General features: G+C 74.2%; 37 protein-coding genes and 1 pseudogene (2 of these 38 cut by a window edge). 17 read left to right on the top strand and 21 right to left on the bottom strand.

Annotated features, from left to right (window positions below; genetic code table 11):
• From ACH4SE_RS16135 to pta, 4 genes are all read right to left on the bottom strand, one after another.
• Positions 1 to 146, bottom strand: partial view of a sensor histidine kinase gene (locus ACH4SE_RS16135; protein ID WP_398544001.1) — the 5' end (the start) only. Its footprint begins 712 nt before the window's first position; the window shows 146 of its 858 coding nt (coding positions 1-146); its start codon is at positions 144 to 146; its stop codon lies off the left edge, out of view.
• Between the two features lie 199 nt (positions 147 to 345).
• Positions 346 to 1,764, bottom strand: coding sequence for a pyruvate kinase (pyk, locus tag ACH4SE_RS16130; protein WP_398544000.1), 1,419 nt, complete (start codon positions 1,762 to 1,764; stop codon positions 346 to 348).
• A 66-nt stretch (positions 1,765 to 1,830) separates the two neighbouring features.
• Entirely contained in the window at positions 1,831 to 2,991 is a 1,161-nt protein-coding gene (locus tag ACH4SE_RS16125; protein ID WP_398544105.1) for an acetate/propionate family kinase, read from the bottom strand.
• Positions 2,992 to 2,999: 8 nt separating this feature from the next.
• Entirely contained in the window at positions 3,000 to 5,084 is a 2,085-nt protein-coding gene (gene pta, locus ACH4SE_RS16120; RefSeq protein WP_398543999.1) for a phosphate acetyltransferase, read from the bottom strand.
• Positions 5,085 to 5,317: 233 nt separating this feature from the next.
• Here pta and ACH4SE_RS16115 point away from each other — a divergent pair, with 233 nt between their 5' ends.
• Positions 5,318 to 6,316, top strand: coding sequence for a 2-hydroxyacid dehydrogenase (locus tag ACH4SE_RS16115; RefSeq protein WP_398543998.1), 999 nt, complete (start codon positions 5,318 to 5,320; stop codon positions 6,314 to 6,316).
• A gap of 27 nt (positions 6,317 to 6,343) precedes the next feature.
• Positions 6,344 to 7,369 (top strand): ATP-dependent 6-phosphofructokinase, encoded by a 1,026-nt coding sequence (locus ACH4SE_RS16110; protein ID WP_398543997.1) that lies wholly within the window; start codon positions 6,344 to 6,346, stop codon positions 7,367 to 7,369.
• Between the two features lie 21 nt (positions 7,370 to 7,390).
• Here the strand turns inward: ACH4SE_RS16110 and glgB are convergent, their stop codons facing one another.
• The 4 genes from glgB to ACH4SE_RS16090 form a co-directional block, all read right to left on the bottom strand.
• Positions 7,391 to 9,952, bottom strand: coding sequence for a 1,4-alpha-glucan branching enzyme (glgB, locus tag ACH4SE_RS16105; protein WP_398543996.1), 2,562 nt, complete (start codon positions 9,950 to 9,952; stop codon positions 7,391 to 7,393).
• Between the two features lie 56 nt (positions 9,953 to 10,008).
• Positions 10,009 to 11,601: a maltokinase gene (locus tag ACH4SE_RS16100; protein ID WP_398543995.1), complete on the bottom strand. Its 1,593-nt coding sequence runs from the start codon at positions 11,599 to 11,601 to the stop codon at positions 10,009 to 10,011.
• 354 nt (positions 11,602 to 11,955) lie between these two features.
• A complete protein-coding gene (gene treS / locus ACH4SE_RS16095) occupies positions 11,956 to 13,656 on the bottom strand; it encodes a maltose alpha-D-glucosyltransferase (protein ID WP_398543994.1) in 1,701 nt (566 codons plus the stop codon).
• Positions 13,653 to 15,638 carry an alpha-1,4-glucan--maltose-1-phosphate maltosyltransferase gene (locus ACH4SE_RS16090; protein WP_398543993.1) on the bottom strand — a complete coding sequence of 662 codons (1,986 nt, stop codon included), beginning with the start codon at positions 15,636 to 15,638 and terminating at the stop codon, positions 13,653 to 13,655. The genes treS and ACH4SE_RS16090 overlap by 4 nt, the downstream gene beginning before the upstream one ends.
• A 778-nt stretch (positions 15,639 to 16,416) precedes the next feature.
• Here ACH4SE_RS16090 and ACH4SE_RS16085 point away from each other — a divergent pair.
• Positions 16,417 to 19,026, top strand: a complete 2,610-nt coding sequence (locus ACH4SE_RS16085) for a glycosyltransferase family 1 protein (protein ID WP_398543992.1) — start codon at positions 16,417 to 16,419, stop codon at positions 19,024 to 19,026.
• 70 nt (positions 19,027 to 19,096) lie between these two features.
• On the opposite strand, the gene ACH4SE_RS16080 is transcribed toward ACH4SE_RS16085, so the two are convergent.
• The 3 genes from ACH4SE_RS16080 to ACH4SE_RS16070 all read right to left on the bottom strand — a co-directional run bounded on the left by ACH4SE_RS16080 (position 19,097) and on the right by ACH4SE_RS16070 (position 23,127).
• Complete coding sequence (locus ACH4SE_RS16080) at positions 19,097 to 19,306, bottom strand: cold-shock protein (protein WP_398543991.1); 210 nt, start codon at positions 19,304 to 19,306, stop codon at positions 19,097 to 19,099.
• 167 nt (positions 19,307 to 19,473) lie between these two features.
• Positions 19,474 to 21,819: a M4 family metallopeptidase gene (locus tag ACH4SE_RS16075; protein ID WP_398544104.1), complete on the bottom strand. Its 2,346-nt coding sequence runs from the start codon at positions 21,817 to 21,819 to the stop codon at positions 19,474 to 19,476.
• A 375-nt stretch (positions 21,820 to 22,194) separates the two neighbouring features.
• Positions 22,195 to 23,127, bottom strand: coding sequence for an RNA polymerase sigma-70 factor (locus tag ACH4SE_RS16070; protein ID WP_398544103.1), 933 nt, complete (start codon positions 23,125 to 23,127; stop codon positions 22,195 to 22,197).
• 283 nt (positions 23,128 to 23,410) lie between these two features.
• Here ACH4SE_RS16070 and ACH4SE_RS16065 point away from each other — a divergent pair, with 283 nt between their 5' ends.
• On the top strand, positions 23,411 to 24,949 hold the full coding sequence (locus ACH4SE_RS16065) for an MFS transporter (RefSeq protein ID WP_398543990.1): 1,539 nt from the start codon (positions 23,411 to 23,413) through the stop codon (positions 24,947 to 24,949).
• An 11-nt stretch (positions 24,950 to 24,960) separates the two neighbouring features.
• On the opposite strand, the gene ACH4SE_RS16060 is transcribed toward ACH4SE_RS16065, so the two are convergent.
• The 5 genes from ACH4SE_RS16060 to glgX form a co-directional block, all read right to left on the bottom strand.
• Positions 24,961 to 26,829 (bottom strand): ABC transporter ATP-binding protein, encoded by a 1,869-nt coding sequence (locus ACH4SE_RS16060; protein WP_398543989.1) that lies wholly within the window; start codon positions 26,827 to 26,829, stop codon positions 24,961 to 24,963.
• Entirely contained in the window at positions 26,826 to 28,649 is a 1,824-nt protein-coding gene (locus ACH4SE_RS16055) for an ABC transporter ATP-binding protein (RefSeq protein WP_398543988.1), read from the bottom strand. Before ACH4SE_RS16055 ends, ACH4SE_RS16060 begins: the two co-directional genes overlap by 4 nt.
• A 71-nt stretch (positions 28,650 to 28,720) precedes the next feature.
• Positions 28,721 to 29,467 carry an SDR family NAD(P)-dependent oxidoreductase gene (locus tag ACH4SE_RS16050; protein ID WP_398543987.1) on the bottom strand — a complete coding sequence of 249 codons (747 nt, stop codon included), beginning with the start codon at positions 29,465 to 29,467 and terminating at the stop codon, positions 28,721 to 28,723.
• 69 nt (positions 29,468 to 29,536) lie between these two features.
• Positions 29,537 to 30,835, bottom strand: coding sequence for an MFS transporter (locus ACH4SE_RS16045; protein ID WP_398544102.1), 1,299 nt, complete (start codon positions 30,833 to 30,835; stop codon positions 29,537 to 29,539).
• A 73-nt stretch (positions 30,836 to 30,908) separates the two neighbouring features.
• Positions 30,909 to 33,122 carry a glycogen debranching protein GlgX gene (glgX, locus tag ACH4SE_RS16040; RefSeq protein WP_398544101.1) on the bottom strand — a complete coding sequence of 738 codons (2,214 nt, stop codon included), beginning with the start codon at positions 33,120 to 33,122 and terminating at the stop codon, positions 30,909 to 30,911.
• A gap of 255 nt (positions 33,123 to 33,377) precedes the next feature.
• Here glgX and ACH4SE_RS16035 point away from each other — a divergent pair, with 255 nt between their 5' ends.
• The 8 genes from ACH4SE_RS16035 to ACH4SE_RS16000 all read left to right on the top strand — a co-directional run bounded on the left by ACH4SE_RS16035 (position 33,378) and on the right by ACH4SE_RS16000 (position 45,364).
• The gene (locus tag ACH4SE_RS16035; RefSeq protein WP_398543986.1) at positions 33,378 to 34,634 is read left to right on the top strand and encodes a CHAT domain-containing protein; all 1,257 of its coding nucleotides are present in this window, start codon (positions 33,378 to 33,380) and stop codon (positions 34,632 to 34,634) included.
• A gap of 39 nt (positions 34,635 to 34,673) precedes the next feature.
• The gene (locus ACH4SE_RS16030; RefSeq protein WP_398543985.1) at positions 34,674 to 34,991 is read left to right on the top strand and encodes a hypothetical protein; all 318 of its coding nucleotides are present in this window, start codon (positions 34,674 to 34,676) and stop codon (positions 34,989 to 34,991) included.
• The gene (locus ACH4SE_RS16025) at positions 34,988 to 35,608 is read left to right on the top strand and encodes a hypothetical protein (RefSeq protein WP_398543984.1); all 621 of its coding nucleotides are present in this window, start codon (positions 34,988 to 34,990) and stop codon (positions 35,606 to 35,608) included. Before ACH4SE_RS16030 ends, ACH4SE_RS16025 begins: the two co-directional genes overlap by 4 nt.
• Positions 35,605 to 40,779, top strand: a complete 5,175-nt coding sequence (locus ACH4SE_RS16020) for a hypothetical protein (RefSeq protein ID WP_398543983.1) — start codon at positions 35,605 to 35,607, stop codon at positions 40,777 to 40,779. The genes ACH4SE_RS16025 and ACH4SE_RS16020 overlap by 4 nt, the downstream gene beginning before the upstream one ends.
• A gap of 61 nt (positions 40,780 to 40,840) precedes the next feature.
• Positions 40,841 to 42,040 carry an Ig-like domain-containing protein gene (locus ACH4SE_RS16015; RefSeq protein WP_398543982.1) on the top strand — a complete coding sequence of 400 codons (1,200 nt, stop codon included), beginning with the start codon at positions 40,841 to 40,843 and terminating at the stop codon, positions 42,038 to 42,040.
• Positions 42,041 to 42,551: 511 nt separating this feature from the next.
• Complete coding sequence (locus ACH4SE_RS16010; protein ID WP_398543981.1) at positions 42,552 to 43,751, top strand: Ig-like domain-containing protein; 1,200 nt, start codon at positions 42,552 to 42,554, stop codon at positions 43,749 to 43,751.
• Positions 43,752 to 43,788: 37 nt separating this feature from the next.
• Positions 43,789 to 44,556 (top strand): enoyl-CoA hydratase/isomerase family protein, encoded by a 768-nt coding sequence (locus ACH4SE_RS16005; RefSeq protein ID WP_398543980.1) that lies wholly within the window; start codon positions 43,789 to 43,791, stop codon positions 44,554 to 44,556.
• Positions 44,557 to 44,845: 289 nt separating this feature from the next.
• On the top strand, positions 44,846 to 45,364 hold the full coding sequence (locus ACH4SE_RS16000; protein WP_398543979.1) for an ATP-binding protein: 519 nt from the start codon (positions 44,846 to 44,848) through the stop codon (positions 45,362 to 45,364).
• A gap of 371 nt (positions 45,365 to 45,735) precedes the next feature.
• On the opposite strand, the gene ACH4SE_RS15995 is transcribed toward ACH4SE_RS16000, so the two are convergent.
• Together ACH4SE_RS15995 and ACH4SE_RS15990 are read right to left on the bottom strand one after the other, a co-directional pair.
• Positions 45,736 to 48,120: an endonuclease/exonuclease/phosphatase family protein gene (locus tag ACH4SE_RS15995; protein WP_398544100.1), complete on the bottom strand. Its 2,385-nt coding sequence runs from the start codon at positions 48,118 to 48,120 to the stop codon at positions 45,736 to 45,738.
• Between the two features lie 340 nt (positions 48,121 to 48,460).
• The gene (locus ACH4SE_RS15990) at positions 48,461 to 49,135 is read right to left on the bottom strand and encodes a TetR/AcrR family transcriptional regulator (protein WP_398543978.1); all 675 of its coding nucleotides are present in this window, start codon (positions 49,133 to 49,135) and stop codon (positions 48,461 to 48,463) included.
• A gap of 149 nt (positions 49,136 to 49,284) precedes the next feature.
• Between ACH4SE_RS15990 and ACH4SE_RS15985 the strand changes: the two genes are divergently transcribed.
• Positions 49,285 to 50,709, top strand: a complete 1,425-nt coding sequence (locus ACH4SE_RS15985; protein ID WP_398543977.1) for an MFS transporter — start codon at positions 49,285 to 49,287, stop codon at positions 50,707 to 50,709.
• A gap of 184 nt (positions 50,710 to 50,893) precedes the next feature.
• Here ACH4SE_RS15985 and ACH4SE_RS15980 read toward each other — a convergent pair whose 3' ends face one another.
• Together ACH4SE_RS15980 and ACH4SE_RS15975 are read right to left on the bottom strand one after the other, a co-directional pair.
• Positions 50,894 to 53,176, bottom strand: coding sequence for a glycoside hydrolase family 3 N-terminal domain-containing protein (locus ACH4SE_RS15980; protein WP_398543976.1), 2,283 nt, complete (start codon positions 53,174 to 53,176; stop codon positions 50,894 to 50,896).
• A 146-nt stretch (positions 53,177 to 53,322) separates the two neighbouring features.
• Positions 53,323 to 53,853, bottom strand: a complete 531-nt coding sequence (locus tag ACH4SE_RS15975) for a PadR family transcriptional regulator (RefSeq protein WP_398543975.1) — start codon at positions 53,851 to 53,853, stop codon at positions 53,323 to 53,325.
• 39 nt (positions 53,854 to 53,892) lie between these two features.
• Here ACH4SE_RS15975 and ACH4SE_RS15970 point away from each other — a divergent pair, with 39 nt between their 5' ends.
• From ACH4SE_RS15970 to ACH4SE_RS15960, 3 genes and pseudogenes are all read left to right on the top strand, one after another.
• Entirely contained in the window at positions 53,893 to 54,591 is a 699-nt protein-coding gene (locus ACH4SE_RS15970) for a cysteine hydrolase family protein (RefSeq protein ID WP_398543974.1), read from the top strand.
• 26 nt (positions 54,592 to 54,617) lie between these two features.
• Positions 54,618 to 55,187, top strand: a pseudogene (locus ACH4SE_RS15965) (PadR family transcriptional regulator); the annotation flags it as partial.
• 137 nt (positions 55,188 to 55,324) lie between these two features.
• Entirely contained in the window at positions 55,325 to 56,296 is a 972-nt protein-coding gene (locus ACH4SE_RS15960) for a hypothetical protein (RefSeq protein ID WP_398543973.1), read from the top strand.
• Between the two features lie 97 nt (positions 56,297 to 56,393).
• Here ACH4SE_RS15960 and ACH4SE_RS15955 read toward each other — a convergent pair whose 3' ends face one another.
• Positions 56,394 to 57,311, bottom strand: a complete 918-nt coding sequence (locus tag ACH4SE_RS15955) for an NADP-dependent oxidoreductase (RefSeq protein ID WP_398543972.1) — start codon at positions 57,309 to 57,311, stop codon at positions 56,394 to 56,396.
• 254 nt (positions 57,312 to 57,565) lie between these two features.
• On the opposite strand from ACH4SE_RS15955, the gene ACH4SE_RS15950 reads away from it, so the two are divergent.
• Positions 57,566 to 57,671 carry the 5' portion of a hypothetical protein gene (locus ACH4SE_RS15950; RefSeq protein WP_398543971.1) on the top strand. 725 nt of this gene lie beyond the right edge of the window, so 106 of the gene's 831 nt are visible here — the first part of the coding sequence; it begins with the start codon at positions 57,566 to 57,568; the stop codon falls past the right edge of the window.

The following is a 57,671-nucleotide window of genomic DNA, read 5'->3' as shown; positions in this document are numbered from 1 at the left end:
GCGGTGAGCAGGGCGCGCGCGTCCGCGAGCGCCCCGTCCGTGCCGCCGGGTCCTGCCGCCGCTCCGGCCAGCCGGAGCCCCTCCTCGTACACCGCCAGGATCTCCTCCTGGAGGGACGCGACCACCTCCGCGGTTCCCTCGGCCACCGCTCGTGGTCCGTGCTGTGTACGCGCCATCCAGTCCCCCGCAGTACGTCCCGTTCGCGTCCAACGCCGTTGCGCCCGAGCGCCATTGTGCCCGATGTGGCGATCGGGTGAACCCCGTGGGGACAACGGGTGGCGGCCCCGGGGGAGTGCTCCCCGGGGCCGCCGGCCGTGCTGGTGTCCCGCCGGAGGGCGGGGGACCTCAGGCGCCCAGGTGGTGGACGCGGACGAGGTTGGTCGTGCCGGGGACGCCGGGGGGCGAGCCGGCGGTGATGATGACGGTGTCGCCCTCGGTGAAGTCGGAGAGTTTGAGCATCTCCCGGTCGACGATCTTGACCATGTCGTCGGTGGTGTCGGCGTGCTCGACGACGAAGGACTCGACACCCCAGGTCAGGGCGAGCTGGTTGCGGGTCGAGGGGTCGGTGGTGAAGGCCACGACCGGCTCGGGCACGCGGTAGCGGGCCAGGCGGCGGGCGGTGTCGCCGGACTTGGTGAAGGCGACCAGCGTCCTGGCGTCCAGGAAGTCGGCGAGCTCGGCGGCCGCGCGGGCGACGGCGCCGCCCTGGGTGCGGGGCTTCTTGCCCGGCGCCAGCGGCTGGAGGCCGCGGCAGAGCAGCTCCTCCTCGGCGGCCTCGACGATGCGGGACATCGTCTTGACCGTCTCGACCGGGTACTTGCCGACCGAGGACTCCGCGGAGAGCATGACCGCGTCGGCGCCGTCCAGGATCGCGTTGGCCACGTCGGAGGCCTCGGCGCGGGTGGGGCGGGAGTTGGTGATCATCGACTCCATCATCTGGGTCGCGACGATCACCGGCTTGGCGTTGCGGCGGCACAGCTCGACCAGCCGCTTCTGCACGACCGGCACCTGCTCCAGCGGGTACTCCACCGCGAGGTCGCCGCGGGCGACCATCACGGCGTCGAACGCCATGACGACGTCCTCCATGTTCTTGACCGCCTGCGGCTTCTCCACCTTGGCGATGACGGGGACCCGGCGGCCCTCCTCGTCCATCACGCGGTGCACGTCGCGGACGTCCTTGGCGTCGCGCACGAAGGACAGCGCGATCATGTCGACGCCCATCCGCAGCGCGAAGCGCAGGTCCTCGATGTCCTTCTCGGACAGCGCCGGGACGTTGACGGCCGCGCCGGGCAGGTTGATGCCCTTGTGGTCGGAGATGACACCGCCCTCGACGACGAGCGCGCGCACCCGCGGGCCGTCGACCTCGATGACGCGCAGCGCGACGTTGCCGTCGTTGATGAGGATCGGGTCGCCCTGCGAGACGTCACCGGGGAGGCCCTTGTACGTGGTGCCGCAGATGGTGCGGTCGCCGGGGACGTCCTCGGTGGTGATGGTGAACTCGTCGCCCGCGACCAGTTCCACGGGTCCGTCGGCGAAGGTGGCCAGCCGGATCTTGGGGCCCTGCAGGTCCGCGAGGATGCCCACGGCCCTGCCGGTCTCCTCGGCCACCTTGCGCACGCGGCTGTAACGGCCCTCGTGCTCGGCGTGGCTGCCGTGGCTGAAGTTGAGTCGGGCCACGTTCATGCCGGCCTCCACCAGTGTCTTCAACTGGTCGTAGGAGTCGACGGCGGGACCCAGGGTACAGACGATCTTGGCTCGGCGCATGGGCGCTATCCTATCGGTTTGTTCCGCTCCGGAATATTCCTGGGGCTTCGCGTGGCAGTGGGGCGGTCAGCCGCCCTGCGGGGCGGCCGCCAGTGCGTAAGTATCGCGGGCGATCTCCAGCTCCTCGTCGGTGGGGACCACCGCGACGGCCACCCGGGACGAATCGGCCGACACCAGGCGGGCCGCGTGGCCGCGGACGGCGTTGCGCACCGGATCCATGGTGACACCCAGACTGTCCAGACCGGACAGGGCCGCCCCGCGCACAGCCGCCGAGTTCTCGCCCACGCCCGCGGTGAAGGCGATCGCGTCGACCCGCCCCAGCACTGCCGTGAAGGCCCCCACGTAGCGGCGCAGCCGGTGCACGTAGACGTCGAAGGCGAGCTGCGCCGCCTTGTCGCCCTCCGCCATCCGGCGGCCGATCTCCCGCATGTCGTTGGCACCGCACAGGCCCAGCAGACCGGAGCGCTTGTTGAGCAGCCGGTCGATCTCGTCGGTGCTCATCCCGCCCTCCCGCTGGAGGTGGAAGACCACCGCCGGGTCCAGGTCGCCGGAGCGGGTGCCCATCACCAGGCCCTCCAGCGGGGTCAGGCCCATCGAGGTGTCCACGCACACCCCGCCGCGCACCGCGGACGCCGAGGCGCCGTTGCCCAGGTGCAGCACGATGGTGTTGACGTCCGCCGGGTCCCGGTCGAGCAGCCGGGCGGTGGCGCGGGAGACGTACGCGTGCGAGGTGCCGTGGAAGCCGTAGCGGCGGATGCCGAAGCGGTCGGCGGTCGCGGTGTCGATCGCATAGCGGGCCGCGGCCTCGGGCAGCGTCGCGTGGAAGGCGGTGTCGAAGACCGCGACCTGGGGCAGGTCGGGGCGCAGCTCGCGGGCGACCCTGATGCCGGTGATGTTCGCCGGGTTGTGCAGCGGTGCGAGCGGCACCAGTTCCTCGATGCCGGCCAGCACCTCGTCGGTGACCAGGGTGGGCTCGGTGAAGCGGGTGCCGCCGTGCACCACCCGGTGGCCGACGGCGGCCAGCTCCGGCGAGTCCAGGCCGAGCCCGCGGCCGCGCAGCTCGTCGGAGACCGTGCGCAGCGCCTCGCCGTGGTCGGCGGCCCCGCCGGGCTCGCCGATCCGCTCCACCACCCCGGACGCCAGCCGCTCGTCGTCCGCCATGTCGATGAGCTGGTACTTCACCGACGACGAGCCGGAGTTCAGCACCAGCACCCGCGTCCCGCGCACCGACGTACTCACTGGGAGTCCCCCTGCTGTGCCTGGATCGCGGTGATCGCGACCGTGTTGACGATGTCCTGGACCAGCGCGCCGCGCGACAGGTCGTTGACGGGCTTGCGCAGGCCCTGGAGGACGGGGCCGACCGCGACCGCGCCCGCCGAGCGCTGCACGGCCTTGTAGGTGTTGTTGCCGGTGTTCAGGTCCGGGAAGACCAGCACCGTGGCCTGCCCCGCGACGGCCGAGCCGGGCATCTTGGTGGCCGCGACCGAGGGCGCCACCGCCGCGTCGTACTGGATCGGGCCCTCCACCAGCAGCTCCGGGCGGTGGGCGCGCACCAGCTCGGTGGCGGCGCGGACCTTGTCGACGTCCGCGCCGGTGCCGGAGGTGCCGGTCGAGTACGACAGCATCGCGATCCGCGGCTCCACGCCGAAACGCGACGCGGTGTCCGAGGCCTGGATGGCGATGTCGGCCAGCTGCTCGGCGTCCGGGTCGGGGTTGACGGCGCAGTCGCCGTACACGAGGACCTTGTCGGCCAGGCACATGAAGAAGACCGAGGAGACGATGGCCGCGCCCGGCCGGGTCTTGATGATCTCGAAGGCCGGCCGGATGGTCGCCGCCGTCGAGTGCACCGCGCCGGACACCATGCCGTCCGCGAGCCCCTCCTGCACCATCAGGGTGCCGAAGTAGGAGACGTCCGCGACGACGTCGTACGCCAGCTCGTACGTCACCCCGCGGTGCGCGCGCAGCTTCGCGTAGAGATCGGCGAAACGATCCCGCAGCGGCGAGGTCTGCGGGTCCACGACCTGCAGGCCGGGGTCGTCCAGGGTGATGCCGAGGTCGCCCGCCTTCTTGCGGACGGCGTCCTCCTCGCCCAGCAGCGTCAGGTCGCACACGCCCCGCCGCAGCAGCACCTCCGCGGCCCGCAGGATGCGCTCCTCGGCGCCCTCCGGCAGCACGATCCGCCGCCGGTCGGCGCGCGCCCGCTCGATGAGCGCGTGCTCGAACATCATCGGCGTCACCCGGGCCGAGCGCGCCACCGACAGCCGCTCGGTCAGCTGCGCGGTGTCCACGTGCGTCTCGAAGAGCCCGAGCGCGGTCTCCGCCTTGCGCGGGGTGCCCGCGCCGAGCTTGCCGTCGAGGGTGAACAGGCCCGCGGCGGTCGTGAACGACCCGGTGGAGACCGCCAGCACGGGGGTGCCGGGGGCCAGGCGGTCGGCGAGGTTCAGTATGTCCGGGCCGGGCTTCTCGTCGAGCGTCAGCAGCAGCCCGGCGATCGGCGGGGTGCCCGCCGAGTGCGCCGCGAGCGCCCCCACGATGAGATCGGCCCGGTCGCCCGGGGTGACCACGACGCAGCCCGGCGTCAGCTTCGGCAGGAAGGTCGGCAGCATCGCGCCGCCGAAGACGAAGTCCAGCGCGTCGCGCGCCATCCCGGCGTCGTCGCCGAGCAGCACCTCCGCGCCGAGCGCCTCGGCGATCTGCGACACCGTCGGGGCCCGCAGCGCCGGCTCGTCCGGCAGCACGTAGACCGGCACCTTCGTGAAGCGGGCCAGCCGCTCGGCGGTCTCGGCCGCCTCGGCCGGCTCCACCCGGTTGGCGACCATCGCGATGACGTCGCAGCCCAGGCTGGTGTACGCGTGGTGGGCGTTGCGCACCTCCGCCGCCACCGACTCGGCGGTCTGCGCGCGCTCCCCTATGACGACGATGACCGACGCGCCGCACTCGTTGGCCAGCCGGGCGTTGACCGCGAGTTCGGCCGGAAGGCTGGTGCCGGCGAAGTCCGAGCCGAGCACCAGCACGGTGTCGTACTCCGCGGCGACCCGCAGGTACCCCTCCACCAGCCGGGCCGTCAGCGCCTCCTGGCCCTGCTCGGCCTGGAGCTCGGCCGCCTCCTCGTAGCCCATGCCGAAGACCGTTGCCGGGTCCTGCGCCAGCCGGTAGCGGCTGCGCAGCAGCTCGAAGATGCGGTCCGGCGTGTCGTGCACCAGCGGCCGGTAGACGCCGACCCGGTCCACCTGCCGGGTCAGCAGCTCCATCACTCCCAGCTCGACCACCTGGCGGCCGTCGCCACGGCCGACCCCCGTGACGTAGACGCTGCGCGTCACCCGATTACTCCGTTTCGTCTTCCCCGTATCCGGGCAGCCGCCCGCGTACGTCACGACGCTAACGCGCCCGCGCGGCCGATGCCCGCCGAGGCCCGCACCGCGCATCGTTACCGTGTCTTTACACCACCGCCCGTGCGGCCGGTGGCCCGTACGGCACCGCCCGGATGCGCACTGACCGGGATCGCCGCACAGTGCACGTAGGGTGAAGACGAGCGAGCGAGGAGGGCGGTGCGATGGACGTCCTGGCCACCGGGGTGCAGCGCGACGAGCGGCCGCTGCTGGAGGCCGCCTTCGCCGGGCGGCACGACATCCGCTGCCTGGAGACGACGCTCACCGCCGACACGCTGCCGCTGGCCGCCGGCTACGAGGCCGTCTCGACGAGTGTCAACGCGGTGCTGGACGCGGCCGTCCTGGAGGGCCTGGTACGCGGCGGCACCAAGCTCGTCGCCCAGCGCTCCACCGGCTACAACAACATCGACATCGCCCACGCCGAACGCCTCGGCATGACGGTCTCGCGGGTCGCCGCCTACTCGCCGTACTCGGTCGCCGAGTTCGCCTGGACCCTCGCGCTCGCCCTCGACCGGCGCATCGTGCGCTCCGCGAGCCGCACCCGCGACTTCGACTTCCGGCTGGACGGCCTGCTCGGCCGCGACTTCCACGGCCGTACCGCCGGCGTCGTCGGCACGGGCCGGATCGGCGCCGCCTTCACCGCGGTCGCCCGCGGCTTCGGCATGCGGCTGCTCGGCTGGGACCTCACACCCAATCCGGAGTGCGAGGCGCTCGGCATGACCTACGTGGAGCTGGACCGGCTCTTCCGCGAGGCGGACCTGATCACCCTGCACGTCCCGCTCGCGCCCTCCACCCACCACCTGGTCGACGCCCGGCGGCTCGGCGAGATGAAGGACGACGCGCTGCTGATCAACACCAGCCGCGGCGCCCTCATCGACTCCTCGGCGCTCGTGGAGACGCTGCGCGCGGGGCGGCTCCGCGGTGTCGGACTGGACGTCTACGAGGAGGAGGCGGGCGTCTTCTTCTACGACAAGTCACTCGAAGTGATGACCGACGACGTGCTCGCCCGGCTGCTGACCTTCTCCAACGTCCTCATCACGTCGCACCAGGCCTACTACACGGTGGACGCGGTCGAGGAGATCGTCGCCGCCACGCTGCGCAACGTGAACGACTACGTGGCCGGCCGGATCACCGAGAGCACGCTGATCCCGCGCAGCCCCTGACCCACCCCCTGACGGAGAGCCATCCCCATGCGTATCGGAGTCCTCACCGCCGGCGGCGACTGCCCCGGCCTCAACGCCGTCATCCGGTCGGTCGTGCACCGCGCGGTGACCGGGCACACGGACGAGGTCATCGGCTTCGAGGACGGCTTCGTCGGCCTGCTCGAAGGCCGCTTCCGCCCGCTCGACCTCAACTCCGTCAGCGGCATCCTCGCCCGCGGCGGCACCGTCCTCGGCTCGGCCCGGCTGGAGCGCGACCGGCTCCGCGAGGCCGCGGCCTCCGCCGACGAGCTGTGCTCCCGCTACGGCATCGACGTGCTCATCCCGATCGGCGGGGAGGGCACGCTCACCGCGGCCCGCATGCTCTCCGACGCCGGGATGCCCGTCGTCGGGGTGCCCAAGACCATCGACAACGACATCAGCGGCACCGACCGCACCTTCGGCTTCGACACCGCCGTGACCGTCGCGACCGAGGCCATCGACCGGCTCAAGACCACCGCGGAGTCCCACCAGCGGGTCATGGTCGTCGAGGTGATGGGGCGGCACGCCGGGTGGATCGCGCTGGAGGCCGGCATGGCCGGCGGCGCGCACGGCATCTGCGTACCCGAGCGGCCCTTCGACCCCGCCGACCTCGTCGACATGGTCACCGAGCGTTTCGCGCGCGGCAAGAAGTTCGCCGTGATCTGCGTCGCCGAGGGCGCGCACCCGGCCAAGGACACCATGGACTACGGCGTCGGCGAGATCGACAAGTTCGGCCACGAGCGTTTCCAGGGCATCGGCACGACCCTCGCCCGCGAGCTGGAGCACCGGCTCGGCAAGGAGGCCCGTCCGGTCATCCTGGGCCACGTCCAGCGCGGCGGGGTGCCCACCGCCTTCGACCGGGTGCTCGCCACGCGCTTCGGCTGGCACGCCGTCGAGGCCGCCCACAGGGGCGCCTTCGGCCACATGACGGCGCTGCACGGCACCCGGATCGACACCGTGCCGCTCGCCGACGCGATCACCTACCTCAAGACGGTGCCGGAGGACCGGATGGAGGAGGCCGAGTCGGTCTTCTGAGCCTCCTCCCCGCCCGGCCCCTCAGGCGTGGTCCGGCCGCAGCCACACCGTCGCCAGCGGCGGCAGCGTCAGCACCACCGAGTGGGGGCGCCCCTGGTACGGCGCCGGCTCGGTCTTGACGTGGTCCGGCAGCAGCACGCCGCTGCCGCCGTAGCGCGCCTCGTCGGTGTTCAGCACCGGCGCCCACACCCCGGCCGGCGAGCCGAGCCGGTAGTCGTGCCGGACGACGGGGGAGAAGTTGCTCACGCACAGCAGCGGCTCACCGGCGGTGTCGAGGCGCAGGAAGGCGAAGACGTTGTCCTCGGCCGCGCCGCCCTCCACCCACTCGAAGCCGCCCGGGTCGGTGTCCCGCTGCCACAGGGCGGGCGTGGCCGCGTAGATCGCGTTGAGGTCGCGCACCAGGTGCTGCACCCCGCGGTGGTCGGCGGAGGCCTCGTAGGCCGGGTCGAGCAGCCACCAGTCGGGGCCGGTCTCGTACGACCACTCGCCGCCCTGCGCGAACTCCTGGCCCATGAACAGCAGCTGCTTGCCCGGGTGCGACCACATGAAGCCGAGGTACGCGCGCTCGGTCGCGCGCTGCTGCCACCAGTCGCCGGGCGCCTTGGACACCAGGGAGCGCTTGCCGTGCACGACCTCGTCGTGCGAGATCGGCAGCACGTAGTTCTCGCTGTAGGCGTACACCATCGAGAACGTCATCTCGTCGTGGTGGTACTTGCGGTGCACCGGCTCGTGCGCGAGGTAGCCCAGCGAGTCGTGCATCCAGCCCATGTTCCACTTCAGGCCGAAGCCGAGGCCGCCGAAACCGGTGTGGCCCACGTGGTGCGTCGCCCGCGTCACGCCGTCCCACGCCGTCGACTCCTCCGCGATCGTCACGACGCCGGGGCAGCGGCGGTAGACGGTGGCGTTCATCTCCTGGAGGAAGGCCACCGCGTCCAGGTTCTCCCGGCCGCCGTACGCGTTGGGGACCCAGTCGCCGCCCTCGCGGCTGTAGTCCAGGTAGAGCATGGAGGCGACGGCGTCCACCCGCAGGCCGTCGATGTGGAAGTCCTCGCACCAGTACACCGCGTTGGCGACCAGGAAGTTGCGCACCTCGGTGCGGCCGAAGTCGAACTCCAGCGTCCCCCAGTCCGGGTGCTCGGCGCGCCGCGGGTCGGCCGGCTCGTACAGCGGCTCGCCGTCGAAGCGGGCCAGCGCCCAGTCGTCCTTGGGGAAGTGCGCCGGGACCCAGTCCATGATCACGCCGATCCCGGCGCGGTGCAGCGCGTCCACCAGGTAGCGGAAGTCGTCCGGCGAGCCCAGCCGCGGCATCGGGGCGTAGTACGACGTGACCTGGTAGCCCCACGAGCCGCTGAACGGGTGACCCGCGACCGGCATCAGCTCCACGTGCGTGAAGCCCAGGTCCTTGACGTACGCGGGCAGCACGTCCGCGAGGTCGCGGTAGCCCAGGCCCGGCCGCCACGAGGGCAGGTGCACCTCGTAGACGGAGAAGGGCGCGCGGTGCACGGGGACGTCCGCGCGGTGCGCCATCCACTCCCCGTCACGCCACTCGTACGCCGACTCCGTCACGACCGACGCCGTCGCCGGCGGCACCTCGGTGGCCCGCGCCATCGGATCGGCCTTCATCCGGCGCTGCCCGTCCGGGCCGGTGATCTCGTACTTGTACGCCGTGCCCGCGCCCACGCCCGGCACGAACAGCTCCCACACGCCGGACGCGCCGAGGCTGCGCAGCGGCAGCGCGGTGCCGTCCCAGTACGTGAAATCCGCCGCCAGCCGCACCCCGCGGGCGTTCGGCGCCCACACCGCGAAGCGCGTACCCCGCACGCCGCCGTGCGTCATGACCTGCGAGCCCAGCGCCTTCCACAGCTGCTCGTGCCGGCCCTCCCCGATCAGGTGCAGATCCAGCTCGCCGAGCGAGGGCAGGAAGCGGTAGGGGTCGTCACCGGTGACCTCGGCGGAGTCGTAGCGCACCTCCAGGCGGTACGCGGGCGCGGCCGCGAGCGGCAGGTGCGCGCTGAACAGCCCGTCGCCCTCCGGCTCCAGCTCCACGCGCAGCCCGTCCGCGACGAGGGTGACCTTCGTGGCGTAGGGCTTCAGGGCGCGCACCCTGAGGCCGCCCTTCTCGGGGTGCGCCCCGAGCACGCTGTGGGGGTCGTGGTGCTCGCCGGCGAGGAGCCGCCGCCGGTCCTCCCCGGAGAGGGCCCCTTCCACCGGGGCCGGCGCGGCGGGGCCTGCGCCCGCGGGGGCGCTGCCTGCTGCCGCGCCGGGGGAGCGTCCTTCCCCTGCGGGGGCGCTGCGCCCCGCCGTGCCGGGGGAGGGCTTGTCAGGGGCGCGGGGAACTGCGCGCTCGGCTTCCAGCGGGGCACGGGTGGGGGCCGGCCGCACGGGGCTGTCGCTGCCGTTTCCGGCCCACCGGCCGCTGGGGGGCTGAGCGCGCAGTTCCCCGCGCCCCTGGTGGGCGTCCTCCTCCGCGGGAGGAGCGGGCTGCGGGGCGCGGCCCGAGGCCGCCGGGTGGGGGGTGGTGGCGTCGTAGCCGCGGGCAGCGGCCTCGGGGAGGCCGCCGGGCGGAGTGGATTCGGGGGTCACGGATTCTCCTCGGGCGGGCGTACGGATGCGGGACGGGTCCCGCAGGACGGGGGGGGCTAGGCCGAAGCGAGTCGCGCGAGCGCGGACAGCGGGATCGGCAGCCATGCCGGACGGTGCCGTGCCTCGTACCGCGCCTCGTACACCGCCTTGTCCGTCTCGAAGGCCCGTATGAGCACGGGCTGCTCCCGCGGGTCGGTGCCGGAGACGGCGGCGTATCCGGCGCAGTAGGCGGCGCGGTGGCGCTCCGCCCAGGGACCGTTGCCGCTGTGGTGGGCGGCGTAGTCGAAGGAGCGCAGCATCCCCGCGACGTCCTGCACTGGCGGCGCGGGCCTGCGGCGTTCGGCCAGCGGGCGGGCCGGCTCGCCCTCGAAGTCGATGAGCACCCACTCCCCGTCCGGCCCGCGCAGAGCCTGGCCGAGGTGCAGGTCGCCGTGGATGCGCTGGGCGGTGACGGGGGGGCCGCCGAGCGGTGCGGCGGCGCCGAGGCGCGCGAGGTCGTCGAAGGCGGAGCGCAGCGCGCCGGCGTACGGGCGGACGGCCGGGACCTCGGCGGCGGTCTCGTCGAGCCGCCGGGCCATACCGGCGGCGACGCGTTCGAGCGCGGGCCCGTCGAGCGGGTGGGCCGGCAGCGCGGCCGCGAGCGAGGCGTGCACCTCGGCGGTGGCGCGGCCGAGCGCGGCGGCCTCGGCCCGGAAGTCGCCGTCGTCGGCGACGGAGGCGAGCGCGAGGGCCCAGCCGTCCGCGGAGCCGGGCAGATAGCGCTGGAGCACGCCCAGCGTGACGGGCTCGGCCCCGGCGGCGGCGGGCAGCGACTCGAACCAGGCGACGGGCGCGGCCACCCGCCGCGAACCGGCCCGTGCGAGGGCGAGGGACAGCTCCAGGTCCGGGTTGGTGCCCGGCGAGACGCGGCGGAAGAGCTTGAGGATGAAGGTGTCGCCGTAGACGAGCGAGGTGTTGGACTGCTCGGCGGTCGACACCCGCGGCGCGAGCCCCGGCGGGAAGACGGCGTCCCGTTCGGTGGTGAAGCGCAGCGGGCCGGTGCGGCCGGGCAGGCTGAGGCGCTCCAGCAGCAGGGCGGCGAGCCGCGGGTCGTGCGGGGCGTCGTAGAGGGTCAGCCCGTCGTACGGGCCGCCGACGGCCGGGCCGAGCGCGCTGCGGATGAGCGCGGAGGGCAGCAGGGGGTGGGCGCCGAGCAGCAGTTGGTAGCAGTCGGCGGGGCGGCCCGGCTGCTCGACGTCGACCAGCAGGTGCAGCAGACCGACCGGCCCGAGGCGCCCCCCGGGCGGTACGAGCTCGGTGGCGGCGGCCAGCCGGAAGCCGGTGATGGCCAGCCCCTTGCCGGCGAACCACCGCTGCCGCGGCAGCCAGGACCGCAGCAGCGGCTCCAGCGACGGGACGAGCCCGGCTCCGGGCGTGCCGGTGACCGTTCCCGTGCCCGGCGCCGCGGCGGCCTGCGCGGCCCCGGCGGGCTCGGCCGGCGCGGCAGGGGCCTGCCCCGCCGGTGCGGAGGCGACGGCGCCCTTGCCCGGCGCGGCGGTGGTGTGCCCGCCCGGCGCGGCGTGCGTGCCGGGCGCCGCACCCGGCGGGGGCGAAGGGGGCTCTTCCGAGGGCGGGGTGGAGGGAACGCGGGTCCAGGAGCGGTCCGACATGACGTCCTTTCCCCGGGGAGTCGCGCACCCGGCTGCTTCCACGAGCGGCGGGGGCGCCAGCCTCCCGGATGTCGGGTTCGGGCTGTCCGGCGACACGGGGAGCCTGCCCCGGGCGGGTGACAGGAAACCGCCGTACGGCCCGCCCGCGTAACAGTCCGGCTGCCGCGGTGCACGCCCGCCGTGCGCGGCGGCGCGGCGAACGGGGTGTGCGGGGAAGCCGGTTCCGCCGGATGTGCGGCTGGATACCTGGATCCTGCCAAAGGTGCGTCAGGCCCGCTACCCGGGCGCCTCCGCACGGGGCCGGCGGCCGGGGGCCCCGGGTGCGGGGGGCCGGACCCGTCCGGCCCCCCGCCGTCATGACGCGTCGCGGCGCAGCCGGAACCAGTAGAAGCCGTGGCCTGCGAGGGTGAGCAGGTACGGCAGCTGGCCGATCGCCGGGAAGCGGACCCCGCCGATCAGTTCCACCGGGTGGGATCCGGCGAAGCTGCGCAGGTCCAGCTCGGTGGGCTGGGCGAAGCGCGAGAAGTTGTTGACGCACAGCACCAGGTCGTCGCCGTCCTCCCGGAGGAAGGCGAGGACGGCCGGGTTGCTGGAGGTCAGCTCGGTGTACGAACCGAGGCCGAAGGCACGGTTCTGCTTGCGGATCTCGATCATCCGCCGGGTCCAGTGCAGCAGTGAGCTGGGGGAGCTCATCTGCGCCTCGACGTTGGTGACCTGGTAGCCGTAGACCGGGTCCATGATCGTCGGCAGGTAGAGCCGGCCGGGGTCGCTGGAGGAGAAGCCCGCGTTGCGGTCCGGCGTCCACTGCATGGGGGTGCGCACGGCGTCGCGGTCGCCGAGCCAGATGTTGTCGCCCATGCCGATCTCGTCGCCGTAGTACAGGATGGGCGACCCGGGCAGCGACAGCAGCAGCGCGGTGAACAGCTCGATCTGGTTGCGGTCGTTGTCGAGCAGCGGCGCGAGCCGGCGGCGGATGCCGATGTTGGCCCGCATCCGCGGGTCCTTGGCGTATTCCGCGTACATGTAGTCGCGTTCCTCGTCGGTGACCATTTCGAGGGTCAGCTCGTCGTGGTTCCGCAGGAAGATGCCCCACTGGCAGGTGTCGGGGATGGCCGGGGTCTTGGCCAGGATTTCCGAGACCGGGTAGCGCGACTCCCGCCGTACCGCCATGAAGATCCGCGGCATGACGGGGAAGTGGAAGGCCATGTGGCACTCGTCGCCGCCCTTGCGGAGGTCGCCGAAGTAGTCGACGACGTCCTCGGGCCACTGGTTGGCCTCGGCGAGCAGCACCGTGTCCGGGTACTGCGCGTCGATCTCGGCACGCACCTTCTTGAGGAAGTCGTGGGTGCGGGGCAGGTTCTCGCAGTTGGTGCCCTCCTCCTGGTAGAGGTACGGGACCGCGTCGAGCCGGAAGCCGTCGATGCCGAGGTCGAGCCAGAAGCGCAGGGCGCCGAGGATCTCCTCCTGCACGGCCGGGTTCTCGTAGTTGAGGTCCGGCTGGTGGGAGAAGAAGCGGTGCCAGTAGTACTGCTTGCGGACGGGGTCGAAGGTCCAGTTGGACGCCTCGGTGTCGACGAAGATGACCCGGGCGTCGGAGAACTGCTTGTCGTCGTCGGCCCAGGTGTAGTAGTCGCCGTACGGGCCGTCGGGGTCGTTGCGGGACGCCTGGAACCACGGGTGCTGGTCGCTGGTGTGGTTCATGACGAAGTCGATGATCACGCGCATGCCGCGCTGGTGGGCGGCGTCCACGAATTCCACGAAGTCCGCCAGGTCGCCGAACTCCGGCAGGACCGCGGTGTAGTCGGCGACGTCGTAGCCGCCGTCGCGCAGCGGGGAGGCGAAGAAGGGCGGCAGCCACAGGCAGTCGACGCCCAGCCATTGCAGGTAGTCGAGTTTGGCGGTGAGCCCCTTCAGGTCACCGACGCCGTCGCCGTTGCTGTCCTGGAAGGAGCGGACGAGGACTTCGTAGAACACCGCCCGTTTGAACCAGTCGGGATCACGGTCCTTGGCCGGTGTGTCCTCGAAGGTGTCAGGGACGGGTTCGTTGACGATCAACTGAGTGACCCTCCGATCGATGGAGTAGGTCGCAGCGACAGGACGTGCGCGGGCGCACGGCCCGGCTCAAGGCGCACATAGTTGTCCCTGCCCCAGTGGTAGGTCTCGCCGGTGAGCGCGTCGCGCACCGGCACGGAGTCGTGCCAGGACAGGCCGAGCTCCGGCATGTTCAACGACACGGTCGCCTCCTGGGTGTGGAACGGGTCCAGGTTGACGACCACCAGTACGACGTCGTCGCCGCGGCGCTTGGAGTAGGCGAGCAGGGCGCCGTTGTCCACCGGGTGGAACGTGATGTCCCGCAGCTGCTGGAGCGCCGGATGACGGCGGCGCAACCGGTTGAGCGTGGTGATCAGCGGGGCCAGCGAGCGCCCCTCGGCCTCGGCCGCCGCCCAGTCCCGCGGCCGCAGTTCGTACTTCTCCGAGTGCAGGTACTCCTCACTTCCGGGCGCGGCGGAGGCCGCCTCGCACAGCTCGAAGCCCGCGTAGACGCCCCAGCTGGGGGAGAGCGTCGCCGCGAGCACCGCCCTGACCTCGAAGGCCGGACGGCCTCCGGTCTGAAGATAGGCGTGCAGGATGTCGGGAGTGTTGACGAAGAAGTTCGGCCGCATCCACGCGGCCTTCTCGCCGCTCAGCTCGCGGACGTAGTCCTCCAGCTCCTCCTTGCCCGTGCGCCAGGTGAAGTACGTGTAGGACTGCTGGAAGCCGATCTGCCCGAGGGCGCTCATCATCGCCGGGCGGGTGAAGGCCTCCGCCAGGAAGATCACGTCCGGGTCGGTGCGGTTGACGTCGGCGATGACCTTCTCCCAGAAGACCACCGGCTTGGTGTGGGGGTTGTCGACCCGGAAGATCCGCACCCCGTGCGCCATCCAGTGCCGCAGCACCCGCAGCGTCTCGCGCACGATGCCGGAGAAGTCGGCGTCGAAGGCCACGGGGTAGATGTCCTGGTACTTCTTCGGCGGGTTCTCGGCGTAGGCGATCGAGCCGTCGGCGCGGTGCGCGAACCACTCCGGGTGCTTCTCGACCCACGGGTGGTCCGGCGAGCACTGGAGGGCGAAGTCCAGCGCGACCTCCATCCGCAGCTCCCGGGCGCGGGCCACGAAGCGGTCGAAGTCCTCCAGGGTGCCCAGCTCCGGGTGGATCGCGTCGTGCCCGCCCTCGGGCGAGCCGATCGCCCACGGCGAGCCGACGTCGTGCGGGCCGGCCGTCAGGGCGTTGTCGCGGCCCTTGCGGAAGGCGCTGCCGATCGGGTGGATCGGCGGCAGGTAGACGACGTCGAAGCCCATCGCGGCGACGGCCGGCAGCCGCTCGGCGGCGGTGCGGAAGGTGCCGTGCCGCACCGGCACCCCGTCCTCGACGACCGCGCCCTCCGAGCGCGGGAAGAACTCGTACCAGGAGCCGAACAGTGCCCGCTGCCGCTCCACGTGCAGCGGCTGCGGCCGGGTGGCGGTCACCAGCTCGCGCAGGGGGTACCGGTCCAGGACGGCGACGACCTCGGGGGCGAGCGCGGCGGCGTGCCGGGCGGCGGCGGGGCGCTTGGCGTCGCGCAGCCCGTCGACGGCGGCGAGGACGGCCGGCCGGCCGTCGTTCTTCGGCACCCCGGCGGCGGCCCGCTCGTACAGCAGCGCCCCCTCGGTGAGGACGAGTTCGGTGTCGATGCCGGCCGGGATCTTGATCGAAGCGGTGTGCCGCCAGGTCGCCACCGGATCCGACCACGCCTCCACGCTGTAGGACCAGCGGCCCTCGGAGGTGGGCGTGACGCGCGCGCCCCAGCGGTCGCTGCCCGGCTCCAGCTCGCGCATCGGGGTGTACGGCCCCGATCGGCCCGCCGGGTCGCGCAGCACGACGTTGGCGGCGACGGCGTCGTGCCCCTCGCGGAACACCGTGGCCGTCACCTCGAAGGTCTCGCCGACGACGGCCTTCGCCGGCCGCCGGCCGCAGTCCACCAGCGGCCGGACGTCGAGTACGGGAATGCGACCGATCATTTCCTCACCTGTCAGCGCTGGGTCGGTATGCACGGCATGGACGGTATGGGGTTGTACGGACGGTACGGACGGCAGCCACGGCACCGCACGCCGCCGGGGCGGCGGCAGGACGGTCCCGTGACGTCGTACGGCGGCGCTGGACTTCCGGCGGGGCTCCGTACGACTTCCGCTCTTTTTAACTGTTCTTGGCGTTGTAGGCCTGCCTGCGGGGCCGCGGCCACCGGCGATCACCCAGGTGGCGGTCGCAGGGCCGTTCGGGTGGCCTCGTGGGGAGACGGCTGCTCCGTTCGGGTGCTGCGCATCGGGGAGCCTGCCCATGTGTGCGCGCGTGACGCGTCCCCTGACGGCGTTTCGGGAGCGCGCCCCGGAGTGCCGCGGTCCGCGCCCCCCGGCGCCGCGCCGGGCGCGGGCGCGCGCCCGCCCGGGGAATCCCGCCCGGTCCGGTTTCGTACCCCGACGCGCGCCCCCTGATGCGCGCCCGCGTACGCTCCGCCGGAGCGCGGTGCCACGAACGAGCCGCGCGCGAGCCGCGCGACCCGGGCCCGCGGCGCCGCCCCGCGCGGGCCGCCGCACGGCGGTTCCGGCAGGCGGCGACCACGGACGGCGGAGCCGCGTCACCGCGACGACATTTCCCCGTCACCTCTGGTACACAAGGCTGAACGCGCCCGCGCCCGTACCTCCGGGGCCCTCGCCCCGATGCGCCGCCGTTCGAGCGTTTGAATCACCGGAATGGGGACAGGACCCGCGGCCCCCGCGCCCGCCGGGCTACGGTCGAAGGGTGAAGGCTATCCGTCGATTCACCGTGCGCACCGTCCTGCCGGAACCTCTGCGCCCGCTGGGGGACCTGGCCCAAAATCTCCGCTGGTCCTGGCACCAGGAGACCCGGGAGCTGTTCCAGTCCGTCGATCCGGACGGCTGGCGCGCCGCCCAGGGCGACCCGGTGCGGCTGCTCGGCACCGTGGGCAAGGACCGGCTCGCCGCCCTGTCCGGCGACCGGCGCTTCCTGCGCCGGCTGACCGCCGCCGCCGAGGACCTCGCGGACTACCTGGGCAGCCCCCGGTGGTACCAGGAACAGACCGACCTGCCCGCTGCCGTCGCCTACTTCTCACCGGAGTTCGGCATCACCTCCGCCCTGCCGCAGTACTCCGGCGGCCTGGGCATCCTGGCCGGCGACCACCTCAAGGCCGCGAGCGACCTGGGCGTCCCGCTCATCGGCGTCGGCCTGCTCTACCGGCACGGCTACTTCCGCCAGACGCTCTCCCGCGAGGGCTGGCAGCAGGAGCACTACCCCGTCCTCGACCCCAACTCCCTCCCCGTCACGCCCCTTCGGGAGGCGGACGGCACCCCCGCCCGGATGAGCCTGGTGCTGCCCGGCGGCCGCGCGCTGCACGCCCGGATCTGGAAGGCCCAGGTCGGACGGGTGCCGCTGCTGCTGCTCGACTCCGACGTCGAGGGCAACGGGCCCGCCGAGCGCGACGTCACCGACCGGCTCTACGGCGGCGGCAGCGAGCACCGGCTGCTCCAGGAGATGCTGCTCGGCATCGGCGGGGTGCGGGCGCTGCGCGCCTACTGCCGCATCACCGGCCACCCCGCGCCCGAGGTCTTCCACACCAACGAGGGCCACGCCGGCTTCCTCGGCCTGGAGCGCATCCGCGAGCTGTCGCTGGACGGCCTGGACTTCGACGCCGCCCTGGAGGCGGTGCGGGCCGGGACCGTCTTCACCACCCACACCCCCGTCCCGGCGGGCATCGACCGCTTCGACCGCGAGCTGGTGGCCCGCCACCTCGGCGAGGGCGCGGAGCTGGCCGGTGTCGACACCGGGCGGATCCTCGAACTGGGCATGGAGACGCACCGCGGCGGCGACCCCAACCTGTTCAACATGGCCGTCATGGGCCTGCGGCTGGCCCAGCGCGCCAACGGCGTGTCCACCCTGCACGGCGCCGTGAGCCGCGAGATGTTCGCCGGACTGTGGCCCGGCTTCGACCCGGAGGACGTGCCGATCACGTCCATCACCAACGGCGTGCACGCCCCCACGTGGGTTGCCCCCGAGGTGCTGCGGCTCGGCGCCCGGCAGCTCGGCGCGCAGCGCGCCGAGGACGCCCTCATGACCGGCGGCACCGACTGCTGGGAGGCCCTCGGGGCCATTCCCGACGCCGCCCTGTGGGAGCTGCGCCGCAAGCTGCGCGAGCAGCTCGTCGCGGACGTGCGGCGCCGGCTGCGCGCCTCCTGGCGGCAGCGCGGCGCGGGCGAGGCCGAGCTGGGCTGGACCGACCGGGTGCTCGACCCGGAGGTCCTCACCATCGGCTTCGCGCGGCGCGTGCCGTCGTACAAGCGGCTCACGCTCATGCTGCGCGACCAGGAGCGGCTCACGGAGCTGCTGCTGCATCCCGAGCGGCCGGTCCAGATCGTCGTGGCCGGCAAGGCGCACCCCGCCGACGACGGCGGCAAGCGGCTGGTGCAGGAGCTGGTCCGCTTCACCGACGACCCGCGGGTGCGGCACCGCATCGTCTTCCTGCCCGACTACGACATGCGCATGGCCCGGCTGCTCTACCCCGGCTGCGACGTCTGGCTCAACAACCCGCTGCGCCCGCTGGAGGCGTGCGGCACCTCCGGCATGAAGGCCGCCCTCAACGGCTGCCTCAACCTGTCGGTGCTCGACGGCTGGTGGGACGAGTGGTACGACGGCCGCAACGGCTGGGCCATCCCCACCGCCGACGGCGTCGCCGACGAGGACCGCCGCGACCAGCTGGAGGCCGCCGCCCTCTACGACCTGCTGGAGCGCCAGGTCGCCCCGCGGTTCTACGACCACGGCGGCCGCGGGCTGCCGCAGCGCTGGATCGAGATGGTCCGGCACACCCTCACCACGCTCGGCCCCAAGGTGCTGGCGGGCCGCATGGTCCGCGAGTACGTCACCCGGCTCTACGCCCCCGCCGCGCGCTCGCACCGCGCCATACAGGGTCCCGCCGCGGTGGAGCTGGCCGAGTGGAAGCAGCGGCTGCGCCGCCAGTGGCCGCAGGTGTCGGTGGACCACGTGGAGACCGACTCCGTCGAGGGCACCCCGGAGCTGGGCTCCACCCTCACGCTGCGCACCCAGGTCACCCTGGGCGGGCTGGACCCGTCCGACGTGGACGTCCAGCTGCTGTCCGGCCGGGTCGACGCCGCCGACCGGATGGCCGAGCCCGCGGTCCAGTCCCTGAAGCCGGCCGGGCGGTCCGACATGGCGGGCCGGTACGTCTACGAGGGCCCGCTGACCCTCGACCGCACGGGTTCCTTCGGCTACACCGTGCGGGTGCTCCCCTCCCACCCGCTGCTCGCCACCCCGGCCGAACTCGGCCTCGTGGCCTTCCCCCCGGACTCCGCGGGCATGACCGCCGGGATGCTGCGCTAGCGGCACCGGCCGGGGCCCCAGGGGCGCGGGAACCCGCGCCCCTGGGAACGCCCCGCGGGGCGTTGCCGGATTACGGCTGGAGGGTCTTGATGTTCTCGGCCTGCGGGCCCTTCTGGCCCTGCGTGACGTCGAAGGACACCTTCTGGCCCTCGATCAGCTCGCGGAAGCCGGTCGACTGGATGTTCGAGTAGTGGGCGAAGACGTCGGAGCCGCCGCCGTCCTGCTCGATGAAGCCGAAGCCCTTTTCCGAGTTGAACCACTTCACGGTTCCGGTTGCCATATTGCATCTCCTACATGTGGGGCACTTTCAGCTCCGCACTGTACGGACCGAGACCACCGGAGCCGATCACCCCACACCGGAGAAATGCCGCAAAAACAGAAACGGACCCGGGCCGGCCTGTGCCGGCCGGCCCGGGCGCGTACCGCCGAACGGGTGGTGCGGCCGCGTCAGCTCGCGTTGACGGCGGTGTCGTCGAGCAGGAAGGACGTGGCGTACGAGGAGTCCTCGGTGCCGGTGAACTTCAGAGTGATCGTGGAGCCGATGTACGGGGTGAGGCTCACGGTCCGCTGCACGTAGCCGGTGCCCTGGTTGACGTTGCTGTAGGTGGCCAGGGCGGTGCTGCCGGCGGCGACGGTGAACTTGTCGTAGGCCGTGCTCGTGCCCTCGTCGGAGGAGATGTAGAGGTAGAAGCTCAGGCTCGCGCTGGTGCAGCTCGCCGGGATGGTGACCGACTGGGAGACGGTGTCGGTGTGGGTGGTGCCGTAGCCGTCGAACCAGGCCTTGTAGGAGCCGGAGTGGGCCGGGGCGTCGGTGCTGCTGTCGATGACGCCGGTGGAGGCCGTCCAGCCGGTGCTGCCGCTCTCGAAGCCGGGGTTGGCCAGCAGCTGGCCCGCGGTGCAGGTGCCGCCGCCGGTGCTGGTGACCGCCCAGCTGAAGGAGGCGGTGCCGGTGGCGTTCGCGGAGTCCTTGACCGTCACCGTGACGCTGTAGGTGCCCGCGGCGGATCCGGTGGTGCCGGAGATCAGGCCGGTGGAGGCGTTGACGGCCAGGCCCGGGGGCAGGCCGGTCGCGCTGTAGGTCAGGGCGCCCGAGGTCGTCGAGCTCGCCTGGATCTGCAGGCTCACCGCGGTGCTCACCTTGGTGGACTGGTTACCGGGGTTGGTGACCGTCACGCCCGTCGGGCTGGAGACCCGGCTGCCGACGCCGATGGCCGCCCAGGTGTTGGCCACGGTGTTGTACGTGGCGCTGCCCTGGCCCCACAGGTCGGCCGCCGCCTGGAGCGACTGGGTGCGCGCCGCCGCGTAGTTGGTGGTGGACGTGAAGCGCTCGGTGAGCGACTTGTACCAGAGCTTGAGGGCGTTGTCCCGGCCGATGCCCGGCACCGACAGGCCGTCGTAGGTGGGGCTGTTGTAGCTGACCCCGCCGACGACCTTCGCGCCGCTGCCCTCGGACAGCAGGTAGAAGAAGTGGTTGGCCGGGCCCGAGGAGTAGTGCACGTCCAGGCCGCCCAGGCTGGAGGACCAGTAGTCCTTCGAGCCGCCGTCCTTGCTCGGCTTGTCCATGTAGCGCAGCGGGCTGCCGTCGCCGTTGATGTCGATCTTCTCGCCGATGAGGTAGTCGCCCGGGTCGCTGGTGTTGCCGGCGTAGAACTCCACGCCGGTGCCGAAGATGTCGGACGTCGCCTCGTTCAGGCCGCCGGACTCGCCGGAGTAGTTCAGGCCCGCGCTGTTGGAGGTGACGCCGTGGCTCATCTCGTGGCCCGCGACGTCCAGCGCGGTCAGCGGGTGCGCGTTGCCGCTGCCGTCGCCGTAGGTCATGCAGAAGCAGGAGTCGTCCCAGAAGGCGTTGACGTACGAGCTGCCGTAGTGGGTACGGGAGTAGGCGGCCCTGCCGTCGTCGGCGATGCCGTTGCGCCCGAAGGTGTTCTTGTAGAAGTCCCACGTCTCCTGGGCGCCGTAGGCCGCGTCGACGCCCGCGGTCTGGGCGGTGGTGCCGTTGCCGTCGCCCCACGTGTCGTCGGCGTCGGTGAACAGCGTGCCGGTGCCGGACGTGCCGTGGTTCAGGTTGTACGTCTTGTGGCCGCCGCGGGTGCCGTCGGTCAGCTGGTAGGTGCTGCCGGACAGCGTCGTGGTGATGTTCACCTGGCCGCTGTACTCGCTGTTGCCGACACCGGTCTCGACGCCCTCGTACTCGAAGAGCTCCTTGCCGGAGTTCGCGTCGGTGACGACGTGCAGCCGGCTGGGCGTCCCGTCGTCCTGGAAGCCGCCGAGCACGGTCTCCCAGGCGAGCACGGGGGCGCCGGAGGCGGCCCACACGACCTTGCGCGCCGACTCGACCACGGCGGAGCCGTCGTGCAGCGCCTTCGCGCGCGACAGGCCGCCGGCCTTCACCTCGTCGGCGCCGATCCTCGCGGTGGTGGACGGCACGGCGACCGCCGCGCCGGTGGCCCTGTCGACGCCGGTGGTCGCGCCCAGCGCGCTGGTGTGCACCACCAGGTCGCCGCCGAGCACCGGCAGGCCCTGGTAGGTGCGCTCGTAGCGGGTGTGGGTGCTGCCGTCGGCGTCCTGGACGACGGACTTGACGACCAGTTTCTCCTGGGCGCCCAGGTGCAGGGACGACGCGGTCGCGGCCGCGCCGGCCCGGGCGTGGGAGACCAGGGCGGCCTGCTGGGCGGGGCTCAGCGCGGCGGGCAGCGCGCCGGCCCTCGGCTGTGCGTGGGTGTTCGCCGTCTGGCCGGACCGCGCGGCGGGGTCTGCCGCCGCCGTCCCGGCCGGCAGGGTCACGGCGAGCATGGCCGCGCCGGCGACCAGCGCGCCGGCGGCCACTGCCGTGCGGCGCGTACGGGGGGATCGTGCCACTCGTCACTCCTTCTGCGGCGGCCGTGGGTGACGGCCGGTGACAGTCCGGGCGGGAGGGGTTGGTGATCCGCCCGGATAGAGCTGCGGATGTGCTGCGGATCGGGGCACAGAGTGGCACTCTTTACCTGTTCATGTCAGTCCCATGGTGCGAACTTGGCTGAAAAACGTCCGGTGAACGGAAAGTGGGATCCGTATAGCGGACGCATGTTGCCGCGGTGTTGCACCCCCGGGGAATCGGCGGCGGCACCGGTGCGCCGGGCGGGGGACGTTCGGGGGTCAAAGGGGTGAACCGGGCGCGTGTGCCCGGGGCTACGAGCGGCGGCTCACCGCGGTGTGCCGGGTGACCCGGGAGAGCTTCTCCGGATTGCGCACGCTGTAGAGGCCGGAAATCAGGCCGCTGTCGATGCGCACCGCGAGCACGGCGTCGAGCGCCCCGTCGTACCGCACCAGCAGCGCCGGGCCGCCGTTGACCTCGACCGGTTCGAGCGTCCGGGTGCCCTGCCGCCGGTACCACCCGCCGGCCAGCAGCCGCGCCACCTTGGGCGCGCCGGTGACCGGGCGCACGAGGGCGTGCACCACCCCTCCGCCGTCGCTCAGCGCCACCACGCCCGGCGCCAGCAGGTCCAGCAGCCGCTGGAGGTCGCCGTTCTCCACCGCCGCCTGGAAGGCGTCCAGCACCGCCCGCGTCTCGGCAGGTGAGACGCTGCCGCGCGGCCGGCGCGCGGCCACGTGCGCGCGGGCCCGGTGCGCGATCTGCCGTACCGTCACCGGGGTCTTGTCGACGGCCGCCGCGATCTCGTCGTAGTCCAGGTCGAAGACCTCGCGCAGCACGAACACCGCCCGCTCGGTCGGGTTGAGGGTCTCCAGCACCAGCAGCATCGCCATCGACACGCTCTCGGCCAGCTCGACGTCCTCGGCCGCGTCCGGCGCGGTGAGCAGCGGCTCGGGCAGCCACGGGCCGACGTAGGACTCCTTGCGGCGGCCCAGCGCACGCAGCCGGTCCAGGGCCTGCCGGGTCGTGATGCGCACCAGGTAGGCGCGCACCTCGCGGACGGTCCCCGGGTCGACGCCGACCCAGCGCAGCCATGTCTCCTGGAGCACGTCCTCCGCGTCGGCGGCCGAGCCCAGCATCTCGTAGGCGACGGTGAAGAGCAGGTTGCGGTGCGCCACGAACGCCTCCGTCGCGGCGTCGACCCGGTCCCCGCGGGCGGTGCCCCCGTCCCCGTCCGCGCGGCCGGACACGGCCGCCTCCGCCACCCCGTCGCCCGTCGTGCCCACTGCCGACCCCTCCCCGTGTGCCGCACGGCCGTCACCGCGCCGTCCCGCGCACAAGACGCCCGCCGCGGCCGGATCGTGACAGCCGCGGCCGGTGTCGCTCGTCACAGACGCACCCTGTCACACCGCCCGGGCCGCGGGCGTCTGGTGGGCGTCGGGCGCCGGGCGGACACCTCCGGGCGGCGTCCCGGCCCGGAACGTCCGGCCCGGGACGTCCGGCGCGAGTGCCCGATGCGAGAAGGAGACGGCCGTGGCAGTGCACGACGCAACCCCAGGGACCGGGCCGGTCCCGGAAACGGCCGCGGGCGCGGCCGACGACCCGCGGCGCTGGCTGGTCCTCGGCGTCATCGCCGTCGCGCAGTTCATGGTCGTCCTCGACCTGACGGTGATGAACCTCGCGCTGCCCTCCGCGCAGCGCGCGCTCGGCTTCGGCACCGCCGACCGGCAGTGGGTCGTCACGGCCTACGCGCTCTCCTTCGGCAGCCTGCTGCTCTTCTGCGGGCGGCTCGCCGACCTCTTCGGCCGCAAGACCACCTTCCTGACCGGCCTCATCGGCTTCGCCGCCGCCTCGGCCGTGGGCGGCGCCGCGACCGGCTTCCCGATGCTGGTGACCGCCCGCGCCTGCCAGGGCGTCTTCGGCGCGCTGCTCGCGCCGTCCGCCCTGTCGCTGCTGACCACCACCTTCAAGGACCCGCGCGAGCGTGCCCGGGCGTTCGGCGTCTTCGGCGCGGTCGCGGCGGCCGGCAGCGGCCTGGGCCTGCTGCTCGGCGGCGCGCTCACCACGTACCTGTCCTGGCGCTGGTGCATGTACGTCAACGTGGTCTTCGCCGTCGTCGCGGCCTTCGGCGCCGTCACGCTCGTCGGAAAGCAGCAGCGCGCGCCCGGCGGGCGGCTGGACGTGCCCGGCGTGCTCACCGTCTCCGGCGGGATGTTCTGCCTGGTCTACGGCTTCGCGCACGCCGGGTCGCACGGCTGGGGCAGCGCCGCGACGGCCGCCTTCCTGGCGGCGGGCGCCGTGCTGCTGGCCGTCTTCGCCGTCCTCCAGGCGCGCACCGCCCACCCGCTGCTGCCACCGCGCGTCGTCCTGGACCGCAACCGCGGCGGCGCCTACCTCACCGTCCTGGTCCTGGGTGCCGCGACCTTCGGCGTCTTCCTCTTCCTCATCTACTACATGCAGGTCATGCTCGGTTACCGGGCGATCCGCTCCGGGGTCGCCATGCTCCCGATGGTGCTCGTCAGCGGCGTCGTCGCGGTGCTCGGCAACACCCGGCTGCTGCCGCGCACCGGCCCGCGGCCGATGGTCTTCGGCGGCATGCTGCTCGACGCGGCCGCCATGGCCTGGCTGACCCGCGTCGGCGAGCACTCCGGCTACTGGTCCGCGCTGTTCGGCCCGCTGGTGGTCGTCGGCGCGGGCAGCGGCCTCATCTTCGGCATGGTCGCCGCCACCGGCACCTTCGGGGTCGGCCCGCAGGACGCCGGTGTGGCCTCGGCGAGCATCAACACCGGGCAGCAGCTCGGCGGATCGATCGGCACCGCGCTGCTCAACACGATCGCGGCGAGCGCCGGCGCCGACTACACCGCCGCGCACGCGCACGGCAGGCCGAGCGCGCACGTCCTCCGGCTCGCGGCGATCCACGGCTACACCACCGTCTTCTGGTGGTGCGCCGGGATGTTCGCGTGCGGCGCCCTCGGCGCCCTGGTGCTGCGCCGCGGCCCGCTGGCCCGGCCCGCGGACGGGTCCGGCCCGCAGGCGCCGGCACCGGAGGCGGCGGCGCCGGCCGCCGGGTGAGGCGCGGCGCCTCAGGCCAGGCCGTCGCGCCAGGCGGCGTCCAGGTGGGCGTAGTGCCCGCCGGAGGCGATCAGTTCGGCCGGCGGGCCGTCCTCGACGATCCGCCCGCCGCTCATCACCAGGACGCGGTCGGCGATCTCGACCGTGGACAGCCGGTGCGCGATGACCAGCGCCGTACGGCCGTCCAGCACCGTGCGCATCGCGTGCTGGACGGCCCGCTCGCCGGGGACGTCCAGGGACGAGGTCGCCTCGTCGAGGATCAGCACGCCGGGGTCGGCCAGCAGCGCCCGGGCGAAGGCCACGAGCTGGCGCTGCCCGGCGGAGATCCGCCCGCCGCGCTTGCGGACGTCGGTGTCGTAGCCGTCCGGCAGGGCCGCGATGAAGTCGTGCGCCCCGATCGCGCGGGCCGCCGCCTCGACCTCCTCGCGGCCCGCGTCGGGCCGTCCGATGGAGATGTTGTCGGCCACCGTGCCGGAGAACAGGAACGCCTCCTGCGTCACCATCACCACCGCCCGGCGCAGGTCGGAGGTCGAGAGCTCGGCAAGGCCGGTGCCGTCCAGCAGCACCCGCCCGCCCGTCGGGTCGTAGAACCGGGCGAGCAGCTTGGCCAGCGTCGACTTGCCCGCGCCCGTCGCGCCGACCACCGCGACGAGCTGCCCGGCGGGCACCCGCAGGCTGAACTCCGGCAGCACCTCGCCGCCCGTGCGGTAGCCGAACCGCACCCGGTCGAAGACCACCTCGCGCCCCGGGCGGCCGTGCCCGGCCGGCGGCAGCGGGGCCGGGCTCTCCGGCTCGGGGACGGTCGGCGCCTGCGCGAGCAGCCCGGCGATCTTCTCCAGCGACGCGGCCGCCGACTGGTAGGAGTTGAGGAACATCCCCAGCCGGTCGATCGGGTCGTACAGCCGCCGCAGGTAGAGCACGAAGGCCGCGAGCACGCCGAGCGCCATCCCGCCGCCCGCGACCCGGTAGGCGCCCCACACCACGATGCCCGCGACGGTGGCGTTGGCGATCAGCCGGGAGCCGACGACGTAGCGGGCCATCTCCAGGATCGCGTCGCCGTTGGCCCGGTAGTGCCGGTGGTTCAGCTCGTCGAAGGCCGCGTCGTTGGGCGCCTCGCGGCGGAAGGACTTCACCGGGCGGATGCCGTTCATCGTCTCGGTGAACTTGACGATGACCGCCGCGACGGCCGTCGAGCGCCTGCGGTACGCGACCATCGAGCGCCGCTGGTAGATCCGCACCGCGGCGTACAGCGGCACGTACGACACGAGCGTGACCAGGCCCAGCCGCCAGTCCAGCACGATCAGCAGCACCGAGATGTACACGCAGCTCAGCGCCACCCCGATCAGCTCCTCCAGGCCGTCGGTCAGCAGCTCGCGGATCGACTCGACGTCGGAGGTGGCGCGCGAGATGAGCCGGCCCGAGGTGTAGCGCTCGTGGAAGTCCAGGCTCAGCGTCTGCGCGTGCCGGAACATCCGGGCGCGCAGCTCGATCAGTACGTCCTGGCTGATCAGCGCGGCGACGCGGATGAACGCCCGCTGGAGCAGCCCGGCCGCGAGCCCGCAGCCCAGATAGGCCGCGGTGACGGCCACCAGCGCGCCGTGCCGCCCCTCCCGGACCTGCGGGATGGCGTGGTCGATCGCGTACGCGACCAGCAGCGGCCCGGCCTGCACCGCCGCCTGCTGCACCAGCAGCAGCACGGTGGCCAGCCACAGCGGCCGGTGGTGCGGGCGCAGCAGTGAACGCAGCAGCACCGACTGGGCGTCGGGCGGAGCGGGCAGCACGTCCCGGTCGAAGGCGTCCGGTTCCGGCGGCGCCGCGCCGGGGGCCGCCGGCCCGGTCCGCTCCGGCTCGCCGACCTGCTGCTCGGTGGCGGACGTCATCGGGCGTCGCTCCTCTCCAGGGGCGCCTCGGATCCGAGGCCGGACATCAGGTGGCGGTACTCGGCGCTGGACCGCAGCAGTTCGGCGTGGGTGCCGACCGCGGTGATCCGGCCGCCGGACAGCAGCGCCACCCGGTCGGCGAGCTGGACGGTCGACGGGCGGTGCGCCACCACCAGCGCGGTCGTCTCCCGCAGCACCTCCCGCAGCGCCGCCTCGACGAGCGCCTCGGTGTGCACGTCGAGCGCGGACAGCGGGTCGTCCAGGATCAGGAACCGCGGCCGCCCCACCACCGCGCGGGCCAGCGCGAGCCGCTGCCGCTGCCCGCCGGACAGGCTCAGCCCCTGTTCGCCGACCTGGGTGTCCAGCCCCTGGGGCAGGGTGTGGACGAAGCCGCACTGCGCGACCTCCAGCGCGCGCAGCACCGCCCCCTCGTCGGCGCCGGCGGGACCCGCGCCCATCGCCACGTTCTCCCGCACGCTCGCGGAGAAGAGGGTGGGCTCCTCGAACGCCACCGAGACCAGTTCGCGCAGCCGGGAGACGGGCATCGCCGCGGTGTCCGCGCCGTCCAGGGTGATCCGCCCGGCGGTCGGCTCGTGCAGCCGCGGTACGAGCGCGGTCAGCGTCGTCTTGCCGCAGCCGGTCGCGCCGACCAGGGCCGTCGTCCCGCCGGCCGGGACGTGCAGGTCGACGCCCGCCAGCAGCGGCGGGCTCCCGGCGGGTGCGTCCGGGTAGCGGAAGGCGACACCCTCCAGCCGCAGGCCGTCGCCCTCGCGCACCGGGTCCCCGGGGCCGGCGCCGTCCTCCTGCGCGGCCTCCGCGCCCGCGGTGTCCATGGGCTCGAAGTAGCGGTCGGCGGCGGTCGCGGCCTCGTTGCTCATCGCCAGCAGGAAGCCGATCGAGTCCACCGGCCAGCGCAGCGCGAGCGCCGTGGACACGAAGGCGACGAGGGTGCCCGCCGACAGCCTGCCGTCGGAGACCTGGAGCACCCCGACGAGCAGGGCCGCGCCGATGGCCAGCTCCGGCAGCGTCATGATGATCGCCCACAGGTCCGACAGCAGGTCGGCCTTGCGCAGTTCGGTGCGCCGCAGCTCGCGGGCCCGGGAGTGGAAGGCCTGCGACTGGGCGCGGTGCCGCCCGAAGGCCTTGACGATGCGGATGCCGAGCACCGACTCCTCGACCAGCGTGGCCAGGTCGCCCGCCTGGTCCTGGGCGCGGCGGGCGGCGAGCGCGTAGCGGCGCTCGAAGCGCGTGGACAGCACCATGAGCGGCACCGCGGGCCCGAGCACCACGAGCGTGAGCAGCGGGGACTGGGTGAGCAGCACGACGACGCCGATCAGCAGCGTGGTGCCGTTCACGAACAGGAAGACGAGCGGGAAGGCCAGGAACATCCGCAGGATCTGCAGGTCGGTCGTCGCGCGCGACAGCAGCTGACCGGACGCCCAGCGGTCGTGGAAGGCGACCGGGAGCCGCTGCAGCCGCCGGTAGAGGTCCGCCCGCATCGCCGCCTCGACCCCGGCGAGCGGCCGGGCGACCAGCCACCGCCGCACCCCGAACAGCCCCGCCTCCGCGACGCCGAGGGCCAGCAGCAGCCCGCCGCCCAGCCACACCCCGGACGGGTCGCGGTCCTTGACCGGACCGTCCACCAGCCACTTGAGCACGAGCGGGATGAGCAGCGACATGCACGAGGCGGCGACGCCGACGGCCGCCGACACCGACAGCCGCAGCCGCACCGGCCGCACGTACGGCCACAGCCGCAGCAGCGAGCGGACCGAGGACCGCGGACGGACGGCGGGCGCGGAGTCAGGGGCGGTGGCAGACATCACCCCTGACACTACGGTCCCCCCTGCACCGCCTCACATGGTTTTCGCCGCGGCGGCGCAGGGTTCACGCGTCAGACGGTGAAGCCGCCGTCCGCGTGCACCACCGCGCCGGTCACGTACGAGGCCGCGTCCGACGCCAGATGGGCCACGACCGCCGCGATCTCGGCCGGTTCGGCGTAGCGGCCGAGCGCGGTCAGGCCGCGCACGGTGTCGGCGAAGGGGCCGTCCGCCGGGTTGGCGTCGGTGTCGGTGGGCCCCGGGTGCAGCAGGTTGACGGTGATGCCGAGCGGGCCGAGATCGCGGGCCAGGCCCTTGGTCAGGCCGGCCAGCGCGCTCTTGGTGAGGGCGTACAGGGCCAGGCCGGGGAAGGGCGTGCGCTCGGCGACGTTGCTGCCGAGCGTGATGATGCGGCTGCCCGGGCGCATGTACCGGGACGCGGCCCGCGCCGCCAGGTAGGGCCCGCGGACGTTGACCGCGACCGCGCGGTCGAAGTCCGCGGCGCCCAGGTCCGTCACCGGCCCGGTGACGTACACCGCGGCGCAGCACACGAGGACGTCCAGCCGCCCCCACTGCTCCGCGACCCGGTCGACCGCGGCCGCCGCCTCGGCGCCGTCCCCGCTGTCCGCGCGCAGCGCGAGCGCCCGCCGGCCGAGGGCCCGCACCTGCTCCGCGACGGCCTCCGCGCTGTCCTTGTCCTTCTCGTACGTGATCGCGACGTCCGCACCGCCCGCCGCGAGCCGCCGCGCGACCGCCGCGCCGATGCCGCGCGAGCCGCCGGTGACCAGGGCGGTCCTGCCGCCGAATTCGTTGGTGTCCATACCGGTCATGCTGGTCGGCGCGGCTCCCGGAAGCTGGCGGGATTCGGCCGTCGAGCCGGGGGTGCGCCGTCAGCGGGCGCGGCGCAGCCCCCGTACCGCGGGGACGGACAGCAGGGTGACGGCGACGCACACGGCCGCCACGCCGCCCGCCTGGAGGACGTGCCGGGCGCCGAGGGCGGTGGCGGCCGGGCCCGCGAGGGCCTGGCCGACGGGGAGCATCGCGACGGAGCCGGCCACCTCGTAGGCGTGGATGCGGTTGAGGATCTCGTGGGGCACCTGCGTCTGGACGCTCGTCGCCCAGTTGACGCCCCAGAAGGCGCCGCCGATGCCCGCCACGAACACGCACGCGCACAGCCACGGCATCGGCAGGTCCAGGCCCACCGACGCGGGCATCAGCGCGAAGGCGAAGATCCCGAAGCTGCCCGCGCGCAGCGGCCGGTCGGCCCGCAGCCGCATCGCCGTGAGCGCCCCGACCGCGGTGCCGGCACCCAGCGCGGAGTTCATCAGGCCGTACGCGCCCGCGCCGTGCTCGGGGATGATCTGGCCCGCCGCGAGCGGGACGAACGGGCCCACCACGCACAGCGTGTAGACGGTCCAGACCAGGATCACCGACCACATCCACGTCCGCGCCCGGAACTCCCGCCAGCCCTCGGCGAGATCGGCCCGGAAGCCGCCCGGCGCCCCCTTCCCGGTGACCTCGCGGGCCCGCCCGCCGGCCGCCGGCAGCCGCAGCGCCAGCAGGCACAGCGCGCTGGTCAGATACGTCGTGGCGTGCACGGCGAAGACCGCGCCCGCCGAGGTGAAGCCGACCAGCACACCGGCCAGCGCGGGCCCGGCCAGGCTCGCGCCCGACTCGGCGGCCCGGGTCACGGCGTTGGCCCCCTGTACGTCCCGTGCGACCCGCACCACGGTGCTGGCCACCCCGGGCTGGAAGACCGCGGCGCACGTGCCGTTGACCACCCCGATCAGCAGCACCTCCCACAGCCTGACGCTGTGGGTGAGGAAGAGCACGGCCGCGGCGGACTGGGTGCACACCCGCGCCAGGTCCGCGCCGATCATCATCCGGCGCGCGTCGAACCGGTCGGCGACGACCCCGCCGAAGATCACGAAGCCCGCGAAGCAGGCGGTGGTGGCCGCCATCACCAGGCCGATGTCACCGGCCGAGTAGCCGTACGACAGCAGGCCCGCGGACAGCGCGACCGGCAGCATCGTGTCGCCGAGCATGGCCACGGAGCGGGCGGTGAAGTACAGCCGGAAGTTGGCCGACCAGAGCGAACTGCCGGGCGCGGCCGGCCCCTGCGGCGCCAGGCGGCCCCCGGGGCCGGCGGCAGCGGGGGAGCGGGGTGCGGAGGACGTCACCGGGCACATAGTGGACTGGACCACTGCGGGAGTCCAGCGGATTCCGTTTCCGCAGGCCGGAGAGGGTGCGGGAGCCGGCCCCCTACCGCGCCGCGCGGTACAGCCGCACCGAGCGGGGGCCGAGTTCGACCGCCGTGCCCGCCGGGGTCGGAGGGTCCGGGGGCGGGGTGCGCTGCTCCTCCGAGGCGGTGTCGAGGAGGGGTTCGTACTCCCCGGCCCAGGGCGGGCCCGGCAGGGTGAAGGAGGCGGGCAGGTGGCCCGCGTGGACGATCAGGAGGAAGCTGTCGTCCGTGACGGGCTCCCCGCGGGAGCCGCGGTGCGGGATGTCCGCGCCGGACAGGTACATGCCCAGCGTGGCGGAGTGCGCGAACCACTCCTCGTCCGTCAGCTCGGCGCCGTGCGCACCGAACCAGGCGACGTCCCGCAGGCCTTCGGGGGTCTGCGCCAGGCCGGAGAAGAAACCGCCGCTGCGCAGCACCGGATGGGCGCGGCGCAGCGCGATCAGGCGGGCGGCCAGGTCGCGCAGCGCGGCCCAGCCGGGGTCGCCGAGCAGCGACCAGTCGACCCAGCTCGTCTCGTTGTCCTGGCAGTAGGCGTTGTTGTTGCCGCCCTGGGTGCGGCCCATCTCGTCGCCCGCGACGAGCATCGGCACCCCGGTGGACAGCAGCAGCGTCGCGAGCAGGTTGCGTATCTGCCGCCGCCGCAGCGCGAGGACGTCCGGGTCGTCCGTCGCGCCCTCGGCGCCGCAGTTCCACGAGCGGTTGTCCCCGGAGCCGTCCCGGCCGTCCTCGCCGTTGGCCTCGTTGTGCCGCTCCTGGTAGCTGACGAGGTCGCGCAGCGTGAAGCCGTCGTGCGCGGTCACGAAGTTGACCGAGGCGTAGGGGCGGCGGCCGCCCCAGTCGTAGAGGTCGCTGGAGCCGGACAGCCGGTAGCCGAGGTCGCGCAGATCCGCGGTCGCGCCGCGCCAGAAGTCCCGGACGGTGTCGCGGTAGCGGTCGTTCCACTCCGTCCACAGCGGCGGGAAGGCGCCCACCTGGTAGCCGCCCGAACCGACGTCCCACGGCTCCGCGATGAGCTTGACCCGGCGCAGCACCGGGTCCTGCGCGATGACCGCGAGGAAGGGGGAGAGCATGTCGACGTCGTGCATGGAGCGGGCGAGCGCCGCCGCGAGGTCGAAGCGGAAGCCGTCGACGCCCATCTCCGTCACCCAGTAGCGCAGCGAGTCGGTGATCAGCCGCAGGACGTGCGGCTGCACGACGGCCAGGGTGTTGCCGCAGCCGGTGTAGTCGGCGTAGCCGCGCGGGTCGGCGCCGAGCCGGTAGTAGCCGCGGTTGTCGATGCCGCGCAGCGACAGCGTCGGGCCGCCCTGGCCGCCCTCGGCCGTGTGGTTGTAGACGACGTCGAGTATCACCTCGATCCCGGCGGCGTGCAGCGCCCGCACCATCCGCCGGAACTCCCCGACCTGGGCGCCGCCCGAGCCGCTCGCGCTGTAGGCGGCGTGCGGGGCGAAGTAGCCGATCGAGTTGTAGCCCCAGTAGTTGGAAAGGCCCCGCCGCTCCAGGTGCTCCTCGTGCGCGAACTGGTGGACGGGCAGCAGTTCGACGGCCGTCACGCCGAGGGAGGTCAGGTGCTCCAGCGCCGCGGGGTGCGCCAGTCCGGCGTAGGTGCCGCGCAGTTCGGGCGGCACGCCCGGGTGGCGGCGGGTGAAGCCGCGGACGTGCAGTTCGTAGATGACGGTGTCGGACCAGGGGGTCTTCGGGCGGTGGTCGTCCTGCCACTCGTCCGCCTCGGCCCAGTCGTCCACCACGACGCCCTTGGGCACGAAAGGCGCCGAGTCGCGGTCGTCGCGCACGGTGTCGGCGACGCCCGGTTCGGGCCAGTCGCGCACGTGCCCGTACACCTCGGGGACCAGCCGGAAGTCGCCGTCCACCGCGCGGGCGTACGGGTCGAGCAGCAGCTTCGCCGGATTCCACCGCGCCCCCGTCCACGGGTCCCAGCGGCCGCCGACCCGGAAGCCGTAGCGCTGGCCGGGCAGCACGCCGGGCAGGAAGCCGTGCCACACCTCGTGCGTCAGCTCGGCCAGCGGCGCCCGCGTCTCGGTGCCGTCCGCGGCGAACAGGCACACCTCGACGGATTCCGCGCCGCCCGCCCACAGCGCGAAGTTGGTGCCGCCGCGCCCGTCGGGCCCGGTACGGAAGCGGGCCCCCAGCGGCTCCGGGGAACCCGGCCACACCTCGGCCGCCGGCGTCGCGGGGCCGCGGGCCGGGGGCGCCGCGACGGGCCGGGGCGCGGGCAGCCGGAGGCCGGGCGCCCATCCGGGCACCCCCGTTTCGCGTGCCTGCGACACCTGCGTCCTCCCGCGGCTCGGGCACGGCGGTGGCCTCGCCCGGCGTCCCGTGCCGGCGGCCTGCCGTGTACCTGCCCTCTACCTTCCCCCCGCGCGCCCCGGACTCACACCCGGCGCGGCCGACGGTCCCGGCGGTGTCACGGCGGGATACCGGTCTTTTCCGTGGCTTACCGGACTCCGGGCCGGACGGCTACATTTGGCACCATGTCAGCTGAGCCGCCGGGCCGCCGCGGCAGCGTCGTCGACCGGCAGCTCGCCCGGGCGCGGGAGTGGGACGCCCTGGTCGCGCGGGTCCGCTCGCTCGGGCCCGGCTTCGCGGACTTCCTGCGGCCGCCCCGGCTGGAGTCGCTGCTCCCCGCCGTCGGCACGGGCACCCTGGCGATGGTCAACGTCACCAGCACGCGCTGCGACGCCCTGCTCGTCGAGGCCTGCGGTGTGCGCGGCGTCCCGCTGCCGGACCTGGACGCGCAGGAGGCGGCCGAGCGCGTGTCCGGCCACATCGACCGGCTGGGCCGCGTCGACGAGGCCGCCGCACACGTCCGCCGCACCGGGCGGCGGGCCCTGGCCGACCCCTCCTTCGGCACCTTCCACGACCACCACACCGCCAAGCGGCACCTGCGCGCGGCCGAGGAGGAGCTGGACGCCCGGCTGCTGGACGACCTGGGCTGGCTGTGGCGGACCGTGGCCGACCCGGTGCTGCGCGCGGCGGCCTCGAACCGCGTGTGGTGGTGCCCGACCGGCCCGCTCGGCTTCCTGCCCCTGCACGCCGCCGGGCACCACGACGGCAGCGGCCGCAGTGTGCTCGACCGCGCCGTCCCGTCCTCGGTGCCGACCCTGCGGGCGCTGGCCCGCGCGCGGACCGAACTCCTGGGCGGCGCGGACCGGATGCTGGTCATCGCCCCCGCCGCCGGCCCGCCCCTGCCCCAGACCGCCGCCGAACTCGACCTTCTGCGCGGGCTGTTCCCGCCGCACCTGCTCACCGTCGTGGAGGGCGCGGACGCCACCCGCGAGCGCGTCCTCCGCGAGCTGCGCGACCACCGCTGGGCCCACTTCAGCTGCCACGGGCGGCAGAACCTGCTCGACCCCTCGCACGGCGGCCTGCTGCTCGCCGACGGCGTCCTCACCGTCGCCGAACTCGGCGCCGAGCGCCTCGACGGCGGCTTCGCCTTCCTGTCGGCCTGCATGACCGCGACGGGCGGGGTCCGGCTCGCCGACGAGGTGATCACGCTCGGCGCCGGGCTGCACTACGCCGGCTTCCGGCACGTCCTGGCGACCTTGTGGTCCGTGGACGCCGAGGCCGCCTCGGCGTTCGCCGCCGAACTCTTCCCCGGGCTCGTCACCGCCGGCCGCCTCGACCCCGCCCGTACCGCGGGCGCCGCGACGCGCGCGATGCGCCGGCTGCGCGACGCGGAACCCGAACGCCCCAGCCGCTGGGCGGCGTTCACCCACACCGGCCCCTAGGTCCCGGCGTCCGGGCCGACAGCAGAAGGAGGTGTCCCCTTGTGTGAGGCGTACGAAGAGACGACGCACGACGACTACGCGCGGGAAGCCGCCGCGACCTTCGCCGCGACGGAGATACGCCCCGGGACCGTCGAACTGGCCGGCCCCTGCCCGCGCTGCCGCGGGCTGATGTTCGTCCCGGTCGTCACCGGCACGTACAAGAGCCTGCCCCTCTTCCGCCGGTCGCCCGCCCCCGCCCCCGCGCCCGCCGAGCCCGCCGAACCGGTCGTCTGCACCTGCGAGGGCGAGCACCCCGGCAGCCCCGAGGGCAGAAGCGGCTGCGGCGCCTACTGGCTGCTGCGGCTCGCCGCCTCATGAGCGCCCCCCTCCGGCCCAGGCCGGGGCCGCCCGCCGGGCCCGCCGACGCCGCCCGCGCCCGCGAGCGCCACCGGGTCCTGCGCGAGGAACTGCCCCGGGTCCGCGACGCCGCCGCCGCATGGCGCAACGGGCTCGCCGGGCTGCTCGCCGCCCTGGTCGGCTTCGGGCTCGTCAAGGGGCGCACCGAGATCGACAAGGTCGCCCCGCCGTGGCACGTCGTCATCGGCGCGCTGCTGCTCCTGGCCCTGCTGGCCGGAGCGGCGGGCGGCCTGTACCTGCTGCGGGCGGCCAACGGACCGCCCCGCCTCACCCCGCACCCCGCGGGCAGCCCCCTCACCCAGGACCACACGCGGGCCGTCGCCGCCCTCGCCGACCTGCGGCGCGGCATCGCCGGAGCGCTGGCCTGCGCCGCCTTCCTCGTCCTGGCGGTCGGCACCACCTGGTACGCGCCGCCCAGGCAACCGCCGCAGCTGCGGGTCCAGCTGCCGGGCTCCACGCTCTGCGGCGACAGCAAGGGCATCGCCCGCGGCACCCTCACCCTGCACACCACCGCCGGGGACGTGCCGGTGGACCTGGCACGGATCCTCACGGTCGAGCCGGTGGAGGAGTGCCCGTGACGACGGACGCCGCCGCCCCCGGACCGGACGCCGCAGGCGCGGACCCGCTGCTCCCGCTCGTGGCGGAGGCGGCCGCACTGCACGAGGACGGGCGGCTCGCCGCGGCCGTCGACCTGATGCGCGAGGTCGTCCGCCGCCGCCTCCCGGCGCGCGAGCCGCTGGACTCCGCCAACCTCGCCTTCCTGCTCCAGCAGACGTGGGACGCCACACGGGAACCGGACACCCTGCGGGAGGCGATCACGCTCGCCACCCACGGGCTCGGCGCCTTCGAGGGCGAGGAGCTCGACCGCAGGCGCGACCGGCTGCGGCAGTCGTGGCGGCTGCTGCACGCCACGGCCGGGATCGACGACCCCGCGGTGTTACGGGACCTGCCCTACGCGCCGGGACTGCTCACCGCCACGGGCGCGGGGACCGGGGACGGCGGGCGGGACCCGCAGCGCCTCCTCCACCACCGCCGGATCCTGGGCGACCTGTACTCGCTCACCGGCGGCCAGGACGTCGCGGCCGACCTCGTGGACGTGTGCCGGGCGGTGTGCGCGGGGGCGCGCGCCGAGCAGGACGACGGCGAGGAGGACACCGCGCTCCTCGCCCTCGCCCTGAGCTGCCTGCACGACGCCACCGGCGACCCGGCCGCGCGGGACGAGGCGATCACCCTGCTGTCGGCGCTCCACGCGAGCGCCTCCGACCCGGGCCTGCGGGCGGGGTACGCGGGCGAGCTCGCGCCCCTGCTGGACCGCCGCTCCGCCGCCCCCGGCGACCCGGCACAGACCGAGCAGGCGATCGCCCTGCTCCGGAGCGCCCTCCCGGACGCCGCGCCCGAGCACACCGGGAGGCTGCAGCGGCGTCTCGGCGCACTGCTGTCCGGCCTGGCGCACCGGACCGGCGCCTACGCACCGCTGACCGAGGCGGCCGAGGCCTACCGGGCCGCCCTGCCCGCGCTCGACCCGGACGAGCAGCCGGCCTGCACCGCCGCGCTGGCCGCCACCTTGATGCAGGCCGGGATGCGCGCGCGGTCGCGGGAGCAGGTCGACGAGGCGGCGGCGCTCGCCCGCGCGGAGGTCTCCCGCGCCGCGCACCCGCCCTCCGTCGAGCAGGCGCTGTGGCACACCCTGCTGCGGTCGGTCGACGACGTCCCGGCGACGGCCGAGCACTGCCTCGACCTGGCGGAACTGGCCCGCGAGGCGGTGGCCCGCCCCGCCGGCGACGCCCTCGCCGCGCTGCGCTGGGACCGGCTCGGGCGGATCATGACCGAGGCCGCCCGCCTCACCGGCGACGAGCGGCACCGCGAGGAAGCCCTCACCGCCGGCCGCAACGCCCTGCGCCTTCAGCCGTCCGGCCACGAGCGCGCCGCCTTCGAGGCCAACCTCGCCCACGCCCTGTACGACGAGGCGGTCGGCAAACGCGACCGCGCGGCCCTGTCGGAGGCCGCGGACCTGCTGCGACGCGCCCTGTCCCGTCTCGGGCCCGACGACCCGGACCGCCCGCGGATGCGCGGCGACCTCGCCGGGACGCTGCTGGTCATGAACGATCTGGAGCCCGACCCCGCCCTGCTCGACGAGGCGTTCGGCCACGCCCGGGCCGCCGCCGCGGCGGACGGCGGCGCCACCGATCCGCTGCTCGCCCTCGCCGGCGCGCTCCACCTGCGCGCCACACAGGACGACGACCCGCAGGCCGCCGACCTCGCCCTCGACCACTACCAGCGGGTCCTGGCCCACCCCCTCGAACCCCTCCGCCGCGCCGCCGTACTGGCCAACTACGGCTGGCTGCTGCACCTGCGCGCCCAGCGCCCGGGCGCCGGGACGGCGACCGCCGACCTGCGGGCCGCCGTCGACGCACTCAGCGAGGCGGTGGCCCTCGTCCCCGACGGGCAGCCGGGCGAGCAGCGCGACCTGCTGCACACCGCCGTCTCCCGGCTCGCCGTCACCTGCGCCGGCCTGCTCGACGGCGACGACCGCGACGAGCACCTCGACACGGCGATCCCCGCCTGGCGGACCGTGCTCGCACGGTCCACCACCCACGGCTGGACGGACTTCGCCGTCGCGGCCGGGCAGTCCGCGCACCAGGCCCACATGCGCCGCTACCACCGCCACCACCGGCGCGAGGACCTCCAGGCCGCCCTCGCCTCCCTGGCGGCCGCCCTCGACGCCGCAGGCCCCGGCCACCCCAACCGCGCCGCCGTGCTGACGTCCCTCGGCATCTGCCACCGGATCCGGTTCGGCTTCACGTCGGAGCTCGCGGACCTGGACCGCGCGGTCGAGGCGGGCACGCAGGGCCTCGACGCGACCGGTCCCGACGACCCCGACCGCGCCCACCGGCTCGGGCACCTGTCGGCCCACCACCGCGAGCGCTACTCCGAGACGGGCGCGCCCGGCGACCTCGCCCTCGCCGTCGACCTCGCCACCGCCGCGCTGGAGCTCGACCCGGACGGGGTCACGACCCGCGCCCATCTCGCCGCGGCGCTCGCAGAGCGCTTCCAGGCCAACCGCGACGACACCGACCTCTCGCGCGCCGTCGACCTCTACCGGGCCGTCCGCGACGAGGGCGCCGCGGCGCCGGCGCCCTCCGGCCCGGACGGCGACCGCCAGGCGGAGACCACGGCGATGCTCAACAACCTGGCCGGCGTCCTCCTCACGCGCTACCAGCTCTTCGCGATCCCCACCGACCTGGACGAGGGGATCGAGGCCCTGACCACCGTCCTGCGGCTCACCCCGCCCACCCACCGCGCCTACGCCCCCCGGCTCGTCAACGCCGCCCAGGCCCGGCTGCACCGCGCCGGAGCCGCGCCGTACCCGCGCGGGGCGGAGCGGCCGGACCCCGACGCCGACCGGGACGTGGCCGTCGGCTACCTGGAGACCGCGATCGGGCAGCTGCCCCCCGCCGGCTCGCACTACCGCAGGGCCCTCTCCGCGCTGCTCAGGGCGTACGTGCCCGGCGGGCGGCGGGATCCGGCGGCGTTCGACGCCGTACTCGCCCGCGCGCTGGCCGTCGTCGACGACCCGGAGGCGGCCGGGCCGCAGTGGACGAACGTGGCCCACAACGCGGCCGCCGCGCTGGCCGACCGCTGGGAGCGCACCGCAGCCGCCGCCGACCTGGACCGGGCGATCGAGATCTTTCGCGCCTGCGCCGGCCGCGGCGGGATCGACTCCGTCCTGTCCACGCTCCAGCTGGGGACCTCCCTCGCCCACCGCGCCGAGTCCGGCGGGCGGCCGGGCGACCGGGCGGAGGCCGCGTGGGTGCTGTACGGGCTGGCGTCCGACGCCACCGTCCCCGCCCGGCTGCGCTACCGGGCCGTACGGGTCTGGTTCACCGTCGCCGACCGGGACGACGCCGCGGCGACCCTCGACGGCTGCCGGCTGCTGCTGGAACTGCTCGCGCTGGCGGCCTGGCCCGGTTCCCCGCGCGAGGCCCAGGAGTCCTGGCTCGCGCAGGAGTACGGCGTGCCGGCCGAGACGGCCCGCCTCGCCCTCGACGCGGGCGAGCCGGCGGCGGCGGTGGAGTTCCTGGAGCAGGGCCGGGCCGTGCTGTGGTCAGGGGCCCTGGACCTGCGCTCCGACCTCGCCGAGGTCGCCGCGGCCGACGCGGAGCTGGCCGGCCGGCTGCTGTCCGTACGCGACGAGCTGGAGGCCCTCGCCACCGCCTCCGGCGAGGACCTCGCGCCCGAGCCGGACGGGCCGGGCACCGCGGCCCCGGGCCCGGACCCCGATCTGCTGGCGGAGCTGGAGCACGCCGTGGAGCTGGAGAGCGCCGGCGACACCGACGGGATGCTCGCGGTGCTGGACGGGCTGGCCGGGGCGGACGACCCGTGGATCGCCGCCGCGGCCGAGGCAGGCCGCGGCATCGCCTTCCGGGCCGCCGGGGCCGCGGACGACGCCAAGGCCGCCTTCGCCCGCGCGGCCGCCACCGGTACCGGCCACGCCGCGATGGCCGCGCTCGCCCTGGGCGACCTGCTGCTGGAGGAGGACGACCTGGCCGGCGCCCGCGCCGCCTACGAGCGCGCTGCGGACCTCGGCGACCCCGACGCGGCCGGGCGGCTGCGTCTGGTCGCCGTGGCCGGGGAACGCCGGTCCGAGGCGGCCCGCCTCACCAACTCCCTGGCGGCGGAGGGCGATCCGGAAGCGATGCTGCACGGCGTCCTGCGGCTCTACGGGGAGGGTGAGTACGCCGAGGCACGGCTGCTCGCCGAATTCCTCATGGGCTCGGCCGACGAGGAGGGGCAGGCCCTGCTGGGCGGCATCGTCGGTGTCGTCCGCGCCCAGGCGGGCGACGTCGCGGGCGCGCGGGCTGCCCTGGAGCAGGCGCTCGGCGGCCACGACGCCCCGGTGGCGGCGCTCGTCCTGGGCGACCTGCTGGTGTGCGAATTCACCCCCGAGGAGGCCCGCGCCGCCTACCGGCACGCCCTGACGTCCCCCGTTCACGAGGCCGCCGAGCGGGCCCGTGCCCGCCTGGCGGCGCTGGAACCGCCCGCGCCCGCCACCGGCCCGCAGCCGCCGCCGTTCGACTTCGGCCGGCACTTCGCCCACCATCTGCCCGACGCCGAGGGCGTCGCGGCGCTGCGGGCGGCCCAGGCCGCGGGCGACACGCGCGCCCGTACCCAGCTCCACCTGGCCCTGCTGCTCCTCTCCTCGTCCGGGGACGTGGGCGCCGACGCCTTCCGCCGGACGATGGCCCTCGCGGGACCGGACGACGAGGCCCTGCGGCTGTTCTGCCGGGGCATGCTCCGCAGGCAGCGCAGCGACGTGGACGGGGCGTGCGCGGCCTTCGACGCCGCCTACCGCAGGGCCCTCGACGCCGCCGACGCCGAAACGGCGTGCCTGGCCGCGGTGCACCTGGCCAAGGCGCGGACCGCGCAGGACGACGTCCCCGGCGCGGCGGCCGCCTACCGGCTCGCCGTCCGGGCCGGTCACCCGCACCTGTCGCCCATGGCGGCCTTCGACTTCGCCGGCTTCCTCGCGCACAACGGCGACACCGCCGGCGCCGAGGAGGCCTACCGCACCGTCATCGCGACCGGCCACCCCGTGCAGAGCGGCATGGCGGCCGTCAACCTCGGCGGCCTGCTGCTGGCCGCGGGCGATCTCGAGGGCGCCCGCGCCGCCTACGTCCACGCGCTGAACGGCCCCTGGCCCGACGCGGCCGAGCGCGCCCGCGGCGTGCTGGCCCGGCTGCCCGGCTGACAACGCCCCCGTGGCCGGGTGGCACGGCGTTTCCCGCGCGGCGGTGCGTCGTTGACGGTGCGTGAGAGAAGTGGTGCGGCGCGCGGTGCGCGCGGGTGCGGGGGTGCTCCTGGGCGCGGTGCTCGCCGCGGGGTGCGGTACGGGCGGCGGCGGTTCTGACGGGAAGGGGGACGGGGCCGGCGCGCAGGTGTCGCGGGCGGTCATCCGCGTCGAGCCCGGGGACGGCGCCCGGGACGTCGCCGCGCAGGGCGCGCTCGCGGTGCGCGTCGCGCACGGCACGCTCACCGAGGTCGGTGTGCGGGCGGCGGACGGCACGCCGGTGCCGGGGCGCCTCGCGGCGGACCGGCGCAGCTGGCGGCCGGACGGCAAGCTCGCACTGGCCACGCAGTACACGGTGGACGCGCTCGCGACGGACGCGCGCGGCCGCACGGCGGCCAGGCACACGGCCTTCACCACGCTCGTGCCGCAGCACACCGTGATCGGCTTCTTCAGCCCGGAGGAGGGCAGCACGGTCGGCGACGCGATGATCGTCACGCTGACCTTCAGCCGCCCGGTCGCCGACCGGGCCGCGGTCGAGCGCGCCGTGACCGTCACCGCGCAGCCGGCCGTGCGGGTGGTCGGCCACTGGTTCGGCGACCAGCGCCTCGACCTGCGCCCGGCCGCGTACTGGACGCCCGGGTCCCGCGTCACGCTGCACCTGCGGCTGCGCGACGTGGCCGCGGCGCCCGGCGTCTACGGCACGCAGTCCAAGGACGTGCACTTCACGATCGGCCGCGACCAGCGCAGCACGGTGGACGCGGCCGCCCACACCATGACCGTGCGGCGCGGCGGCCGGGTGGTGCGCAGCCTGGACGTCTCCACCGGGGCGCCGGGGCACACCACGTACAACGGCGTGATGGTCATCGCGCAGAAGTTCGCGGTGACCCGGATGGACAGCCGCACGGTGGGCTTCGGCGGCGAGTACGACATCCCCGACGTCCCGCACGCGATGCGGCTCACCCGGTCGGGCACCTTCGTGCACGGCAACTACTGGTCCCCGCCGGACGTGTTCGGCCGCACCAACGTCAGCCACGGCTGCATCGGGCTGTTCGACACCAAGGGCGGCGGCTCCGGCACCCCGGCGGGCTGGTTCTACGAGAACTCGCTCGTGGGCGATCCGATCCGGGTGGTGAATTCCCATGACGGAACGGTCGCGCCGGACAACGGAATGAGCGGCTGGAATCTCGGCTGGCGGCAATGGGTGGCCGGTTCGGCACTCTGAGTGCGTGCCGCATTTGTGCTGGTCACCTCCCCCGGACATGTGCCCACGGGCACATTCCGGTGAAAGCGCTGTGAATTGTTGCGGCAATGCCGTGAACTCACCCGTGAGGGAACCGAATCGCTCCGCGGTGCGTCCGTCTTCACGACCGTGTCGGGCAACCGCACTTTGTGCGGGGCCGCTCGCGCGGCGGATACGCCTGCACGACAGCAAGGAGTGAGTTCGATGTCCTGCGCCAACCCGGACTGCCGGAAGATGGGATGCAGCACCGACCCCCGGCCGCGGCCGTCGCAGCCACGCACACCCCGCAGGTAGCCGCCCGTACCGCCCGCCGCCCGCACCCGCCGGGACCGCCCCGATCTGGGACGCAACGGTGACATTTCCGGGCCGCCCGGAACGCCCCGCGTGTGGTTTTCTTGCGCCAGCCGGGGAGGTCCGGGGCTGAGGTGCGGGAAGCGGGCAAGGGGAGACGGACGTGAAGCCGATACGCGTGGCGCCTGGGGTCAGAAGGAAGATGTCCGCGCTGGTGCTGGGGGCGGCGCTGCTCGCGGCGGCCGCGTGCGGCGGCGGCGGGGGCGGTGACGACTCCGCGTCCGGCCCCTCCAAGGCGTCCTCGTCGGCGGCCGCCGGCGCGTCGCCGGACACCGCGCCCTCCACCGCCGTCGTCACCATCGCGCCCGAGGACGGCGCGGACAACGTCGCCACCACCGGCGAGCTGAAGGTCTCGGCGAGCGGCGGCAAGCTGTCCACCGTCGTCGTCAAGGACGGCAAGGGCGCCCAGGTGCCCGGCGAGATCAGCGCGGACGGGCTGGGCTGGACGCCCACCGGCCATCTGGACACCTCCACGCAGTACACCGTCGACGCCACCGCCGAGGACGCCGAGGGCCGCGAGTCCGACAAGCACGCGACCTTCACCACCGTCACCCCCAAGGACACCTTCGTCGGCTACTTCACGCCCGAGGACGGCTCGACCGTCGGCGTCGGCATGGAGGTCTACCTGCACTTCAACCGCCCGATCACGCACAAGAAGGCCGTCGAGCAGGGCGTGTCGGTCTCCGCGTCCCCGTCCGTCGAGGTCGCCTCCCGCTGGTACGGCAACCAGGACCTCTACATCCGCCCGGCCGACTACTGGAAGCCCGGTACCGCGGTCACCCTCCAGCTGGACCTCAAGGGCGTCGAGGGCGCGGCCGGGGTCTACGGCAAGCAGCAGAAGTCCGTGCACTTCACGATAGGCCGCCGCCAGGTGAGCATCGTGGACGCCGCCAAGCACACGATGACCGTCTACCGCGACAACAAGCTGGTGCGGACCGTCCCGATCTCCTCCGGCGCGCCCGAGCACACCACCTACAACGGCAAGATGGTGATCTCCGAGAAGTACGTCACCACCCGGATGAACGGCGACACGGTCGGCTTCGGCGGGGAGTACGACATCAAGGACGTGCCGCACGCGATGCGGCTCACCACCTCGGGCACCTTCATCCACGGCAACTACTGGGCCGCGAACTCGGTCTTCGGGCGCAGCAACACCAGCCACGGCTGCGTCGGCCTGCACGACGTGCGCGGCGCGCACGACCCCGACACCCCGGCGGCGTGGTTCTACAGCACCTCGATCATCGGGGACGTCGTCGAGGTCGTGCACTCCAAGGACAAGACCGTCCAGTGGTACAACGGCCTGAACGGCTGGAACATGCCGTGGGAGCGGTGGAAGGCCTGACCCCGGCCCGCCGGGCCGGCGCCGTAGTCTCGCCGTCATGACTGTGACCTTCGAAGTCGACGACGGCGTCGGCACCGTGACGCTCGCCCGGCCGCCCATGAACGCGCTCGACAGCGCGGTGCAGGACCGCCTCGCGGAGATCGCCCGCGAGGCGGCCGCCCGCCCCGACGTGCGGGCGCTGGTGCTGTGGGGCGGCGAGAAGGTCTTCGCCGCGGGCGCCGACATCAAGGAGATGCAGGACATGTCCTACGGGGACATGGCGCTGCGCTCCGGCCCGCTCCAGGAGGCCTTCACCGCCGTCGCCCGCATCCCCAAGCCGGTGGTGGCGGCGGTGACGGGCTACGCGCTCGGGGGCGGCTGCGAGCTGGCCCTGTGCGCGGACGTGCGGATCGCCGCCGAGGACGCCAGGCTCGGGCAGCCGGAGATCCTGCTCGGCCTCATCCCGGGGGCCGGCGGCACCCAGCGGCTCGCCCGGCTCGTCGGCCCCTCCCGGGCCAAGGACCTGATCTTCACCGGCCGCATGGTGGGCGCCGCCGAGGCGCTCACGATCGGCCTGGTGGACAAGGTGGTGCCGGCCGCGGAGGTGTACGCGACCGCGCACGCCTGGGCGGCGCGGCTGGCGCGCGGGCCGGCGCTCGCGCTGCGGGCCGCCAAGCAGGCGGTGGACGCGGGACTGGAGACCGACCTGGACAGCGGCCTGGCCCTGGAGCGCGCGCTCTTCACGGGCCTGTTCGCGACCGCCGACCGGGAGACGGGAATGCGCAGCTTCGTCGAGCAGGGTCCGGGGAAAGCACAATTCCGTTGACGCGTTACCCGGTTGAGATGTGGACGACACTCGTACAGGCACTCGAACATCGGTAGCCCGGCGGTGGCGGCCTTTCCTTAAGGAAGGCTTATGGAAACCTTAAGGATTCTCGGGCCGCCACCGATCACCGGGAAGGTTGCGTTCGGCAACACCGCAGGTCGGGGGGTGTGATTCCAGGGGATCCGTGCCAGGGGAATATGCCGAAACCCACGGGTCGAGCGCTGTCCCCCCGCCGTCCAATTCCCCGGGTTGGCACTCGGAGGGGCGCGCGGGCGGCCATCATGAAGGCATGGCGGGCAGGGGTGGATCCGAGCGGCCGCAGCGGGTGGAATCCGGTCCCGCGGCGGGCCCCTTACCCGTTCTCGCGGACGGTGCGGACGGAGTGGACGGTGCGGAGCCCGGCGTGCTGGAACTGCTGGGTGACCCCTCGCTCGCCGAGGTCCACCTCGCCTCGCGGCCCGAGTCGGCGTCCACCGCGCGCCGGCTCACGGTCGAGGTGCTGCGCACGTGGGGCCTGGCGGCGTACGGCGAGACGGTCGAGCTGCTGGTCTCCGAGCTGGTCGGCAACGCGGTGCGGCACACGGGGGCGCGCGGCTTCGGGATCCGCTTACGGCGGCGGCGCGGCTGGATCCGCGTCGAGGTGCGCGACCCCTCGCGGGCGCTGCCCTGCCTGCTCCCGGTGCGCGAGCTGGACATCAGCGGGCGCGGCCTCTTCCTGGTCGACCACCTGTCCGACCGCTGGGGCGTGGACCTCCAGCCGCGCGGCAAGACCACCTGGTTCGAACTGCGGGTGCAGGACCGCGGGTGACCCCGCCCGCCCGGCCGCGGGCGGCGCATGTGAAGAGGCCCTTCGCGTCGGGGTAACGACAGCTGGAAGGGCCTCTTCATGACCGCCGCGGAGCAGGGGGGTGTGGTCCACGGCGCTTGTGGAACGGCCGGGCTCGGGTCGATCGGCCGTTGAGACGACTCTCGCACGCCGGGCACGTCACAGGCAAGCATCTTTATCCGGCATAGCGAACATAGCGGACATAATGCTGCACTATCTGAGGGTGATGTGCGCCACCCGCCTTGCAAAGCACGGAAAATTGTCCGCACGATCTTCTAATATTCCGATGATCATACCGATGAGGGTGCGCGCGCCCGCGGGGCACGCGCACCCTCACGGGGTGCGGGCGACGGCTACGGGCGCAGCCGGATGACCTGCGGGTCGTGGTCGCTGGTCTGGTCCGCGAACTCCGCGTTGATGTGGACGACGTCGTAGTCGGTGTGCGCGGTCAGGTTCGGCGAGACCAGGATGTGGTCCAGCACCTGGGAGTTGCCCTCGTAGACGTAGGAGTAGCGCTCCCTGACCGGCAGGGTGTCGACCAGGTCGGTGAGCACCGAGCCGTTGCCGGTCAGGCTCTGCACCGCGGGCGAGAACTGGTAGTCGTTGAGGTCGCCGAGGACGACGACGTCGGCCTTCCTGTCGGCGGTCTCCAGCTGCTGGACGAAGTCGTGCTCCAGGATCGCCTGGCGCACCCGCTGCACCTCGGAGCTGCGCACCGGGGGCTGGAAGCGCGAGTCGACGCCCTGGTCGCCGCCCTTGCTGTCGAAGTGGTTGGCGATGACGAAGAGCTTCTTGCCGCGGAAGGTGAACTGGCCCACGAGCGGCTTGCGGCTGCTGTTCCACGCCTGGTCGCCCGGGGCGACACGGCCCGGGGAGGCGGTCAGCGCCGTGGCGGAGCCGGTGCCCGTGATGCCGACCGCGGTGGTCGAGTCGCCGCCGGGGATGTCGGTGAAGCCGACGCGATCCGGGTTGAAGAGGAAGACCTGGCGGATGTTGCCGCCGGGCTGGCCGCCGTCCTTGTCGTTGACCGGGTCGATGCCGCGCCACTCGTAGTGCGGGCCGCCCGCCGCCACGATCGCGTCCGTGAGCTTGGCCAGCGTCCGGTCGGCGGCGACCGTGCCGTCGTCGGTGGCGCCGCTGTTGTCCTGGATCTCCTCCAGGGCGACGATGTCGGGCGAGCGCAGGTTGTGCACCAGGCCCTGGGCGAGGGCGTCGAACTTCGCCTGGGGGTTGCCGGGCGCCAGGTTCTCCACGTTGTACGTGGCCACCGTCGCCTGGTCCGCGGAGGCCCTGGCGGTGACCTCGGGCGTGATGCCGCCGCTCGCGACCGTGCCCAGCTCGCGCGCCTCGACCGCGTACGTACCGGCGAACTGGTTGTAGTCCAGCGGCCCGGACGTCGTGCCGCGCAGCGTGTCGCCGACGTTCGCCACCGGGAAGGGCGAGGTCGCGGACGGGAGCAGCGACTGCACCATCAGCCGGCCGGAGTTGGGCTGGTCGTAGCCGGTGTAGAGGGTGCCGCCGCGCCTGGTCGGGTCCTGCTTCGGCTTGACGGTGACCCACAGCTCCGCGTACGCGTCGGTGGCGCCGACCACGCGGGTGTCCTCGATCCGGACGTTCATGCCCTCCAGCGACGCGTACAGGTCGAGCGCGTAGTCCGCGGGGCGCAGCGGGAGGTCCTCGATGCTGCCGCCGCCGGCGCTCGGCACGAAAGCGTCCGGGACGCGCGCGTCGTCCAGCACGACGGGCGCCGGCAGTGCGTTGCCGGACGAGACCTTGGTGACGGTGGGCCTGGTGATCTCGGTGACCGCCTGCACGCCGGTGTCGGCGCCGCCCGGGTAGTACTGGGAGACCGTGCCTGCCACCGTGACGGCGTCGCCGACCGCGACCGCGGGGCTGGAGCTGGTGAAGACGAAGATGCCCTCGCTGGTGCGCGGGTCGGCGTCGGGCTGCGGGTCCTGCATCCAGAAGCCGCGCGAGGAGCCGTAGTCGCGCACGCCGGTGACGACGCCGGTCACGCCGGTCACCGCCTTGCCGGCCAGCGGGCTGTTGCGGGTGTCGCCCTGGATGTCGTGGATCCTCGCCTCGACGCCCGTCACCGGCGGGGTGGTCGGGGGAGTCGTCGGCGGCGTGGTGGGCGGGTCGGTGGGGCCACTGCCCTGTCCCGCCGGCTGGGGGGTGGGCTCGCCCGCGGTGAAGTCGGCCGCGTTGTCGTCGGTGTCGGCCAGGCCCGCGCCGCGGGCGACCGACGCGGTGTTGCTCGCGCCCACCGCGGCGCCGCTGCCCTCGTGGACGAGGGCGGTGCCGTAGCCGACCAGATCCCGGACCCGCGGGTCGGCGGCGCAGTCGGCGGCCGTCAGGCAGGTCAGCGGGTCGGCGCCGGTGACCAGCGCGACGGTGCCGGAGGTGCCGGACATGTTGATGCCGCCGGTCACGTCGGCCGGCAGCGCGGTGCTGCCGCCGGCGCCCGCGGCCTCCTGGATCAGGAAGTGGCCCCCGCCGGCCAGCGTGCCGCTGAGCTGGGTGGTCTGCCACTTGGAGGTGGCGGAGGGCGCGCCGGGCAGGTACTGCACGGTGTAGCCGCTCAGGTCGACGGACGCGCCGCCGGCGTTGGCCAGCTCGACGAAGTCGTTGGTGTAGACGGCGCCGGAGTTGCCGCCGCCTCCGTAGACCTCGGATATCAGGGCGCCGGCCGAGGGCGTCGCGAAGGCGGCGTGCACGCCGATACCGGCCAGCACCATGGCGCCTGCCACGCCGATCGGCAGGAAGCGCTTGCGGAAGCCGGCGGGCAGCTGCGCCGCCGGGCGTGGTGACGTCTCGGTGGCCTCAGAGGGGTCCGACACCGGGGGCATCTCCTTCGTGCGGAGCGGTCGTTGGTGACGGCGCGTCACCTCGGGGCGGTACGCGCACGGTCGTGCTCAAGATACGCGCGTAGACCCACCAGGGAAGGGGTTTTCCGGTGAATTCTGGGTTCCGCCCGCCGCTCGCACGGCTTACCGGCCGATTCGTCCCGGGTCGCGCACGTGACCGCGCGTCACGTACGCCCCACGCGTACCGGCTCGCGCGCGGTGGCGCGGCCGGTCAGCGGGCCGCGGCGGACTCCGCGCGGGCGGCGTCCCGGATGCCGCTCACGATCATGTCGACGCCGCGGCCGAAGTACACCGCGGTGTCCGCGCACGCGGCCAGCGGCTCGGCGGCGGCCACGATGTGCGGGTAGCGGCGCGGGGAGAGGGCGAGCAGTGTCGCGCGCTTGGCCCGTACGGCGTCGTCGCCCTCCTCCGGATCGGCGCCGGGCGGCGGGCCGGGGGCCACGATCGCCAGCGCGACGAGCGAGCCGAGGGTGTGGCTCGCGGTCTCCGCGCTGCGCTCGACCGACAGCCCGCCCTCGGCCATGAGGGCGAGTGCCCGCTCGGTGACGGCCAGGCCGGGATCGGTCGTGACCATGCCGCGGAAGGCCAGCACCGCGGCGTTCGGGTGCGGGCGCAGCGCCTCGACGAAGGCGCCGAGCACGTCGCGCAGCTGCTCGTCCCAGGGCCGGTCGTCCGGCTCGGGCAGCGCCGCGCCGGACAGCAGCCGGTCGGCGAGGGCGAGCAGCAGGCCGTCCTTGTCGGGGAAGTGCCGGTAGAGCGCCATCGGCGTGACGTCGTGCTCCTGCGCGATCCGGCGGACGGTGACGGCTTCGAGGCCCTCGGCGTCCGCGACGGCGAGCGCGGTGGTCACCAGGTCCTCGCGGTTCAAACGCTTCTGTGCGGCCATCTCCGCATCCGCACCTTTCGCTCGCAGTTCCCCGCTCGGTCGACAGCGTACACACGGCCGGCCGGGCAAGCTGTTTACAACGTAAGCGCTCTGTGTATGGTTAGCACGTAAGCATACGCTGTAAACATCCTCCCTTCGAGGTAGCAACCATGCGACGCAGTCCCTGGGCCACCCTCACGGTGCTGGCCCTCGCCCAGTTCATCGTGGTGCTCGACGTCACGATCGTGAACGTCGCCCTGCCGCACATCCAGACCGACCTCGGCTTCACCCCCGACGGCCTGCAATGGGTCATCAGCGCCTACACCCTCGTCTTCGGCGGCTTCCTGCTGCTCGGCGGCCGTGCGGCCGATCTGCTCGGTGCCCGCCGGGTCTTCGTCGCCGGCCTCGTCCTCTTCGGCATCACCTCGCTGGCCGGCGGCCTGGCCGGCTCGCCCGGCCTGCTCGTCGCCGCCCGCAGCGTCCAGGGCCTCGGCGGCGCCCTGCTCTCGCCCGCCGCGCTCGGCATCCTGACCGTGACCTTCCCGCACGGCAAGGAGCGCAACATCGCGATGGGCGTGTGGGGCGGCCTCGCCGGGCTCGGCGGCACCCTCGGCGTCGTGGTCGGCGGCTTCCTCGTCGACGCGCTCAGCTGGCGCTGGGTCTTCATCGTCAACGTGCCCCTGGTGGCCGCCCTGGTGGCCGTGACGCCGCTCATCGTCCGCCCGGTCGCGGCACAGCGCGCCAACCGCTCCTTCGACGTCCTGGGCGCGGTGCTCGCCACCGGCGGACTGCTCGGCGTCGTCTACGGCGTGGTGCGCGCCGAACCGCTCGGCTGGTCCTCCGCCGAGGTCGTCGGCTGCCTGGCCGGCGGGGCCGTGCTGCTCGCCGCCTTCCTCGCCGTCGAGTCCCGCGCCGCCGCGCCGCTGGTGCCGATGCGGCTGCTGCGGTCGCGGAGCCTGAGCACCGCGGGCGGGACCATCGCGCTCAACGGCGCGGCCTTCCTGTCGATGTTCTTCCTGACCGCGATCTTCCTCCAGCAGGTGCGCGGCGACAGCGCGCTGCGGACCGGCGTGGAGTTCCTGCCGATGGGCGGTGCCGCCATCGTCGCCGCGGTCGTGGCCAGCCAGCTCGTCACGCGGTTCGGCACCCGCCCGGTGCAGACCGCCGGCGGCGTACTGGGCGTCGCGGGTCTGCTGCTGCTCTCGCGGGCCGACGCCACCGGGTCGTACCTGAGCCAGATCGTGCCGGGCACGGTGCTGTTCGGCTTCGGCCTCATCGCGGTGGCCGTGCCCGCCCAGATCGCCGCCGTCGCCGAGGTGCGGCACGACGACGCGGGTGCGGCCTCCGGCGTCTTCACCGCCTTCCAGCAGGTGGGCGGCGCGATCGGGCTCGCCGTCGTCACCACGTTGGCGAACTCCCGCACCGCGCACGAACTCGCCTCCGGCGCCTCGCAGTCCGACGCGCTGGTGGCCGGCTTCCAGCGCGGCCTGCTGGTGGCGGCCGCCCTCGCGGCGGGCACCCTGGTCGTCTCGCTGGTCTCGCCGCGGATCGAGCCGACCGCCGAGCAGGTCGCGGCCGCGGCCGCCGCGGCGTAGTACGGCCTGCGGTACGGGCGGCGGCCGGGTCCCGGACGGGGGAGCGCCCGGCCGCCGCCGCACGCGCGCCCGGCCCCTCCCCGGCGGGCCGGCGGCCGGCGGCGGCGAACGGCCCGGCTCCCGGGCGGGAGCCGGGCCGTTCGGGCCGGTCAGGCGTCGCGGCCGGCGGTCAGGCCCGCCGCGCTCAGGACGCCGTGCACGTCGGTACGGGCAGCGGGGAGGGCGGCGCGCCGTTGGCGGTGAAGCCGAAGGAGACCGAGGCGCCGGGCGCCACCGCCCCGTTGTAGGGCGCGTTGGTCACCGTGACCGCTCCGCCGCTCTGCGCGAGCGTGCCGTTCCACAGGCTGCTGATCGTGGCACCGGACTGCGTCCACTGCACGCGCCAGCCGCCCAGCGCCGAGGCGCCGTTGTTCTTCACGCTCACGTCCGCCTGGAAGCCGCCGGACCAGGAGTTGGTCAGCGTGAAGGTGGCCGTGCAGCCGCTCCCCGTGGGCGGCGGGGTGGTCGGCGGCGGGGTCGTGGGCGGGGGAGTGGTCGGCGGCGGGCTGGTGGGCGGCGGGCTGGTGGGCGGCGTCGTGGTGCCGTACGTCAGCCCGTAGCCGTACGGGAAGAGCGGGGTCTTGCCGTCGCCGTCGTTGATCGGCTCCTGCGACGCGCTCTGCATCCACGACATCGGCAGCTTGCCGGTGGGCGCGTAGTCGCCGAAGAGGACGTCGGAGACGCCGTTGCCCTCGGTGCCGGGCAGCCAGGCCGCCACCAGCGCCTTCCAGTCCGGCAGCTGGGCGGCGATGTCGAGCGGGCGGCCCGACACCAGCACCGTCACGACCGGCACCCCGCTGGCCTTGAGCTTGGCGAGCACGCTCAGATCCGTCTGGTCCAGGCCCATCGACCCGGTGCGGTCGCCCTGCCCCTCGGCGTACGGGGTCTCGCCGATGACGGCCACGGCCACGTCGTACGCCGAGGAGATGCCGTCGCCGGTCTTGCTCCAGGTCACCTGCGAGGTGTTGTTCACGGCGGACCTGATGCCCTGGAGGATCGTCGTCCCCTGGGTCGTCGCGCCGCTCGCGCCCTGCCAGCTGATCGTCCAGCCGCCGCTCTGGTTGCCGATGTCGTCGGCGGACTTGCCCGCCACGAAGACCTTCGCGGACTTCGCGAGCGGGAGCACGCCGCCGTCGTTCTTCAGCAGCACCTGCGACTCGCGCACGGCCTTGCGGGCGAGTGCCCGGTGGTCGGCCGAGCCGACCGTCGAGGTGTAGGAGCGGTCGGTCAACGGGTGCTCGAACAGCCCGAGCTGGAACTTCTTCGTCAGGATGCGGCGGTTGGCGTCGTTGATCCGGTCCATGCTCACGGCGCCGCTGGAGACGTCGCTCTTCAGGTCGCCCACGAAGGCCTTGTAGTCGGTCGGCACCATCACCATGTCGATACCGGCGTTGACGGCGGTGGCGACCTCGGCGGCGGTGAACCCCTGCTGCCCGTCGATCTTGTCGACACCCGCCCAGTCCGACACCACGAAGCCGGAGAAGCCGAGTTCGCCCTTGAGCAGGTCCGTGAGGAGGTAGTGGTTGGCGTGGTCCTTCACGCCGTTCCAGCTGCTGTACGACACCATGACCGAGCCGACCCCGCGGTCCACCGCGGCCTTGAACGGCGGCAGGTGGATGGCGCGCAGCTGTGTCTCCGTCAGCGTGGCGTTGCCCTCGTTGACCCCGCCGTCGGTGCCGCCGTCGCCGATGTAGTGCTTGGCGGTGGCCAGGACGGAGGCCGGGCCGCCGAGCGTCTCGCCCTGCAGGCCGGTGATCTCCGAGGTCATCTGCGAGGGCAGGTCGGGCGTCTCGCCGAAGGACTCGTACGTACGCCCCCAGCGGTCGTTGCGCGCCACGCACAGGCACGGCGCGAAGTCCCAGTCGATACCGGTCCCCGACACCTCCTCCGCGGTCGCGTGCCCGATCTGCTGCACGAGGTCGGCGTCGCGCGTCGCGCCGAGCCCGATGTTGTGCGGGAAGATCGTGGCGCCGTAGACGTTGTTGTCGCCGTGCACGGCGTCGATGCCGTAGATCATCGGGATGCCCAGCGGCGTGCTGAGCGCGGTGCGCTGGAAGCTGTCGTACATGTCGGCCCACGAGGTGGCGTTGTTCGGGCTCGGCGCCGAGCCGCCGCCGGACAGCACCGACCCGATGCGGTACGTGGCCAGGTCGCCGGGCGCCGACGCCAGCGCGGTGCGGTCGACCTGCGTCATCTGCCCGACCTTCTCGTCGAGCGTCATCCGCCCGAGCAGGTCGTCGACGCGCTGCGCGACCGGCAGCGACGGGTCCTGGTAGGGGAGGCCGGAGGCCTGCGCGGCCCCGGCCGGGGCGGTCGCGCCGGACGCGTGCACCGCGGCCGTGGTGAGGGAGAGCATGGCGAGCACCGCGCCGAAGGCGAGGGCCGCTCTGCGGTGGTGGTGCCTGCGGGTACTGCTTCTGCTGGACATGGGAACTCCGTGTGGGGGGAGGCCGGTTGGGGCCCGGTGGAGTTTGGGAGCGCTCCCATAGATAAGGCCAGCGCCCGCCTTTCCTTGTCAAGGCCGCAGACGGCCCGGGGGCGGCCCGGCCGGCGGCCCGGGGAGGCGGCGGCGCGTCAGCCCAGGATCTGCCGCAGCCAGGCCCGTTCGGCGCGGCTGGTGGCGCGGGCGACGGTGAGCATGCCGCGCCGGTAGGGGTCGGTGGTGTCCTCGGCGCGCAGCGGGCGGCCGCCGTCGTGGAAGAAGCTCGCGGGCTGCTCCAGGAAGTCCAGCCGTCGGCGCAGCACCGCGTGCTGCTCGGCGGTGTCCGGCAGCTGGGAGAGGAAGGCCAGCACCGTGAAGAAGCGGGTGCTGTCGCTGATGTCCAGTCCGCCGGCCTCCCGCAGCCGGCGCAGCAGTTCGCGGCGGCCGGCGCCGGTCAGGCTCAGCGTGTGCCGCTGCGCCGCCGAGGCGCCCGGCTCGGCGCGCCGCTCCAGCAGCCCCGCGGCGACCAGCCGGGCGGTCGCCGGATAGAGGCTGCCGTCGCTCACCGGCCGGGCGTGGCCGGACAGGTGCGCTATCCGGCGGCGCAGTTCGTAGCCGTGCAGCGGCCCCTCGGCGAGGAAACCCAGGATCGCGAGTTCGAGCATGCTGCTACTCTCGCACATCGAATCGAGGTACATCGAATCGACGTAGGAGGGGTGGGGATGACGTACACCGAGGAATGGGTGACCGCGCGGGCACGCGAGGCCTACGAGCACGGGCGGGCCTCGTTCGACGTGCGGCCCGAACGGACGGCGCTGCTGGTCGTCGACATGCAGGACGAGTTCGTCCGGCCCGGCTGGAGCCCCTACTGGGTGCCCTCGGCGACGCGGATGGCGCCCCGGCTGCGGCGGCTGGTCGGGGAATGCCGGGCCGCCTCGGTGCCCGTGATCTGGACCCTCTTCGACGACACGCACCTCGGCCTGGACCGGCCGCGCGCCCTGCGCCACCTCCCGCACGGCGACACCGGCCGGCGCCGCCCCGGCCCCGCCGAGGTGTGGGCCCCCATGGGCCGCCGCGCCGACGAGGTCCTGATCCGCAAGCCGTCCTACGGCGCCTTCTACGACACACCGCTCGACACCGTCCTGCGCAACCTCGGCCGCGACACCGTCGTCGTCACGGGCACGCTCACCAACTACTGCTGCGGCACCACCGCCCGGCAGGCGTACGAGCGCGGCTACCAGGTCGTCTTCGGATCCGATGTCACCGCCACCGATGACGAGAGCCGGCAGGAACCCGAACTCGCCGTCCTGCGCAAGGGGTTCGCGCTCGTGCTGGCCGCCGCGGAGATCGCCGCGCTGCTGGCTCCCCCCGCGCCCGGCGGGCCGGCCCGGACTCCTGGCCCGGCAGAGGTTCCTGAATAGTCCATGTGGACTGGTAGAGTTCGACCATGCCACGTCGCGTCCTCGACAACCCGGTCGTCACCGCCGTCCTCGGCCTCCTCCTCGAACAGCCCTCGCACCCCCACCGCATGCTCGCCGAGCTGCGCGAACGCAGCGCGCACCACGCCGCCGCGATCACCCGCGGCACGCTCTACAACACCGTCGCGGCGCTCACCGGCGCCGGCTGGGTCGAGGAGCGGGGGCGGCAGCGCGAGGGGAACCGGCCCGAGCGGACGGTCTACGCGCTGACCACCGCGGGCCGGGAGGAGCTGGTGCGGCGGCTCGACACGGAGATCCGCACCCCGCGCCGGGAGTTCTCCGTCTTCCTCGGCGCCGTCAGCTACGTCGGCGCGCTCGGCCCGCACGGGGCGGCGGAGGCGCTCGCCGAGCGCGTCCGGCGGCTGCGCGAGCGTACGGCGCAGGACGAGGCCCGCCTCGCCGCCGCACTGGCCGCGGGGGTGCCCCGCCTGTACGTCATCGAGGCGGAGTACGCGCTGGGGCTCGCACGGGCGGAGGCGGAGTGGGCCGAGAGCGTCATCGGCGACATCCGCAGCGGGGCGCTGGCCTGGCCGGGGCCTCCCGCCGCGGCGGCGCCCGTGACCTCGGACCCGGCCGCCGCCCCCGGGCCGCAGCCGGACGCGGGGCCGCCCGCCGCCCCCGCCCCCGCCCCCGCACCGGTGCGGCCCCCGGCCGCCGAAGGAGAGGAACCGTCCGCATGACCCTGCTTTTCGGCATCTACCCCGGCGGCGTCGTCGGCGACGACACCGGCGGCCTGACCGCCGGCCCGCCGGACGACCCGGCCCGGATATCGGCGGCGCTCGACCGCCTCCAGGGGCGGCCCGGGCGGCCCTTCCTCGTCCGCGCCTACGCGAGCTTCGACGACGCGACCCGCCTCGGCGTCCCGCACCCCACCGACACCCCGGCGGACGCGGCCCGCTACGCAGTGCGCGGCCGCCGTCTCGACCTCGTCGCGCAGTACCGCTCGCGCGCCGCGGACATCGACGGCTACTGCGTCTTCGTCCGCGAACTCCTCGACCGGTACGGCGCGTGCACCGCCACCCTGCAGATCGCCGAGGAGCCGAACGTCACCGGCAACCCGCTGCTGGACGGCGACTACCCCGCGGTGCGCGAGGCGATCGTGCGCGGGGTCGCCGCGGCCCGCACGCACGCCCGCGAACTGGGCCTCGACGACCTGCGGATCGGCTTCAACACCACACCGCTCTTCGGCCCCTCCGCCGGCTTCGCCGCGGGTCTCGCCGCCGCCGGCGGCCCCCGCTTCGTCGCCGAACTCGACTACGTGGGCCTCGACTTCTTCCCCGACGTCTTCCGCCCCGTGCCCGTGGAGGGGATGGCGGAGGCCGTCGCGGGCCTGCTCCACCACCACCGCGCCGCCGTCCTGGCCCCGGCGGGCCTCGCCCACCTGCCGCTCCACATCACCGAACACGGCTGGCCGACCGGCCCCGCGCGCCCGCCGGCCCGCCAGGCGGAGGTGGTCGAGACGGTCGTCGGCACGCTCGCCGCCCATGCCGAGTCCCTCAACCTGAGCGGCTACACCCACTTCTCGCTGCGCGACGCGGACACCGCGCGGCCCGGCCTCTTCCACCGGTTCGGGCTGACCACCGACGACTACACCCCGAAGCCCGCCTTCGAATCCCTGCGCGCCCTCGTCGACCGCCACGGCGGCTGACGCCCCGGGGGCGGCCTTCCCGCTCCCCGGGGCGGAGGGGCCGCACCGGGCCGTGGACGACCGGACGCGCCGGCGCACGTGGGTGCGGCGGCGCCGGTCAGGGGCGGAGGACGATCTTGCCGTGGGCGTGGTGGCCCTCCAGGTCGCGGTAGGCGTCCTGGACCCGGTCCAGCGGGTAGGCGGCGGCGATCGGGACGTCCACGTCGCCGCGGGCGGCCATGCGGGCCAGCTCGCCGAGGACGACCGCGCAGGCCGCCGCACCCTCGCCGTAGGTGCGGGCGCCGACCGCCGCGGCCGCCCGCCAGTCCCGGATCGTGTTGATGCGCCCGGGGTGCACGCCCAGCCGCACCGCCAGCTCCACGTAGCCGTCGCCGAAGGTGTCGATGAACGCGTCGACCGTGCCGCCGCAGGCCTCCCGGATCCGCTCGGCCACCCCGTCCCCGTAGGCCACCGGGACGATGCCGTGGTCCTTCAGCCACGGGTGGTTCCGCTCGCTCGCGAGCCCGACCACCGCGGCGCCGCGGCGGCGGGCCAGCTGGACGGCGATCGACCCGACGCCACCGGCCGCGCCCGAGACGACGACCGTGTCGGACGGCCCGGGGTCCACCGCGAACACCGTCGCGTAGGCGGTCGTGCCGGCCACGTACAGCGACCCGGCCACGTCCCAGGACAGCCCCTCGGGGCGGGCGACCAGGTGCACGTCGTCGACCACGGCGAACTCCGCGTGGCTCGCCCTGCGGTGGGTGAAGCCCAGCACCTCGTCGCCCACCGCGAAGCCGCGGACCTCGGGGCCGGCCTCCACCACGACCCCGGCCAGGTCGCTGCCCTGCCCCGAGGGGAAGGCAGCGGGCCAGCGGCCGTGCCGGGCGCCTTCACGGATCATCACCTCGCCGGGCTGGATCCCGGCCGCGCGCACCTCGACCAGCACCTGCCCGGGGCCGGGCACCGGGCGTTCGACGTCCTCGACGCGCAGCACGTCGATGCCGCCGTACTCGTGGAAGCGCACAGCCTTCATCGGGGGACCCCGCATCTCGTCGTGCCGGACAGGTCTCGGCGGCTCCGCGCCGGACGGCCTGTACGGGCGCTGCCACGGCGCTCAACGCCCCGCGAGCGCGGTTGCTTCCCCCCGCGCCCCAGCGCCCCCTCGCGATACGGCAGTTGACCGTACGCACTCTGGCGGTGCCGTCCCGCCCACCCTAGGGTGCTGCGCGGCACCCGGAGCGCTCGCCGCTCGCGGGCCGGACCGTTCGCCTACCGCCTGGAGGAGCCGTGGGGCACATCACCGTCATGACGCGCAGGGCGGCCGCGCTGGCGGGTGCGCTGGCGCTCGCCGTCGTCGGTACGGCGGCCACCGCGAACAGCGCCCCGGAGCACC

Origin of the sequence: Streptomyces sp. NPDC020983, assembly GCF_044333485.1 — a bacterium.
Taxonomy (GTDB): Bacteria; Actinomycetota; Actinomycetes; order Streptomycetales; family Streptomycetaceae; genus Actinacidiphila.
The sequence above is the reverse complement of the archived record's forward strand: the minus strand, read 5'-3'. Positions and strand labels throughout refer to the sequence as shown.

Coding starts and splice junctions, on each gene's coding strand:
- ACH4SE_RS16050 (WP_398543987.1), bottom strand. CDS start 29,467: ATGGACACCAACGAATTCGGCGGCAGGACCGCCCTGGTCACCGGCGGC.
- ACH4SE_RS16005 (WP_398543980.1), top strand. CDS start 43,789: ATGACTGTGACCTTCGAAGTCGACGACGGCGTCGGCACCGTGACGCTC.
- ACH4SE_RS16100 (WP_398543995.1), bottom strand. CDS start 11,601: ATGTCGGACCGCTCCTGGACCCGCGTTCCCTCCACCCCGCCCTCGGAA.
- ACH4SE_RS16055 (WP_398543988.1), bottom strand. CDS start 28,649: ATGTCTGCCACCGCCCCTGACTCCGCGCCCGCCGTCCGTCCGCGGTCC.
- ACH4SE_RS15995 (WP_398544100.1), bottom strand. CDS start 48,120: ATGGTGCTGGCCGGTATCGGCGTGCACGCCGCCTTCGCGACGCCCTCG.
- ACH4SE_RS16090 (WP_398543993.1), bottom strand. CDS start 15,638: ATGATCGGTCGCATTCCCGTACTCGACGTCCGGCCGCTGGTGGACTGC.
- ACH4SE_RS16075 (WP_398544104.1), bottom strand. CDS start 21,819: ATGCTCGCCGTGACCCTGCCGGCCGGGACGGCGGCGGCAGACCCCGCC.
- ACH4SE_RS15980 (WP_398543976.1), bottom strand. CDS start 53,176: ATGTCCAGCAGAAGCAGTACCCGCAGGCACCACCACCGCAGAGCGGCC.
- ACH4SE_RS15985 (WP_398543977.1), top strand. CDS start 49,285: ATGCGACGCAGTCCCTGGGCCACCCTCACGGTGCTGGCCCTCGCCCAG.
- ACH4SE_RS16060 (WP_398543989.1), bottom strand. CDS start 26,829: ATGACGTCCGCCACCGAGCAGCAGGTCGGCGAGCCGGAGCGGACCGGG.
- ACH4SE_RS15990 (WP_398543978.1), bottom strand. CDS start 49,135: ATGGCCGCACAGAAGCGTTTGAACCGCGAGGACCTGGTGACCACCGCG.
- ACH4SE_RS16110 (WP_398543997.1), top strand. CDS start 6,344: ATGCGTATCGGAGTCCTCACCGCCGGCGGCGACTGCCCCGGCCTCAAC.
- ACH4SE_RS15960 (WP_398543973.1), top strand. CDS start 55,325: ATGACCCTGCTTTTCGGCATCTACCCCGGCGGCGTCGTCGGCGACGAC.
- ACH4SE_RS16080 (WP_398543991.1), bottom strand. CDS start 19,306: ATGGCAACCGGAACCGTGAAGTGGTTCAACTCGGAAAAGGGCTTCGGC.
- ACH4SE_RS16035 (WP_398543986.1), top strand. CDS start 33,378: ATGTCAGCTGAGCCGCCGGGCCGCCGCGGCAGCGTCGTCGACCGGCAG.
- pyk (WP_398544000.1), bottom strand. CDS start 1,764: ATGCGCCGAGCCAAGATCGTCTGTACCCTGGGTCCCGCCGTCGACTCC.
- ACH4SE_RS16045 (WP_398544102.1), bottom strand. CDS start 30,835: ATGTGCCCGGTGACGTCCTCCGCACCCCGCTCCCCCGCTGCCGCCGGC.
- ACH4SE_RS15970 (WP_398543974.1), top strand. CDS start 53,893: ATGACGTACACCGAGGAATGGGTGACCGCGCGGGCACGCGAGGCCTAC.
- ACH4SE_RS15955 (WP_398543972.1), bottom strand. CDS start 57,311: ATGAAGGCTGTGCGCTTCCACGAGTACGGCGGCATCGACGTGCTGCGC.
- ACH4SE_RS16000 (WP_398543979.1), top strand. CDS start 44,846: ATGGCGGGCAGGGGTGGATCCGAGCGGCCGCAGCGGGTGGAATCCGGT.
- ACH4SE_RS16025 (WP_398543984.1), top strand. CDS start 34,988: ATGAGCGCCCCCCTCCGGCCCAGGCCGGGGCCGCCCGCCGGGCCCGCC.
- ACH4SE_RS15975 (WP_398543975.1), bottom strand. CDS start 53,853: ATGTGCGAGAGTAGCAGCATGCTCGAACTCGCGATCCTGGGTTTCCTC.
- ACH4SE_RS16010 (WP_398543981.1), top strand. CDS start 42,552: ATGTCCGCGCTGGTGCTGGGGGCGGCGCTGCTCGCGGCGGCCGCGTGC.
- ACH4SE_RS16115 (WP_398543998.1), top strand. CDS start 5,318: ATGGACGTCCTGGCCACCGGGGTGCAGCGCGACGAGCGGCCGCTGCTG.